We start from the raw sequence: 57671 nt of genomic DNA on the forward strand, positions 1-57671 counted from the left end.
GCGGCCCAGACTTTTACATCTGAACCGCTAAAATTTTAATTATTTAGTTTTTTATTATTTTTAATTTTATTACTGTTATGACGTACTTTATAAATTATTTGTCGCAAACTATTTTTTGCTATTTAATGCTTTATTGATGGTTTCTTGAATAAAAGGACTACAGCATTTACCCAAAGGATTGTTAATTTCGCACTTTGCATTTTTCATTGCCCCTGTAAGTCTAATAATATCTTTAATATTCTTTGCACCATCATCTAAAACAGCATTTATAATTTGTTGCTCTGTAACTTGGTTGCAATAGCATATATATTTGGGATTTGCATTCTTTTTAAACCATATAGGAACTTTTACTTCTTCCTTATAAAAAACTCTTTCATTGTTTAAGTTATAATACACGACATCACAATCTTCATTCATACATAAATAGTAAGTTTCTTCATCTACAACCTTTCCCCTAAGGTTTTCTGATACCATATGCTTTACAGTTATATTCTTAACCTTTTCTCCTATTTCGTAACATTTGGGGCAATTTTCTTTTTCTTTCACTGTACCAGTGGTTTTTTGTATTGAACCTCAGCAAGATTGATTTATCTTATTTTCTTGACTCACTTTATTTCCTCCTGCCTAAATAAATATTATTTCTATAGTTAATCAAGATATCTAATACCTCTTTCAATGTATCTACAATATATTCTCCCTGTCGGTATCTCCTTTTCTCTACTATAACTCGAACTTGGTCCTTAGATTCAACCACATCTATTATTCTTTTAGGATATTGAACCCATTTCCCTATCTCCTGATATTCTTGATTCATAATAATAAATGTTGGTGTAATAACTTTTTCATTAGGCATAAACTTACTGTAACTATCTGTATCTATTACTTTAAGTTTTATATTTTCATTATTTTTTTCTAACCAATGAACTACAGGAATATTAATTATAGAATCAATACACCAGTTTTCTCCAATCGCAAGTATATTAAATTTGCTTGTTATACTACTAACCTTTTCTAAATATCTCTCTAAATTTAAATAATTTCTTATCGCATTATTAGCATAATTCTTATATCTATCCTGAGCAGTATCGTAAAATTGTTGAAAAGTAACTCCAGAGTTAAATATTTGCTTGTATTTCAAATTGTCACTTCCTCCTAAAAAAGTAAGTTACTCCATATAATTTACTTACTATTTATCTAATTAAATTTTACCCTTTTCTCTACTAAGATATTCAGGCATTTCAGCTCTTCTGATTTGAGATAGATTGCCCAATTTTATTCCACGTCGTTTCTATGAATTTCTATAACATCTTCAATTCTGCAATCCAATGCCAAGCAAATCTTTTCTAATGACTCTAAGTTCACATAAGAATTTTTGCTCATTCTTGAAACTATGTTGCTTGTTATGTTTGCAGCTCTTTTTAAGTCTTCTTTGTTCATTTCTCTTTCTACCAATAAGTGCCATAATGGTTTATAACAAATTGCCATATTATTACCCCTTATCCGTTTTATTGTTAAGATATATTATATCCTAAATAGGCTGATAAGTCACTTTAGCCTATTTTATACTTGTGCTTGCGTTAGTATTTATTGAGATAGTCCTAGTTTTTTTCCTTGTCTCACTTCAAACCGTTCCAAATCGCAAGACAAATATTCCTTTACTAGTTTTACTTTAAATTCTTTTGTGTATTCTGGCATACAAAAACCCCTCCATCCGTATTCCGGATTTTGGGGTTTAGGTCATTTCATAATTAGCGTGTTCTTTAATATAATTTTGATCCTGCTGGAATATTATCATCCAACATTATTAAGTTTAGTTTTTCTTCTCCATCGTACTCACAAATCGCAGATATAATCATACCTTCTGAGTCGATTCCCATCATCTTTCTTGGTGGTAGGTTTGTGATTGCAAGAAGTATTTTCCCAACTAGTTCTTCAGCGCTGTAGTTGTCTTTAATTCCTGAAAGAATTACTCTTTCTTTGTCGCTTCCGTCGTCTAGTGTGAACTTTAATAGTTTTTTAGATTTTGGAACTTCTTCGCAGTTTTTTACCTTTACAACTCTAAAATCAGACTTTGAGAATGTATCAAAGTCAACAAATTCTTCAAATAGAGGCTCAACTTTTACTTTTGATAAATCAAGTTTTTCTGAATTTAAAGCTTTAGTTTGCGAAGACTCTATATGACCATGTTCTGCCTTGTCTAAGCCTATTGGCTTCATTGTTGGGAATAGTAAAACGTCTCTTATTGTTGATTGGTTTGTTAAAATCATTATAAGTCTATCTATTCCTATTCCAAGGCCACCTGTTGGTGGAAGTCCTACTTCAAGTGCATTGATAAAGTCGTAGTCCATCATTTGAGCTTCGTCGTCGCCTTTTTCTCTAGCTTCAACTTGCTTTTGGAATCTTTCTTTTTGATCAATTGCGTCATTTAACTCACTAAATGCATTTGCAATTTCCGCAGCGTTAATAAACGCTTCAAATCTTTGAGTAAATCTTGGATTTTTAGGATCTCTCTTAGCAAGTGGACTGATTTCTACTGGATGTTTTGTAACGAATGTAGGTTGTATTAGATGTTCTTCGCAGAACTCTTCAAATACTTCTGATATAACTTCCCCAACGCTAAGTCCTTCATCAAGTTTTAAGCCCTTTGATGCTGCAAGTTCATATGCTTTGTCTACATCTATAACTTCTGAGTAGTCTAGACCTGCATATTCTTTTATTGCATCCACCATTGAAATTCTCTTCCAAGGTGGTGTTAAGTCTATTTTTTGTCCAAGGTACTCAATTTCAGTTGTTCCGTTAACTTCTTTTGATACAAACGCAACCATTTCTTCTGTTATTTCCATCATATCTTTATAGTCGCCATATGCTTGATATAGTTCCATTGCGGTATATTCTGGGTTATGTGTTGCATCCATACCTTCGTTTCTAAACATTCTGCCCATTTCATAAACTCTATCAAATCCACCTACAATAAGTCTCTTTAAATAAAGTTCGTTTGCAATTCTTAAATACATATCAATGTCTAGTGTATTATGGTGTGTAATAAATGGACGAGCGTTTGCTCCGCCGGCAATTGTGTTTAGTATTGGTGTATCAACTTCAAGGAAGTCTCTATTATCTAAGAACTTTCTTATGCTTGATATTATTTTAGATCTCTTTTCAAAAACATGTTTTATTTCTGGATTCATAATTAAATCCACATATCTTTGTCTATATCTTAAGTCGGGATCCTTTAATCCATGGAATTTTTCTGGAAGAATTTGAAGTGATTTTGTAAGTAGTGTAAGTTTTTTTGTTCTTATACTAATCTCTCCAGATTTAGTTGTGAAAACTTCTCCTTCAACTCCTACAATGTCACCAATATCAAGTCCCTTAATGGATTCGTATTCTTCTTCACCTATGTCGTTCATACGATTGAATAGTTGAATTCTTCCTGTTGAATCTTGAAGATCCATAAAGTTTACCTTACCATGACCTCTTTTTGTCATAATACGGCCTGCTACCTTTACAGACTTTTCTTCATACTCATCATAATTGTCAATAATATCTTTGCTATGAATTGCGCCTCTAAAATTTTCTATTTTGTGAGGGTCTCTTCCCTCTTCAACTAGTGTCTTTAATTTTTCTCTTCTTATTAGAAGCATCTCATTAAGATTTTGTTCTTCCATTTTTACCTCTTTATCTCTACTATTTCATATTCGAAACTTCCCGCTGCAGTTTCAACCACAACCTTTTCTCCTTCTTTTCTTCCAATACAAGCCTTGCCTACCGGTGACTCATAGGAAATCTTCCCGTTAAAAGGATCTGATTCTGCAGAACCAACTATTGTAAATTCTTCTATTTCGCCATCTTCTAAGTCCTTTAGCTTAATAGTTGAACCAGCAACAACTGTGTCGGTTTTTATATCATCGTCGCTAATTACCTTAGCATTTATCAACATATGTTCTAAAACTAGAATTCTATCTTCTACTTGAGCTTGTTCGTTCTTAGCTTCGTCATATTCCGCATTTTCTGAAAGGTCTCCAAAACCTCTTGCCACCTTTATTTTATCGGCAACTTCTTTTCTTCTTACGGTCTTTAAGAATTCCATTTCGTCTTCTAATTTCTTATAACCTTCTTTTGTTAAAAGAATTTCTTTATCTACCATATCTTACTCCTAAAAAAATAGTAAGCGAAAGACATCTTTCGCCGCATTACTCAAATTATAGTAAAATTTGGCGTTAAAGTCAAGATATTAGCTTATTACAAGCTATATCTTTTTAATTTCACAAAGTAGTTGTTTAAAAACCGGGAAGCCAGTTATTTCATCATAGTTTGAGTTGTCGGTCAATGTGTTGGTGTTAGCATGCCTCCAAAACTCTCCTTGGATTGGACTACCTCCACCAAAGTTAAGTTCGGTGTCGCCCTTTAGTATTTCTCTATTTGTCCTTGCAAAGACTTCTATTTCTCCTCTTCTTGTGCTTACAAGAACCTTGTCTCCGTCTTCAATTCCCCTGTCTTTTGCGTCATCTTCATTCATATAGATATAAGGTCTATCTTGATGCTTCAAAAGTCCATCTATATTTAAATGTTGCGTTCTAAATGTGGTTTGAATTCTCGCCCCAGTGTTTAATACAAGTGGGTACTCTTTCTTTATTCCACTTTTACCTTCCAAGGTCTCTTCACCTACAATAAATTTTGGAATTGGTTCATATCCATAGGTTTTTAAAACTGTAGAGTAGAATTCAACCTTACCTGTTGCAGTTGGAAATCCTTCCTTTCCATCCTCTCTTAACTTTCCTAGTTTATATTTTTCGTATTCTCTTTCAGTTTTATTTTCATAAAAATAAACTCCGTCTTCCTTTAATGCCTTAAGAGTTTCTGGCTCGTTATAGAACGCAAACTCAAGTAGTTCATCTTCATCCTTTGGATACATGTGACCATATCCAAGGGCATCTGCAATTAAGTGCATGATTTGAATATTTGGCTTAGCCTGTCCAATTGGTTCAAACAATCTCTCTCTAACTTCCACCTTGTTTTTGTATACACAATAGGATTTGTCTTCGTAGTATGTTGTGGCAGGTAAGACTACATCTGCATATAGGCAGTCTTTAGACATAAATCTATCCACAGTTACAAAAAAGTCTAATTTCTTTAACATCTCCTCATAAAGTTCTGACTGTGGAAATACACTGGTAACTGCGCATCCTATGGAAAGTAGTCCCTTTACAGCATAAGGCTTTTCTTCCAAAACAGCTTGAGGAAGCTTTGTAAGTTGAGGCGATTTCATAAACTTATCGAATAGTGGAAACTCATCACTTCCAATCCTCTTGCAATAAGTATCGTTATTAAACCTCTTTACTCTGTCAGGTTTTCCCTTTGGAGAAATTAAAAGACCACCAGGCACATCTACATTTTTAGTCATAAACCAAAGTAAGTATAGCGATCTGATGCTCTGCATACCAGAATTTGTATACTCAAGACCTGTGTACATTCTAAGTGCAGACTTGTGATGTACAATTGTATCTGCAATAAACTTTATGTCCTCTTCCTTAACTCCAGTTCTCTCTTCACATGACTTTAAATCAAAATCCTTAATGTATTCTCTATATGAATCAAAACCATGGGTATATTTTTTCGCAAAATCTTCATCAAAGGCTTTTTGTGAATTTAAATAATTAAAAATAGTATGTACAAGCACACCATCCATACCAGACTTGATTAAAATATATTTATCGGCAACTTCACACATTCTGCTCTTGTAGTGATCGATAACTATTACCTTAGCTCCATTCTTTTGAGCTTTTAAAATAGTTTCATATTCAAAAGTTGGAGATGCTGTTGGTGGATGAGCTCCCCAAATAAAAATATATTCTGCATTTTCGTAGTCTGGAGAAAATCTATTACCTAACATTCCAAAGTTTATCATTGGAGCAAATACACCAAAGGACACATAACAAAGTGATGATACAGAACCATTGTTAGGAGAACCCAGTGGCGCAAAAAAGCCAATCTCTCTACCAGCATCAGCACTTAGGTTCACAAAGTCCGATGTGGAGTTTTCAAATCCACCTCTACCAAAAACAGATGCTAGGGCTTGCGCTCCATAATCTTTCACTATTTTAGAATATCTTTCTCCAATTAAATTTATTGCTTCATCCCAAGTAGCTTCTCTAAAAGAAAACTCTCCCTTTTCACCAGTTCTTATTAATGGAGTCTTTAGTCTGTCCGGCGAGTTCAAAATTTCATCTGAATAAAATCCCCTAAGACATAACGCACTTGGAAAATTCTTTTCAGATTTTTTTATCTTCTTTATTCTACCTTCTTCAATATCCAAAGCCACATGACATTGACCTGGACATATTCCACATATACCTTCTTTCATATTAATCCCCCTTATTGTTTATGTTAATATGATATCAAATATTTAGATATTTGTTAAATAAAAAATCGGAGTTTCCTCCGACTTTTATATTATTTTTTATTCTTATAAACTTCTGGAATCTTTATGTCATTTCCAACTTCATTGTCAATTCCATCAATTTCCTTAGCTTTCTTTAACCAGTCTTCAAAGCTAATACCTACTGGGAATTTTTCATCAATTTTATCTTTCTTTAAGAAGTCACCAAAAGATTCAATGCCTGATTCTTTAACAAAGTTAAGATCTACAAACTCATTAATTTTATCAGTCTTTGGTCTGAATTTTTCATCTATATTGTATTCATCATATGCTTTCATTAAATTGTCAATATTAGATTGTTTGCATTCCCAAGTTAATGTTCTACCTTCTGCTATGGTCTTCATGTATATTGTCATAAGACCTACTTCTGGTGCAGTTCCAAAACCATCAGCAAACATCATTGCAGCGTTGTATGGATGGTCGTATAGATATTTAAGTGACATTGCATGAGCAACTAAAAGTCTTTGTGCAACTTCTGGGTGTTCCTTCTTAAAGTTTTCATTCATTGCATAAATACAACACATTCCCCAGCCATCTTCACCAGTATGATCATGGCCATCTTTTGCGTCATTAATAACACCGCCCCAACCTACTGCAACAACTTTTCCAAGCCCTTGGTACTCACATTGTGATGCAAATGGGTCACAACATGAAAACGCTGAAATTTGTCCAGATTTAAGTGCCATTGGGCAGTCCTTTTGTGCCATCTTTATAATTTCATATTTATCTTTTTCAATTGGTAATCCTAATTGACCAGCCCATTTAAGCCATTCAGGATTGTTTTCAGGGTCTTCGGTTATTGCTAACTTTTTGCCAACTAAATCCTTAGGGTCCTTAATATCATTTGCAACAACTAAGTATCTTGAACCACCAAGGTGATTTGCCGCTGCCATTATTATAGGAGCTCCTTCAGATCTTGCATTTAATGCTCCTTCAATACCCATGTATCCAACATGCATTTCACCTGTTGTCATGGCTTGAGCTATGTTAGTGTTATTTGTCTTTGTAACTGTTACATTTAATCCTAAAGCTTTATAAATTCCAGCTTCTTCTCCAATAATTGCCGCTACCATGTGGTCGCAGTCATTGTATCCCATTTGAACTTTTAAGTCCTTATCGGCTTCAGGGATTTCTGGCAAATCATACTTTGCCGCTTCAGCCTTTGCATCATATGCAACTTCTTCAACATTTCCAGCTGAATTGTCTTTACATGCTGCAAGTGAAAAAAGCATAGATGAAATAAGTAAAATAGATAAAATCTTTCTTTTCATTTTCAACTCTCCTTTTATTTAATATGTCTATATGTTTATTGTAAACCCTAAACTTAACTTAAAGGTCAAGTTTTATTCATCTAAACCCTCAATATAGTGACAAAAATGTCCTTGACAGCAACTTACAGTGTCTCCTTCTAAGAGATGCTCTACTAAAAGCTCCTTTTCTTGTTTTAATCTATTTATCTCTTTATCAATATCTTCAATCTTTCTTCGCATATGGCTTGTTACATAGCTACAAGTTGAATTCCCACTTCTCTTAAGCATAATAATTTCCTTAATTTCTTCCAGACTAAATCCTAAGTTCCTTGCTTTTTTTATAAAATTTAAATTTTCCACATGGGATTCATCATAATCTCTATATCCATTTTCTAATCTTTTTACATCACCAAGTAACCCTTGTTTTTCATAATATCTTATTGCAGAGTCACTAAGTTCTGTTAATTCACATACTTCTTTAACTTTCATAATCTCTCCTTACTTGACCCAAGTAAAAAAATCTATCAGCATACGCCCATGCCTTCTGAAAATAAATTGTGAAGATGGTCATCTTCAACTTTAAAAATACCATATCCATACTGTCCTCTTCTTGAACCACTTACAACAAATTCATTTGGTGGATTGTTATCTATGTCTTTTAATTCTATTTTTTGATTTTCATATGGCGCTCTACTTTCATCGGTAAAATAAATTTCTTTTCCCATGTCTACAGCAACTACAAGGTGATTTGCATCCTTTGTCTTTCTGAAAATAATAATTAGGTCATCTTTTCCATTTCCTGTTACATCTCCAAGCTTACACTTCACAACCTCTTTGCCAGGAAACTTATCATAAAAAGCCTGTAACAAGTAATGATCTTTTTCAACTCCAAAGTCGACCTTTTTATATTTTAAATTGTTCCTATATCCAAAATAACCTAAAAGCAATGCAATAATTATGATTAATAAATTTCTTAAAATTATACTCTTATTCTTTTCTATCTTCATATTAATTGTCCTTTTTCTCATAATAATAAGATCTTAATTTAAAGAATGCTGATTTCAAGAAAAAGTAAAAGACAATTGCAGAACAAACATATTTAACCCATTCTGGAAATGATAAAAGCATTTTATTCGCATAGTTTATAGCATTTGTAACTTCATCGTATTCCATTTGCCTTTGAAATCCTGGCATTAATAATTTATTTGTCATAAAGCCGATAAACATAGCATATGCAGAAATAACAATAGTATAAATTGCTGCAGTTCTCTTTCCAATCATTTTACCAATACTTATAATTTCAGGAATATTTGTTGCTGCTCCCGCCATTAGGAATGTTATTGCTGCTCCAGGAGATGCCCCCGATGCAATTAGTGCCGCAATTAAAGGTATATGACCAACTGCACACACATACATCAACGATGCAAGTACTGCAACATTCCAAAGTGATAATAGACCTGGGTCTCCGAGGTATCTTTGTATAAATGACTCTGGGAAAATTGTTAATACAAAACCTCCAAACAACATTCCATATACAACATACTTACTAAGTGTAATGGCAAAGTCATTTCTCACCCATTCCATTCCTTCTGATATTTTTGTCTTAAGACTTTTTTTCTTTTCCTCTTCTAAATTTATATGGCTTATCTCTTCTGCAACCGTTTCATTTCTAAGCTCTTTACCTGCAACTAAATTGCCTATAATTCCAATTATTATAGGTAATGTAATCCCAGCAAAAATATTAATTAAAGCTATTTGCTTTCCAAGTAGTCCAAAGCTAAGTATTAACGCCGCAGGGTTTAATACCGGTGACGAAGCTAGGAATGCTAAAGTAGGTCCAGCATATGCCCCCGAATAATAAAGACTTATTCCTATTGGAACCGACCCACAGCTACATACTGGAAGTAGCATTGAATAGCCAGTTATTTTAAATATTGAGGATATCTTTGTATTTCCCAGTGACCTTTGCAGTCTAACTGGCGAAATTATATTTCTCATTAGACCTGCTATGAGTAAACTAATTACAAGCCATGTTGAAGCTCCGTTAAGTAACTCCACAGATCTTAAAATTATCTCTTTAATATAATCAAACATCTATCTCTCCAAACTCTAAAACTAAAATATAATCAAACATCTATCTACTCAAACTCTAAAGCTAACTTTAATGTTGTCTAGAATTAAAAACCGTACCACCGGTTTTAATTCTATCAAGCTATTAAATGGTTATAACTTGATCTAAATTTGCATCTTTCAAAAGTCCATATAACATAGGGAAGCAACCTATACGTGCTCCTTTGATGAGCTTGTCTTCAATTTCTCTTTCATAGACACATTGATCACAAGCTAATACTACCATTTCCTTCTCATCAATTAACTTTTGAATTCTTCCTCCCAAGTCGGTGTTGTCTAACAACATGAATGTATTGTCAAAAACAAAGAACATTCCTACGACTTCTGCAACATGTTCTCCAGCTTCCATTTGAGGAATAATCATATCCCTTAAAATCTTTCTGGAATTGCTTGAACTAACAACATAAGCTACTCTCATTTCAATACCTCACTATAAAATATTTTTTTGCCTACTTCAAAAGCCTCATCTAGGCCTAATCCATAGGTTGTTTCATAGTCTAATTCATTGTCTACATAGTAATCCTTCATCTTTTTTTCATCCAGAAAAAAGTTCATTACGTTTCAGCAACATGCTGACCAGTCTTCAAACTCATTTAAATCTACATGGATACAATGAATATCTGAACTACTTTTATAAACAATCTCCCCATTTTTTACCACTACTTTAATTGGTTCTCCACTGGTAGAACATACGGAGTCAATCTCCAAGTCCTGCCAAAATGTAAAGTAGGAGCCAAGGGAGTCTATGGCACACATTGAGTAGTACTCTCTTCCGTCTTTCAATGTAATGTGATGTGATGTTGGAAGTCCTGATACTGGATATGCAAATTGTATCTCTTTGCCTTCCTCATCTAGTATAAGCTTTTTCTTTTTTATCAAACTGTCCAGCGTTTTAAACTTTGAACATTTTGAAATCGGAAGTACTCCACCTTCATCCACCATAAGATTTAGAATACCAATTCTGTCTTTGCGTTCTTCAGGTGTTAAAATCTCTTCATTACATTCAACGTCTTTTATATTAATAGATGTTTTCATTAATTATTTTCAAGATTCACCTCCACTCCTTTCTTTTTTTTGCTACCTGCTTCAATAAATTTATTAGATAAAAGCCCTACGTATTCTTTGAATTTTTCATCCTCTGGATTTCTCGGGCTATCTAACTCAATTTTTTCATTAAGAATAATCTCTCCATAGTTTGTAGACATCAAAATTACTCTGTCCGATAGATAAATCGCTTCACTAACATCATGGGTTACTATTATTACCGTTAGATTTTCTTTTCTAAATATTTCAAGTAACTCATTTTGAAGGCTCTGTCTCATTTCAATATCCAGAGCTCCTAGAGGCTCGTCCATTAAAAGTATTTCCGGTCTAACTGCCAAAGCTCTTACTAAAGCAGTTCTCTGTTTCATACCTCCAGACATTTGATGAGGGTAGAGATTTTTATACTCTCTAAGTCTGGATATTTCAAGTAAATAATCCAGTCTTTTTCTCTGCTCCTCTATACTCATCTTCGCTTGTTTCATTGGGAAGAGTATATTATTTTCAACAGTCTTCCAAGGATATAGGGCGTAGTTTTGAAACATAAATGCCTTATCTGGACCAGCTTTTGTAACTGGTTCTCCATTTAAAAGGATAACCCCGCTATCTTGCTTTTTAAATCCGGCAATTGTGGTTAGCATTGTAGTCTTACCACATCCTGAAGGGCCAAGTAATGTTACTATTTCTCCCTCTTCCACATTAAAACTTATATTATCTAAAACTATTCTTGTTCCTTGATCTTCTTCAAATCCCTTACATATGTTTTTTACTTCTAGTTTCAACTTATATACCTCCATGCGGTAAGTTTTTTATTTAATAAAAGTAAAAACCTATCCAAAACAAATCCAATCAATGCTGATAACATCATAAGCGCCAATAACCTATTGGTCTGCATCATTGACTGTGCTTGCATCATTTCATAGCCGATACCTGCACTTGTCGCGATGAACTCCGCTCAGATAACGGACATCCAGCCGGCGCCTATGGCAAGTCTCGCCCCTACTAGAATATGAGGCATAGACGCTGGAACAACTACATTTACAAATGTACTTCCCTTTGAAGCTCCCATACTCTTTGCTGCGTTATAATAATCTCTATCTATTGAAGCAACTCCTGAAGATGTGTTCATAATAACTTGGAACACCCCATTAAGTGCAATCATAAATAGTGTTGGACCATCTCCAATTCCTAACCAAATAATTGAAAGTGGTACCCATGCCATCATAGGTATTTGTCTTAGGGAGTTTACAACCCCTCCTAAAATACCATCAAAGATTTTTGATAGGCCCATGGCCATTCCTATTGGAACTCCCACAGCTACGGCTATAAGCCATCCTTTAACTACCCTTGACATTGTTATGCCAATATTTGTCATAACTTGTGCACTTGTAATGTTAGCGTAAAATTCTGTAAAAGTAGATTTTGGTGTTGGCAATAATAATGGTATGCCTATTTTTGTTGAGGCAATTTGCCAAGCTATAAGCAATAGAATTACAAAGCCATATTTATATAATTTTTGTTTAAATTCTTCAGACTTCATCATTTTTTCAAATCTATTTCTTTTAATTTTACCTTCCATATTTCATTCCTCCTTTCATCTTTACCAAATTTAAACTCAAAATAATCCGGATTTGGATTTTCAGTATATTCTAAAACCATTTTATTATATGCGTTTAAAAACTTTTTGAATTTTTTATCATTAAGGATTTTTCTATTTGCAATTATTACATTTGAACCATAATCCTTGTCAGACACATTTTCAATTTTACCTTCCAAATAGGAATTAATCAATGCTATATCGATTACATAGCCATCTATTTGGCCAGTTTCATAGGCGTATCCAAAACTGTGGGGACTCATGTATTCAATTTCTGCATCTGCATATTTTTCTTTAATAAAATTGGATAAATAATTTTTATTGCTTGTAAGTCCTATCTTTTTCACGTTGTCATCTTTTTTTATTATCACATCTGTATTTTCAGTTACGGTTCCAAGCAAAACAAAATCATCACTAGCTTCTATGAATTTATCTGCGGCGTCAGTACATATTATCGCCACATCATAAACATTTGATTTCAATGACCATTGAGCAGTTGGCGCTCAGCAGTCCTTTAAGTAATATGGTTCAATTTCAAAATCAAACTCATTTTGACTTATAACTTTTTTCAAAATTGATCCAGCTAAATCATCTCCAGCACCAATTCTTAAGGTGCCCGTCTCTTCACTTTCGGGAAATATAAATATTAGTGCTGCAATTGCGACTATTGCAACGATTAATAAAAAGTTTATTAAAAAACCATTAATTTTTTTATTCATTTAAACTATCAACTGCCTGAGCAATTTCATTTCTTATGTTTTTTAAACTCAATTTAGTTACTTTCTTTTTTTCGTTTATAATCATGGTACCTTGAAATACCATTCCATATTTTCTTAAAACTTCCATATCCTTGCCTTGACTATAAAGTTTTACTTCAACTTTATCTCCAAATTCTTTTGCCACATCCTTGACGTTTCTCCCTATGGAGTCACAACTTGGTCAAGTATTAATAAATTCAACAAGTACCTTCTTCAATCACTCACTCCTTTTAGTTTTACTAACACTCCTCTATTAAACAATTATATTCAAATTAAAAAATAAGTCAAACAGTTAATTAATCACTGCCTGACTTATTTATGTTCTTTAGTTTTAGTAGTTTGTTATATACTACTTAAATAAGTATCTAAAATTTCTTCCACAAATTCTTTTTTGTCCACTGTATTTATTTTATTTTTTAATTCCTTGGAGTTTCTAAAGCCCTTCAAGTACCAAGCAATATGCTTTCTCATCTGTGTCACTGCAACTCTTTCGCCAAGGTATTCACATTTTAAATTTAAATGCATTTTTATTAAATCTATCATTGTAACTATATCGGGCTTTTCCATTCTGCTAAAGAGATATGGATTTTCCAGTGCCCCTCTCGCAAGTAATATTCCATCGCAATTTGTTTGAGCAAACATATCCTCTATATCCTTTGGCGTGTTCACATCTCCATTTCCTATAACGGGAATTGATAAATGTTCCTTTAGTTTTGCTATGGCTTTCCAATCAGCTTCTCCTGAGTAAAATGCATTTTTAGTTCTTGGATGCAGGGTTACAAAGGACACTCCAAGCTCTTCACAAATTTTTCCAAGCTCAAGGTAGTTGATGTTGTCCTCGTCCCATCCCAATCTAAATTTTACGCTAACTGGTTTTTCAGATGCACTTACAACCTTGTCGATAACTCTCTTTGCCAAGTCCAAGTCCCTCATTAATGCAGAGCCGTCTCCATTTTTTACAATCTTCGGTGCGGGACATCCCATGTTTATGTCAATTGCTTGAAATCTGTCGTCATTGTTTAGATATTCTTTTACAACAGAACCCATAATGTCTGGGTCGCTACCAAAAATCTGTATGCTTAATGTGGTTTCCGTCCCCCTATCCATAAGCATCTTTGTTTTTTTATCCTTATAGTATAGTCCCTTTGCAGAAACCATCTCCGTAAAGTTAAGTCCCGAACCAAGTTCTGAAACAATTTCCCTAAAGGCTCTGTCGGTTATTCCAGCCATTGGCGCCATAAATAGGTTATTATCAAGTATTAGTTTTCCAATTTCCGTTTTATTTTTTAAAATTTCTTTCATAAATTAATCTAAGGCCTTCCATTGCAAGCTCTTTGTCTATTTTATTTATATAGCTGCTGTGTTGTGAAATAAGTCCAGCAAATCCTCCCGTTCCTATTACACTAACTTCTTCTACTTTTAAATTCTCTTCTTCTAAAATCTTTTTGATTAAAAAGTCTATCATTCCGATGTATCCGTATACAATCCCGGACTGCATACTCTCTCTTGTGGTCTTTCCTATGACGCTCTCAGGTTTAGTTAGGTCAATCTTAGGGAGCTTTGCCGTTCCAGTGAATAGTGCATTTGATGAAAGCTCAATTCCTGGAGCAATTGCCCCTCCCATGTACTCACCATTTTTATTTATATAGTCAACGGTTATGGCAGTGCCTAAGTCAACCACTATGGTTGGTGCTTTATACTTGTGATATGCACAGCTTGCAGTAACAAGTCTATCCATTCCCACTTCTTTTTTATTACCATATTTATTTACAATTCCTAAATCCTTCGCCATTGTAACTAGATATGGCTTTTTATTTAAATACCTTTTACATGCAGACTCAACACATCTTAACATATTTGGAACCACGGATGACATAACAATATCTTCAATGTCTTCCACTTTAAATCCACTACTTATTAAAAAAGATTTTATTTCCAGGCCCAGTTCATCGGAAGTTTTTTCTACCTTTGTGGACATGACCCATTGATGAACCAATTTATCTTCTTCAAACACACCAAACTTCATATGTGTGTTTCCCACATCTATAACTAATAAAATAATATCACTTCTTTCGATTTCTTTTCACAAATTATTACCCCCTAGCAATTGCTTAGGGGGTAATATAATTTTATCATAGTTTTATTAACATTAGTAATTTTTATTTATTTTTCTTTTTTCTCTTTATTATTGTCATAATTTCATCTTTGTTGTCCGGTGAAATAGGAATTATTTGCCTTGGCCTCTTAATCGCATTTGTAAGAATTTCTAAATTCTTAGTTGCGTCATTATATCCCCATTTTTTTATTTTATCCCAGGTTGTAAACTTGGAGTTATAAAGGATGCCATCTTCATAAATGTAAATCTTTTGATATGAAAGATATGCAAATCCTATACCGGAAAGAAGATAAACTGCACCAAAATAGTCTTTAGCAACTAATGTGTATGCACCTAACATCATCAACATTATGGATAAAAATCCAATTAAAAATCTAGATTGTGGTGTATAATATGCTATTAATTTCCCAGTGGCAGCTTTTTTTGCTTGGTAGCCTAAATAGACCTGTCTAATTACCACAAGTAAAATAATAATATAGAGAATGTTTAAAAAGTCTTTATATTTCATTTTTGCTATCTCCTGAAATTTTATCTTCTATTTTTTTCTCATCTTTCTGTACTTTTTCTAAAAGCTCCGGTGGTTCTTCCTTGATTTGTTGATTGCTATACTTGTAAAAAATCTCTTCAAACTCTTCTGCTTTAATGGTTTCTTTTTCTAGAAGAACTTTTGCAAGCTTATGAAGTATGTCGATATTGTCTTCAAGGAGTTTAAGCGCCTTATTAAAAGCATCGTTTATTACTTTCCTCATCTCTTCATCAATTTCATATGCAACTCTATCGGAATAGTGTTTTGCTTTTCCAAGTTCTTTACCAACAAATACTTCGTCTGATTCAAAGTCGTACATAATCGGTCCAAGCTTTTCGCTCATACCATATTGGGTTATCATGGCCCTTGCAATCTTTGTAGCTCTTTCAATATCGTTAGATGCTCCTGTGGAGATGTCGTTTAAAATCAAATGCTCTGCACATCTACCACCAAGTAGAGTTATGATTTCGTGCTTCATTTCGTTTTTAGTCACATAGGACCTGTCCTCTTCTGGCACGAATGAAGTAAAGCCTCCTGCACGTCCCCTTGGAACTATGGTTATCATATGAACAGGATCTGTGTCTGGAAGAAGTCTTGACACAATTGCATGTCCCGCTTCATGATAAGCAGTAAGTACTCTTTCCTTTTCAATTACAACTGCAGATTTCTTTTCAGGTCCTGCCACAACTTTTATTGTAGCTTCGTCAAATATATCGGGAGTGATAAATTTCTTATCTTCCCTAGCTGCGAGAAGTGCCGCTTCGTTTGTCAGGTTCTCTAAGTCCGCCGGAGTAAATCCTGTTGTTGACTTGGCAATGGAATTAAGGTCCACGTCCGGTGCAAGTTTTTTATTCTTTGTATGCACCTTTAATATGGCTTCCCTTTCCCTTACATCAGGTACGCCAATATAAACTCTTCTATCAAATCTACCTGGTCTAAGTATTGCCGGGTCCAAAATGTCAGGTCTATTTGTGGCAGCCATAACGATTATACCTTCATTTTTACCAAAGCCGTCCATCTCTACAAGCAATTGGTTTAATGTTTGTTCCCTTTCGTCATGACCTCCTCCAAGGCCTGCCCCTCTCTTACGTCCTACGGCGTCAATTTCATCTATGAATATAATACATGGTGCATTCTTCTTGGCGTCTTTAAATAAATCTCTTACACGTGATGCACCAACACCAACGTACATTTCAACAAAGTCAGATCCTGAAATACTGAAGAATGGAACACCAGCTTCTCCGGCAACTGCCTTTGATAAATAAGTTTTTCCCGTCCCTGGAGGGCCTACTAGTAGAACCCCTTTTGGAATTCTCGCTCCAATTTCTATATATTTCTTTGGATTTTTCAAAAAGTCCACTATCTCTTGAAGCTCTTCCTTCTCTTCTTTTAGTCCTGCAACATCATCAAAGTCCACATTTGTGTTTTCTTTGTATAGCTTTGCCCTGCTCTTGCCAAAGTTTGCAGCACTATTTCCTCCACCCTTTTGCATTTGGCCAATAAATAGATACCAAACCACAAATACAGTAAAGGCAAAAAATAAAACATTTATTAATGTATTCCAAATTTTGCTATTGTCTTGAAGCGGCCTTGCTTTTAGTTCTATGTTCCCTGACTCAACTTTTTCTTTAATATAGTCATTATAAAAATTTTCTGAAACATCGTCAGGAAGATAAGTACTAAATGTATCTTCGTCCTTTTTTGTAGTTATGATGACATTATTGCCCTGTCTTGTGACTGTCTTTACATCATTGTCCTCAATGTAATTAATAAGTTTGTTTACCGATATCTCCTTAGAGCTATTAAATCCCCTTGAAAATACAGAAACAAGAACCAAGAAAAATATTAGAGGCCCTATTAAATAAAATATATTACCTAATTTTTTTCTCAAAATTTCCTCCTTAGCTGTAGTACTCTTCCTTTAGTGAAGCTATAAAAGGTAAATTTCTATGTTGTTGACTATAGTCTAGTCCATATCCAACGATAAATTCATCTGGAATTTCAAAACCTACAAAGTCAACATTCACATCTACAGTCCTTCTTTCAGGTTTGTCCAGTAGAGTAGCGACTGCAACCGAAGCAGCACCTCTGTCGTTGAGGTTTTTAGTTAAATAATTTAAAGTGTTTCCAGAGTCAATTATGTCTTCAACTATAAGAATATCTTTGCCTTCAATATCCTCTTCTAAGTCCTTTAATATTCTTACAACTCCAGAAGACTTTGAGCTCTGTCCATAACTTGACACTGCCATGAAATCCATTTTAACTTCTAAGTCAAGTCTTATAATAAGGTTGGACATAAAAATTACAGCTCCCCTTAAAATCCCAACTACAAGTAGCTCTCTCTCACTGTTCTTATATTTTTCAGATATTTCCTTTGCCATTTCATCAAGTCTTTTATTTAATTCTTCTTCTGAAATTAAAATATCTTTGATATAGTCCATATTTTTACTTAACATTTTTCTCCTCCAATCTAATTTTTATAACATAGTCATCATTTGAACAAACTTTGTAATTATGAGTTCTTTTTAAACCTGTAATCAATATTATATCATTTTTATACTGTAGAATAGGTATTTTTCCTCTAAGATGTTTAGGAACTTTTGAGTCTATTAATATATCTTTGACTTTCTTCGTAAAGTTCTTTAATTTAATCTTGTCTCCATCTCTTCGACACCTTACAACAATGCCTTCTTCAAGAAGCTCTACCGGAAAAACAAATTCATTCTTCTTCAACTTTATATTTTTATTTTCCACAACATCAACTTCAATTAAAAAGTTTCCAAAATGATATTTACCCTTTTCAGTGATGATAAAATCTTTTATATTTATATTTTCATCAAGATGAGTTAAATATAGATGTCCATATGCCATATAGAACATAAAATTATTTACATAAAAATCTCCACTGCCACTTAAAATAATCTTTCTTATGGACTCCACATTGTTAAAGGAAATATCTTTTCTGTCGCCCTTTATCGCTTCATAAGCCTTTAATATTAACTTTCTTTGAATGGCAACATGGTGCTTTTTGAAATCTTTACAATTTAATTTATAATAATCTCGCTCTGGGCCTATTAGATTTAGACCATCTGCGTAATCTTCTAAAAATTCTTCATTTGACTCAAGAATTTTGGAAGATCTAACTAGAGAATCAATAAAATTTTCATTTATTTCACTTTCAACATATGGAATAAGCACATTCCTAATTTTATTTCTCAAATAGTCATTTTCAAAATTGGTCTTGTCCTCTACAAAGGGGATATTGTTTTCATTTAAGAAATTTATTATCTCAGCTTTGGTAATGTCAATTAATGGCCTTACAATATTGTTTTTTTTATCACTTATACCTGTAAGACCGGCACCTCCTGCTCCTCTAATCAAGTTTAGAAGTATGGTCTCCGCATCGTCATTTTTGTGATGACCAACGGCAATAACACCACTTTGAAACTCTCTTTTTAAAACTTCATCGAACTTTTCATATCTTACGCGTCTTCCCGCATCTTCCACAGATATTTTATGCTCTTTAGCATATCCATTTACATCCATATGAAAACAGATACATCTAACCCCAAGGGAATTGGAAAAATCTTTAGAAAATTCTTCGTCTTTAACTGCATCTTCCCCTCTTAACTGATGATTTATATGAACAGTGAGAAGATTATATCCAAACTCTTTTCTAAGTTCATTAAGTGCATACAAGAGCATTACCGAGTCCGGTCCACCGGAAAATCCGATTACAATGTTCTCTCCACTCTTTATTAAGTTTTGTTCTTTAATGTATTTTTTTATTTTATCAATCATGGCCTTAAAAAAATAAAACCGGTGTTCCCGGTTTTAATAGTTCTTTGTTTTTCGATTGCCCATTTTTCTTTTATTATCTCGGGTTCTCATTTCAACATATTTTTCGTTTGACTCCTTTAAAAACTTATTAAGCTTGTCCTCAAAGGATAAATCTTTTGTCTCTTCGTCAACATTCCATTCAATTTCCTTTGGAGCGTTAACTTTCTTTTCAGCTTGCTTTATGGATAGGCTAACCTTTCCATCTTTAACTGAAAGCACTTTTACTTTTACTTCATCGTTCACTTTTAAAAAGTCTTCAACTTTTTCTACATAATCATTTGATATCTCAGATATATGTACTAAACCATTTTCACCCTCAGGAAAAGAAACGAATGCACCAAACTTAGTAATTCCAGTAACTTTTCCTTCTAATATCTGTCCAACAGAAATAGACATTTACTAACAAATCCTCCTAAAATATTATACTTAAAATTATACGTAATCTAAAGAAATTGTCAATATATTTTTACTTTTCTTTAACTAGATATTCTTTAGGTTTAATCATGCCAAGTTTTTCTCTTGCAACTTTTTCTGCGAACTCTAAAGTTTCTCTGTTTTTATAATCTTTTTTCAATGATGATATATCTTCAATTAGCTCTTGCTTCTTCTCGGTGTAAGAGTTAAGTTGTTTTTCATATTCAGATATCTTTATCCCCTGCTTTGCCAATGCATATGGAAAATAGGTAAAGGTTAATATAAAAAGAATAAAAATTAAATTGCTCTTTCTTCTTTTTGAATTCCTCTTTCTTTTCATCATTCAATCCTTTCCACCATTTCAGAAGCCTCAGCCTTTTTAGGATTTTCTAGTAGTTTTAAAACTTTCACCCTTATAGTTCCCGTTCCAAAACCAACTTCAATAATGTCTCCAACGGAAACTTCGTCACCGGCTTTGCAGACCTTGTCATTAATTTTGACCCTCTTTCCATCACAGGCTTCCTTTGCAATAGTTCTTCTCTTTATAATTCTTGAATTTTTTAAAAATTTATCTATACGCATAACTACCTCTCATTTAAGTATATCAAACTTTTGTAGTTTTTCTACAATAAATAGAAATCATTTATTATTTTTAAACTTTTTTCAAGTTCACTATATGCATCTGTGTCTTCATAAAGAGGATTTATAATAACTCTACCATTTTCTTCTTTAGATTTTAAATCTCTTTCCAAATATCCCACAAGTCTTGAGTCATCTTTTAATGCAAGTCTAAATAAATCTTTCTCTGAAAGATTTGATTTTTTTATTTCCTTTTCAAGTATGTGGGCCTTTAAAAATAATTTACTTCCGTAGTCTAAAGAAGCATACTCAAAATCCGTTTCGTTATTAGAAAGGATTTCTATAATAGTATTTAGTAGATTCATGTCTTCTAAAATAATATCTGCAGCAGATTGGTTTATAGAAAAATCGAAATCTTTCTTTGCAATGGTATATAGACATGCGTTTTTAGCAGCTTTTATTCCTGCAAATGAATCCTCAACGGCAATGCAGTTCTCCTTATTAAGTCCAATGCCGTCCATCGCCTTTAGATATATTTCATTATCTGGCTTTGGGTTTACAACCAAGTCACCACCGATTATAAAATCAAAATAATCTTTTATGCCAGTCTGTTCTACTGCTTGAGTAATTGTCCTCATGGATGAAGATGATGCAAGAGCAAGTTTTAATCCCTTACTCTTTAACTGTGAAAGTGTATCATGCACATATGGAAAGAGTATGGTCTTATAGTCAATGTTCTCACCCATATATCCACTTCTAAATCGATGCATAAAGTCACCGTGGTCAAAGTCATCTTCGTAATAAAAAGCAATTACATCCCTTGAGTCCTTTCCAGAAAGACCAACAATTTTTTTAAAGTCTTCTCTATCAACCTTTTTTCCATCGGATTCAATAAGGCGGATAAGTGCATTATAATAGTATATTTCACTATTTATAAGCACTCCGTCCATATCGAAAATAATTCCTTTAATCATGCCTCTTAACATCCTTCATAGTCAGAGATAATCTTTAGTCTGTTTTCGTGTCTTCCACCTTCGTACTCAGCGTTAAGGTATTCAGAAACTATCATCTTAGCAACTTCTGAACCCACAACCCTTCCACCGATGGAAATTATATTGGCATTGTTGTGAACCTTCGCCATCTTCGCAGAAAACACTTCGTTTGTCACTGCACATCTTATTCCCTTAACCTTGTTTGCAGCTATTGAAATCCCTATTCCAGTTCCACAAAGTATTATTCCACAGTCAAAGTTGCCCTTAGCCACTTCTTCCGCTACTTTAATTCCAATGTTTGGATAGTCTGCCTTTTCGCCAATTTTAACACCAAAGTCTGTAACTTCATGTCCCATTTCTTTAATATAATCTATTAATTCTATTCTTAATTCTGCACCACCATGGTCACTTCCCATTGCTATTTTCATTTGTCCTCCTATAAAACTCTAGCTGATCCCTTGTATACTGCCCCTGATGAAGAGTCTACAGTTATAATCATCTCGTCATTTAAAATGGACATTGCATCCTTTGCTCCAATTACAGTTGGTTTTTTAAAGTGAAGTGCAAGGATTGCACCATGGGATGTTAGTCCGCCCTCTTCAATAACAACTGCCCCTGCTCTTTCAAAGAAAGGAACTAGCTCCTTGTCTACGGAACTTGTAACAAGAATATCTCCATCTTTAAATTTATTTATTAACTCTTCTTCAGTGTTGCCTTTTTTAACAAGGCCTATTACAGATTGTTTTCCAATTCCCTGTCCATTAATAACAACTTCACCAATGGTGTGAACCTTGATTAGGTTAGTAGTTCCACCAATACCTGCTGGAACTCCTGCAGTTATAACTATTAAGTCCCCTTGTTTCACAAAATTTTCTTCTAAGGCAGCCTTAATTGACTTGTCTATAACTTCGTCGGTACTGTCGCACATTTCTGATATAACAGGATGAACGCCCCATGAAAGCGCAAGCTTCCTCATAACAGACTCGTCATAGGTTGCAGCTATAATTCTCATATTTGGTCTTAGTCTTGAAACAGCTCTTGATGTGGAACCGGTTGTTGTTGCCGTTAATATGGCTGATGCACCAAGTTGTTCTGCCAAGTCCTTTGTGGCATGGCTAATTGAACTTGTAGAGGATCCATCAACCCAAGTTGTTCTTATCTTTGCGCTTTCTTTAAAGTCCTTTGAGTCTTCAGTGGACATGGCAATTTCACTCATAACTTTAACCGCTTCCACTGGATAAGAACCTGCAGCAGTTTCTCCTGATAGCATTATGGCATCAGAACCATCTATAATTGCATTTGCCACGTCTGTAACTTCTGCCCTAGTAGGTCTTGGGTTTCTTATCATGGAGTCAAGCATTTGAGTTGCTGTTATAACTGGTTTTCCTGACAAGTTTGTCTTTCTAATAATCTCTTTTTGAACCAATGGCATAAGTTCTGTTTTTGTTTCAACTCCCAGGTCTCCCCTGGCAACCATGATTCCATCTGATGCATTTATGATTTCATCCAAGTTATCAACGCCTTCTTGAGATTCAATTTTAGAGATGATTTGAATATCTCCTCCACCATTCTCCTCAAGAATTTTTCTAATATTTATTACATCATCTGCTTTTCTAATAAAGGATGCGGCAACAAAGTCAATTCCGTTTTCAATTCCAAAAACTAAATCTTCGTAGTCTTTTTCAGTTATGGATGGAAGGTTTATCTTCGCACCAGGTACATTTACACCCTTTCTACTCTTTAGAATTCCATAGTTTAAAACTTCAGTTACTATATCGGTATCTGTAACGTCAACTATTTTTAAATTTACAAGACCGTCATCTATTAGAATATGGCCACCTATGTGAACATCTTTTGGCAAGTCCTTGTATGATACGGAAATCTGACTTTGATCTCCAAGAACTTCTCTTGTGGTTAATGTAAAAGTATCTCCAATTGACAATTGAATCTGTTCCACTGAAAAGTCTCCCAGTCTTATTTCCGGACCTTTTGTATCAAGCATTATAGCAACTGGAAGCTTAAGTTCTTCCCTAGCTTTCTTTATATTTTCTATTCTCTTTAAATGTTCCTCATGATTACCATGGGAAAAGTTTAATCTACACACATTCATTCCAAGGCTCATCAGCTCTTTTAATGTTTCTAAACTCTCTGATGCAGGGCCTATTGTACATACTATTTTTGTCTTTTTCATAAAGTCCTCCTGATTTTAAATGGATATCTCCTGTGCCATATCATATAGTTCTTCGTTTAGGATATGAGGTGTTTCAATTGCATCATCAAGTGAAACATCTATAATCTTTCCTGCTTTATAAGCCATTGCCAAGCCCGATTGACCGTCTATTAAAAGTTTTACTGCGCGATTTCCCATTTCACTTCCAAGTAGTCTATCGTGGGGGCTTGGAGAACCTCCTCTTTGAACATGACCAAGTATGGTTACCTTTGTATCCACCTGTGTTATCTCTTCTATTTTTTCCTTTAATACATATGGCCTTCCTACTCCTTCAGCCATAACTATAATATGATGTAGCTTACCTCTTTTTCTACCTCTTTTTATCTTATTCATAATTGACTCTATATCAAGAGGCTTTTCAGGTATAACTATACTTTCAGCTCCCGACGCAACTCCTGCATATAGTGCCAGGTCTCCACAATGTCTTCCCATTACTTCCACAATATTTGCTCTACCATGGGATGATGAAGTATCTCTCAGTTTACCTACAGCTTCTGTAACCGTATTTACAGCAGTGTAAAACCCAATGGTTGAATCGGTGTAACCCATGTCGTTGTCAATGGTACAAGGTATTCCTATAACCTTAACTCCCATGTCATGTAGAACCTTAGCTCCTTTAAAGGATCCATCTCCGCCTAACACCACTAGGCCATCAATTCCAAAATCCTTTAATATTTGAAAGGCCTGCTTCTGTCCCTTTTCAGTTTGAAAATCTTCTGATCTGGCAGAACCTAATATTGTTCCGCCCCTTTGTATTATGTCTGCAACAGATGACACATTCATTTCATATATATCACCGTTAATCAGTCCATCATATCCAAATCTAATTCCCATTACTCTAAGTCCATTAAATATGGCAGTTCTCGCCACGGCTCTAATGGCAGCGTTCATTCCCGGAGCGTCTCCTCCGCTGGTTAAAATGGCAATTGTCTTCATATACACCTCTAAATAATTCTTATATTTTCTCTTCCCAGTATTGACTTAAGTTCATTCAATACTTCTTTATCTTCAAGATTTACATTGTATTCTTCGTTAAACATAAATCCTGTATTTGTCTTCTTAAAAAATAATTTCACTCTTGAATTACCCTTTTTGCCTATGAGTACCTGTTTTACAAGTTCAACTTTTTCCTTTTCACTTCCAACTTCAAAGATTAATTCAAGCGTTTTTTTATTGTTCACACGACTAATGGCATTGCTGTAATTTTTAAATCGTGATTCAAGATCTTCAATTTTTTCTACAAATATATTTCCCTCGCCATTTTCATTTATATTTACCCTACCTTTAATAGTAATAACTCTATCTTCCTCAATTAACTCTTTAAACTCCGAATAAGTTTTAGGAAAGATTACAATGGGTATGGTTCCGTATAAATCTTCTAAGGTTGCCGTTGCCATGGCAGAATGGGTATTCTTAGTGAATCTCTTTGTGACTTGATTTAGCACTCCAGAGACCACAACGACTTTCTTATCCCAATTGTCCTCTGCTTCCCTATTTTCAGAATCAAGTTCAAGGCTTGAAAACTCCTGTGTCTTTAAAATATAATCTTCATACTCCTTTAGTGGATGATCAGAAAGATATATTCCAAGAACTTCTTTTTCCATCTTTAAAAGTTCTTTCCTTGGATACTCCTTAACAGTATAGGTCTTCTCTTCCTTTTCTTCAACTATAGAACTGAAGTCGTCAAATAGACTGGACTGTCCGGGTATATTTGTCCTCTTGTCCTTTAGAACAGAGTCGATTATCATGGAGCACTCCACCATAAGGGAATGCCTATTAGGGGATATTTCAGAAAGGGCTCCTCCCATTATTAAACATTCTATGGCTCTTTTGTTTATAGTCTGTGAGTTTTTTGATGCAAGTCTCTCGATGAAGTCTCTAAAGTCCTTAAAGTCCCCTCCATCTTTTCTTGCTTCAACTATCGTGTCTATTAATCCGGTTCCAACATTTTTAATGGCCGAAAGTCCAAATCTTATTTTATCTCCTTCAACGGAAAACTTTTTAAAGCTACTGTTAACATTTGGAGGAAGAATTTCTATCTTTAATCTCTTGCACTCTTGAATGTACTGGGCAACTTTTTTACTGTCTCCCATTATTGATGAGATTAACGCCGCCATAAACTCCACAGTATAATAGTACTTTAACCACGCGGTTCTCATGGCAACCAGTGAATATGCAGCAGAGTGGGACTTGTTGAAGGCGTACTTTGCAAAGTCTATCATTAAGTCATAAATCTTATTTGCTGTGTCTTCATCAACGCCACGTCTTATGGCACCATCTATAAGGATATTGCCTTCATTGTCCTTTTGTCCATAAATAAATTTTACCCTTTCCTCTTCCATTACATCCATTTTCTTTTTACTCATGGCCCTACGAAGATTGTCCGCTCCACCGAGGGAGTAGCCTGCAAGTTGTTGCACTATCTGCATAACCTGCTCTTGATACACTATAGTGCCATAGGTTAAATTTAAAATTGGTTTTAATAGTGGATGTAAGTACCTTATGTTTTCAGGATTATTTTTATTTTTAATATAATTTGGAATCTCGTTCATTGGGCCTGGTCTAAAAAGTGAGTTTGCCGCAATAAGATCGTCAAAAACCGTTGGCTTTAGTTCAGACAAGAAATTTCTCATTCCAGGAGATTCAAATTGAAATATTCCCAACGTCTCAGCACTTGAAAATAGTTTCAATACTTTTTTGTCGTTTACATCAATTTTATTTATATCTATGTCAATGTTTCTGTTTTGCTTTATCAGTTTAATTGTGTCATCAATAACAGTTAATGTTCTTAGTCCCAAAAAATCCATCTTTAAAAGACCCAGTTCTTCAAGCTCCGTCATGTTGAACTGCGTTATAACAGAGTCTTTATTCTTAGCAAGGGGAACATATTCCACTATGGGCTCTTTTGAAATAACCACTCCCGCCGCATGGGTTGACGTATGTCTTGGCATTCCCTCTAGGTCATTTGCCACATCAATAAGCTTTTTAATCTCTTCAGAGCTATTATATATTTCTTTGAACTCCTCGCTTGTATCCAAAGCCTTTTCAATGGTTATATTTAGCTCATTAGGCACGTTCTTTGCCACCTTGTCTACCAGGTTTAGGGGAATTCCCATAACACGGCCTACGTCCCTTATACAGCCTCTAGCGCCCATTGTTCCAAATGTAACTATTTGGGCAACTTTATTTTCACCATACTTTTCTACAACATAGTCTATAACTTCTTCTCTTCTCTCGTAACAGAAGTCTATATCGATGTCGGGCATGGATACCCTCTCTGGATTTAAAAATCTTTCAAAGAGCAAGTTATATTTAATTGGATCAATGTCTGTTATGCCTAGAGCAAAGCTAATAATGGATCCTGCAGCAGAGCCCCTTCCAGGGCCAACCGGAATGTCTTTGCTCTTTGCAAATCTTATAAAGTCAGAGACTATTAGGAAGTAGTCCACATAGCCCATCTCTTCTATGGTCTTTAATTCAAATTGAACCCTCTCTTTAATATCTTCAGTTACATCTTCATATCTATTTTCAATCCCCGTCCATGTAAGGTTTCTTAAGTATTCATTATTAGTAAGACCTTCAGGCACTTTAAAATAAGGTAAGTGTAGATGTTCAAAGTCAAGGTCCACATTACATCTCTCAGATACCTTCATGGTGTTTTCTAAATATTCTGGATTATCAAAAAGTTCACTCATTTCCTGTGGGGAGCGTAGATAAAATTCTCCAGGAGCATAGTGCATGTCTTGGTTATTTGCATCTTGTAAAGTACGTCCAGTCTGAACACATAAAAGTACTTTATGGTTCTTCCAGTCATCTTTTTTTATATAGTGAACGTCATTTGTGGCACAGATCGGAATGTGAAGTTCTTCAGAAATATTTTTCATTCCAGCTATAACTATTTCATCTTCCTTCATTCCATGGTTTTGAACTTCTAAAAAGAAGTTGCCTTTGCCAAAAATGTCTTCAAGTTCGGCTGCCGCTTTTTTTGCCCCAGCATAATTATTGTTTACAAGTTTTTCAGATACCTCACCCTTTAAACACGCAGAAAGGCATATTAGTCCCTCACTATACTTTCTAAGCACATCTTTATCAACTCTAGGTTTATAATAAAATCCATTTAAATAACCAAGGGATACTATCTTCATCAAATTTTTATATCCAATATTGTTTTCTGCAAGCAGTATCAAATGGTTATAATTTTTATTTTGAGGACTCTTATCCATATAATTTTTATTAACGGTATATACCTCACAGCCTATTATAGGTTTTAAATCTCTTTTTTTAGCTTCTTTATAAAATTCAACTACACCGAACATGCATCCATGGTCCGTTATGGCACAGCTTTCCATGCCAAGTTCTTTTACTCGGTCTAGTAGTTTAGGTATTGGACTAAATCCGTCAAGCAAGCTATATCCCGTATGTAAATGTAAATGAGTAAATTTTGTCTCCATGTTTATTCCTCTCCTGTGTAAATTGTATCATAAGCTAAAAGATTTCTTAAATAAAGAGATAATAAAAGCTGTTGAGTATATGTATTCATATCCTATCAACAGCTAAAAAAATATGGTACCAAGTTTCCTCGGTACCATTAGTTTTTTTGGTAATTACTTAAGTTCTACAGTAGCTCCAAGTTCTTCTAATTGAGATTTCATTTCTTCTGCTTCAGCCTTAGCTACGCCTTCCTTAAGTGTCTTAGGAGCTCCGTCAACTAATTCTTTAGCATCTTTTAGTCCAAGACCAAGTAAGTCTTTAACAACTTTGATTATCTTAATCTTTTGGCTTCCTGCTGATTCTAATACTACATCGTATTCAGATTTTTCTTCTGCTCCACCAGCTTCTCCGCCTGCAGCAGCAGCTACTCCACCTACAACTACAGGTGCTGCAGCTGAAACTCCGAATTTTTCTTCTGCTTCTTTAACTAAGTCATTTAATTCAAGAACTGACATGTTCTCAATTGCTTCTAATATTTGTTGAATATCCATTATAATCCTCCGTTTAATTTTTAATTTATTCTGCAGTAACTTCTTCTGCTTCTTGTGCAGGACCTTCCTCAGATCCTTCTTCTTTTTTCTTAGCTATAGCATCTAATAAGTATACGAAGTTAGATACTGGTGCCTTCAAGCTACCAAGTAACTTACCGATAAGAACTTCTTTAGATGGTATAGACGCTAATTCTTTAACACCTTCAATGTCAAGAAATTTTTCATCAATATAACCTGCTTTAATTTCTAAGTTTTCATGCTCTTTTGCAAAGTCATTAGTAATTCTAGCAGCTGCAGTTTCTTCGCCCATACTGAATGCAATTGCATTTGGACCATTTAAATGTTCTAAGATAGAATCATGTCCAAGGTTTTTAAATGCAATGTTCATCATTGTATTCTTGTAAACTTTGTAAACTACATCTTCTTTTCTGAATCTTTCTCTTAGTTCTGTTAACTCTTCAACATTTAGTCCTCTATAGTCAACTAATACCATTGATTTAGATTCTTCAATGTTTTTAGTAATTTCAGATACTACTGATTCTTTTTGCTTTAAAACGTGATCTTTCAAAAAAATTCACCTCCACTACCGTTTAATACCAAAAACTTAAATATAAAAAATCTTTCTACCCAAAAAGGCAGAAAGATCTGAATTCAATCTTGTCTACCTCGGTAGGAAATTAAGTTTTCACACCTACTGTCTTTGGCAGTATTTAATTACCTAGTATATTATGACAGATGTTTTTTAATCTGTCAAGCTTTTTATTCTTCTTCTGCTGCTGCTTCTTCAGTTTCGTCAACAGTTGGAACATCAGCTGCGTCTACTTCTTCTGCATCTTCTTCAATAACTTCTTCTCTTGGTTCAGAAAGAATTGCAACTGGTTCATCAGCATCTTCAAATAATTCAATCTTGTCGTTTCCGTAGATATCTAAGTCAGCAACTGTTAATGTTTCACCAATCTTCATATTTTCTACATTTACAATAGCTTCTGAAGGGATGTCTGATGGAAGACATTCAACTTCAATTTCATTTAGTAAGTGCATTAATACTGATGGTTGTTCGTGGATGTTGTCTCTTCCTTCACAAACAACTGGAACAACAACTCTCATCTTAGTATTCATGTCTACACCAACGAAGTCAACGTGAACGTATTGGTTCTTGAAAGGATGTTTTTGAACGTCTTTAATAAGAGCCTTTCTTTCTTTTCCGTCAATGTTTAAAGTTACAAGGTTAGAAGTACCTGCTGTTAAGTATAACTTTTCTAAGTCTCTTTCTTCTACAACTAGATTGACGTTTTCTTCTCCTCTTTGATAGATAACTCCTGGAACTCTTTTTTCCACTCTTAATTTATCTACTTTATTCTTTCCTGTACCCATTCTAACTTGGGCGTTAATTTTAAAATCTGTCATGCTTACCTCCATATAAAAATATTAAGACTTTAACAATAATAACACAATTATGCCCGGAATGCCAAATATTCCTGCAACTAATGCATTTAAAAATGTTAAGTTTAATGTAATTCCAAAAATTCCACCTATTAAATTGAAAACAAATAATAGTAACAAGCCTGAAATACTATTGATAATTAGCTTGCCCACAGCTTTTATTGAAAAGCTTAGGAGTCTAAAAAATAGCATCATTAGTACAACGGCTATTATGATTACAAAAATCTGCATAATATCACCAGCTAATATTAGTTTTCGTCATTTGAATCGTCATCATTTTTTTGGTCACTATCATTATTATAATTATTATTTTCGCCATTGTCATCATTTGTATCTTGATTTGTGTCGTCTTGTTGATTGTCATTTTCTTCATTTGTATCTTGATTTGTGTCGTCTTGCTGATTGTCATTTTCTTCATTTGTATTTAAGTTATTTTCTTTACTTACTTTAGCAAGACCTAAATACTCTTCTAAGCATAAATTATTTCTATGCATTTCATCTGCAACAGTTGGCTCCACAAATCTTATATGCCATGGTTCAAACTTTCTTCCAGTTATATTTTCCTTGTCCTTAGGATATCTGATAATGAATCCATATTTATGAGCGTTTTCAACTAGCCACTTATACTCCTTGCTGTCTTGGAAATTGTCGTTGTACTTATTTTCATAATCCTCTCCAACAACGTCAAATGCAAGGCCAGTTTGATGTTCGCTCTTACCTGGTTCAACCTGTGATCCATCCGCCATGTACTCTCCAAATGCAGATACGCCATCGGTATATCCATTTGTCTTTTGTTGTTCATAGCTTCTAAAGTCACTTGCAATTTTTATTATTATTCCATCATTCTTAGCTTTTCTTGCCATGATGTCAAAGTTTGTCTTTGCCTGTACATTCATTCCTGGTTGGAAGTCTTCTGGCAAGCTATATTGATTATTTACCACAAGTATTCCCTTTATAACCTTAAGTTGGTCTGGGTTATTTACAGTTGAAAGGTTTGAACTTTCAATATAACCGTCGATGCCGTTGTATCTAACTTTGTTAAATCCATTTGTAACACCATAGTTTTCAAGGTATTCTCCAGCTGCAATTTCTCCAAGCTCTGTAGATGAAGTATTGCTTTCTTGATAATACTTAGCAGATTTTGTAACTAATACAAAACCTTTCAAACTTGTGGTTTCATTGCTATTTACGGTTTCCACAATATTTGCAGGGTCTGTACCTGCTATGTTTTTCTTGTTTTTTGCATCAAGAACTGATTTTAGTAAAAGCGCAAGGATTAAAACTGCTATAATTGAAACTCCAACAGTAATCATTCGCTTTTTCTTTTTCTGTTCTTCTCTTTTCTTCATTGCAATGTGTTGTAATCTTCTTCTCTCTTGCTCAATAGCCTTAGGATCCATCTTTATGGTATGGTCCCTAAAGTTTTGATTTCTTTCGTAAGAAGGGTTATGCTCTGATGAAGAATTTCTTCGTCTATACTCCTCAGACCTTTGAGTTCTCTGTCTGGACTCTTCGTCTCTTGTGACATTTCTGTTTTTCAGTCCATCCACACCTTGATCTAAGAAGCTATATTTTTCGTTGATATCTCTAAAACTCTTTCTTCTCTTAGACATTTTTTACTCCTTTTGAAACTGAGGAATATATTTTTAGTAAATCTTTTACACTTGCCTCTTTTGAAAAGTTCAAGTCCACATACTCCCTAATTTCTAGTTTGTTAAATCCTTTTATACCATTATACATTAATTTTAGTTTATTTGCTAAGTCTAAGACATTGTTTTTCTCTGCAATTACGCCATTAAACTCCCTAATGAAGTGTTCAGAGCCTCCATTGTTCACTGTAATAACTGGAAGACCACAGTTCATCGCCTCAATATACACCTTTCCATAGGTTTCATGATGAGAGGCCAATATAAAAAGATCTGACTTGTTGTACTCTTCATTTATTTCACTTAAACTCTTATGACCCATTAAAAATATTTTATCTTCCATTCCATTTTTTTGAATCAACTTAATAAGATTTTCCCTTTCAGGCCCTTGTCCAAAGATTTTTAAAGTAGCATTTTTATCTTTAAACACATTTGTAAAGGCTTCTATAACTTCAAAATGGCCCTTGTCTTTAATTAAATTTCCCGTTGATACCACATGGAACGTATCTTCATCAAAATTATAATTTTTTAAAGTAAATGAATTTGTGTCAACTACAGTGGGAGATACGACCGGAACTACACCAAAGTTTTTCTCCATAATTTTTTTAAAGTATGGGCTTCCTACAATTAGTTTGTCACAGTTATTATAGACATATTCTCCAATAATCCTCTTCTCTTTTGATATATCGTTAATATCTTCCTTGTTCACATGGGAAGAGTGCTCTGAAATTACAATTGGCAAATCTATTTTATTTTCTTTAATGACTTTTACAAAGGGATATGAATAATTTAGAAAATGTGAGTGTAAAATATTAGTTCCCTTTTCTCTACCCAAAATTTTTGGAAGATATTTTTTTAGTGCAAGGCTTCCATATTTCATTTGAGTTAGTTCATTTAAATTGCCTAGGGGAACACTGATATTATAATATCTTATTCCCTTGTACTCACCTTCACTATAGCCCCACTTTCTCCATCTTCTAATTGATCTTATGTCAAGGGACACCATGTATACATCAATCCCCTCTTCCTTCAAGGCTTTGGCGTATTCAAATTGATGTATTCCATACATTGGGGTCTTTTCATTTGGAATGCCTTGTGTGGCCATCAACACTTTCATTTTATTTCTCCAACCTTTCAGGAGTGAAGTTAGGAACGATATTTTTTAAATCCCTAAGTATTACATTGTAATCCTTCTGATCCAAGTCTCCCTTAAGTTTATTTAATCCCTCTTCTAACATTTCTTTGTCATGTATAACTGGTTTTTCAATAAATATCTTTTTAAATTCTGTTTTTGTAGAATTGTCTAAGTCCAAAATTAACTCTTCATATAGTTTTTCCCCAGGACGTAGCCCTGTGAATTCTATTTTAATATCTTCATTTGGTATAAATCCAGAAAGTTCAATTAATTTTTCTGCCAAGTCTACAATTCTAACTGGCTCACCCATGTCAAGTATAAATATCTCTCCACCTTTTGCAATTGCTCCAGCCTGCATAACCAATTGGCAGGCCTCTGGAATGGTCATGAAATATCTTATAATGTCAGGATGTGTAACTGTTACTGGCCCTCCATTTTTAATTTGTTCTTTAAATAGAGGTATAACTGAACCATTGGACCCTAACACATTTCCAAACCTAACTGCAACGAAGTCGGTATTTGATTCCCTATTTATGGTTTGAATCATTATTTCGCAAATCCTCTTTGTACATCCCATTACGGAAGTTGGATTAACCGCCTTGTCCGTAGATATGTTTACAAACTTTTTCACACCATACTTGTCGGAGCATTTTAAAATATTTAAAGTTCCAAACACATTGTTTTTCACCGCTGATATTGGCGAATCTTCCATTAGTGGAACGTGCTTGTGGGCTGCTGCGTGAAATACTATTTCAGGTCTATACTTATCAAAGACACTGTCCATTCGGTCCATGTCCCTAATACTGTCTATTAGCACTTCGATGGGTGGATTTTTATATTTTCTAATAAGTTCCATTTGAATATTGTAGATGCTATTTTCATAAATATCTAGCATTACCATCTTCTTTGGACCAAATTTAATTATCTGTCTACACAGTTCGGAACCTATGGAGCCACCGGCACCGGTAATTAAAATCACCTTGTCTTTAATAAAATCCTCTAGAGAGTCTTGGTCCAAATGAATTTCATCTCTTCCTAAAAGGTCTTCAATTTGAACTTCTCTCATCTTAGACAAGTCAAAATTCTTTTCGTCTATTACGGTGTAGTACCCTGGTATTAATTTTGTCTTTATCTTTGTCCTATTACATCTTTGAAGTATTTCCCTTGCATCATTTTCCTCTGCAGAAGGAAGTGCAACGATTATCTCTTCAATACCATAGTCATTTACAACCTTTTCAATATCATCTCTAGTTCCAAGAACAGGTACTCCCTTTATGATTTTATTCTTTTTATTTATATCATCGTCGATGAAGCCAATGGGAACATTTAATATCTCAGCGTGTTTGTTAAGCTCCTTTACCACCAACACTCCCGCTTCACCTGCGCCTATTATAAGAGTCTTTTTTGGTTTCTTTCCAGTTTTATTAGGTGACTTAGTATCTATAAGGCTATACTTCGCCCTTGAAAGTAGTCTTACTCCTGGAACTAAACCAGACTGAATAACAAGTCCTATAACATAAATTGACCTTGGCAAGTCCTTGTCAATAGCAATTAACATTCCTACTACAACGATTATGTTTGCAATTAGAACTGCAAATTCAGCTCTTACAAATTCTTCAATACTTGCATATCTCCATAGGGTTTTGTAAAGCCCCATAATGAAGAATACAAGTATACAAAATGCTGTTATAAATGGAGCGTATTTGAAATATACATTTAAGTATATGTCTGGTAATGTACCGTCAAATCTCAAATACAATCCAAAGATATAACTAAAATTTATGATTATTATGTCAAGTAAAACCAAAGTAATTGTTCTTAAGTACCTCATCTAACTCTCCTCTTTAAAACTTTGATAAACACTTTCTATTTTAGCAAAGTTTTCTTTAAGTATAAACTTATCTAATACATATTCCCTAGCATTTTTTCCCATTTCAATTCGTAAATCTCTATCCAAATAAAGTTTTTCTAAAGATTTAAAAAGCTCCGTTACATTTTCTGGCTCCACAAGTAAGGAACTCTTTCCTGGACATGTTGCTTCAGGTAATCCTCCTACATTGGAGCACACAACTGGCACACCACAGCTTTGAGCTTCAACTGCAGACACACCAAAGCTCTCTTGTAATGACGGGAATACTGCCACATCCATTTCATTGTAGGTGTCTACAACTTTATCAATGTCTAAATAGCCTCTAAATTCAACTAATTCATCTATACCCAGTTCTTTAGAAAGATTTTTAAGATTCTCTTTTTCTTCACCGATGCCTGCAATAATTAGTTTAAATTTTTCATCTTTATAATTATCTACAAGCTCTTTAAAAGCTCTTATTAAATAGTCTAGGCCATATACTTTAAAAAGCGACTTCACAGTTCCAATAGTAAATTCATTTTTATTTTTAAACCCAGGAATAGGTTTAAAAGTTTCGGTGTTAACTCCAAAGTATGTTACCATGACATCTCTATTTGTATATTTTTGAATTTCATCCTTCATGTCGCTTGATGTGGACAAGATAACAGAAGGCTTTTTTAAATTGTATTTCAACAGGCTCTTATGAATAAAAGACCTTCTTGGAAAGTCATAGACATCAGAACCCCATACGGAAAGTATGTATGGCTTAAAATTTAAAAGCGCTCCTAATAATCCATAGCTAGTGGCATAGTGGGCATGAACTATATCTGGTTTTTCTTTTTTTATAATTTCTTTGACTTTCTTAATCTTCCCAAAATATGAAAAGAGTTTTTTTCTATCGCTTTCATAAATCGTCTCTCCAACATTGAAGTTATAAACCTTACATCCAGGTATACTTCCTTCCGTAAGAGATATAACGATAATTTCATAGCCTCTATTCAAAAAATATTCGCACCACTTCTTAGTGTGGGCAGAAGTTACGTCTGCAAAAAAACAAATTTTCATTTCCATCTCCATTTCTAATGAAATTATACCATAGAAAAGCTTTACTCTTCTAAATTGGTTGGGCAATAAAAAATCCCCTGAAGAGTGTTTCAGGAGATAGTTTTATTTTATTATTCTGCAGAGTATGGTAATAATGCAACTTGTCTTGCTTTTTTAATCTCTTCAGTAACAGCTCTTTGGTGTTTTGCACAACATCCAGTAGCTCTTCTTGGAAGGATTTTACCTCTGTCAGAAATGTATTTCTTTAAAGTATTGATATCTTTATAGTCGATCTTTTTGTTCTTATCAGCACAAAAAGCACATACTCTTCTTCTAGGTCTAAATCTTCTTTGCATCAAAGTACCTCCTTATCTAAAATGGTATATCGTCATCATTTAAAGGAAAAGCATCGCCACCTAGGCCAAAATCATCCTCTGGAAAATCTTGACTAAAACCAATTTCTTTATTGTAGTTGTTTCCTTGATTAAAGCCTTGGTTTTCCTGATTATAATTCGAATTGCCTTGGTTGTAGTTTGAATTACCTTGATTATTTCTTTGACCTGAACCACCGATGAAGAAAATTCTATCAGCAATGACATCTGTTCTGTAAACTCTCTTACCATCTTGTCCATCATATGAGCTGGTTTGAATTCTTCCTGAAACAGCTAATTCTCTTCCCTTAGTAATATAAGTTGATATAAGTTCAGCTGTCTTACCAAACGCGGTAACTCCTATGAAGTCAGCAGTTGGTTGACCTTTTTGTTCAGCTTCCATCTTCTTGTCCCTAGACATACCTCTGTCTACAGCTAATGTGAATCTACAAATAGCTAAACCTGATCCTGCTGCATATCTAAGTTCAGGGTCTCTAGTAAGTCTTCCTATTAAATTAACGCTATTCAACTTTGCCCTCCTTAGGCTTCCTTTACCACGAACATGTATCTTATGATGTGGTCAGAAATTTTACACTTTCTTTGAAGTTCATAAATTAATTCAGGTTCAGCTTCGAAATCAATTATAACGTAGTATCCCTCTTTTATATAGTTGATTTCATACGCTAGCTTTCTCTTACCCCATTCATCAACTTCAAGAACTTTACCATTAGATTCAACAGTACTCTTGATAACATCAAGGGCTTTGTTTCTTACCTCGTCTTCTAGATCTGGTTTGAATACAATAACTCCTTCGTAATTTCTCATGTCTATACACCTCCTTTTGGTCTCTGGCTCGCTTACGCGGCAAGGATACTTAAGTATATTACCACAAATAAAAAAATAATTCAAATATGTATTTAAAGTTTATAAAATGATATAATCGTTTTAGAATAGAGGAGGTTGAGATGAAGAAAAAAGTTTATGTTCCTGAGGTTGAATCGGAACTTCGTAGAAGATCTGTAACGATGCCCCAGGTAATTAGAAATGCCAGTGGAATAATTATTTTAAACAAGAGAATAAAATCACTAATTTTTTCTACAGATATAGCTGTAATTCACAATAGCAATCCCGATGCAGTTATGGCAGTGTATCCTTTTACACCGACATTAACCATAACACAAGCACTAATGTCCGCATCCTTCGTTCCACTTTTTATAGGTGTTGGTGGTGGACTTACATCTGGAAATAGATCTGTGTACTTGGCACTTCAAGCAGAACTTCTTGGTGCCTATGGAGTAGTTGTCAATGCACCAATTAAAAATGAAGTTATAAAAGATATGTCCTCTTCACTTGACATACCTGTGGTTGCCACAGTGGTTTCAGAAAACGACGACTTCGAAGGGAAAGTAAATGCCGGCGCAAAAATATTTAATGTTTCCGGTGGAAAGAATACAATCGAAATCGTAAAGAAAGTTAGAGATATATTCGGAGAGGAGTTTCCTATAATCGCAACCGGTGGCAGAACCGAGGAGTCCATTATAAAAACTATTGAAGCGGGAGCAAATGCAATTACCTACACTCCTCCTTCCAGTGCAGAAATATTCTCTTCCGTAATGCAAAATTATAGAGAGTTCAAATAAAAAACAGGTAAGAATTATTCCTACCTGTTATTTTTGTATTAACTCTTTTAACCTTCCAGTCAAAGTGTAGTTAACATTTTTTAAATCTTCTATTTTTTTAACGCCTAGAAGCATCATTATAATCTTTGATTTTTCTATTGTTGATTCCACATATTTCTTTGCTTCGTCAAATCCACCATGCATTAAATATCTTAACACCTCGCCGCTAAGCGCAGTAAAGTTTGCTCCAAGTATAAATGACTTTATAACATTGTCCGCAGTATTTATTCCGCCACTGCTGATGTAAAATGCATCGGGGTTTTCCCTTTTGCAATCCATAAGAGCTTTCGCTGTTGGTATTCCCCAACAGTACATGTCTGAAAAATCCTTGTCCATATTTCTCATATCTTCAATCTCTATGAAGTTTGTTCCACCGGCACCTGCAACATCGATGTACTTAACACCAATATTTGTAAGTTTTTTTGAAACTTCTGCAGATATACCAAAACCAACTTCTTTTATAATAATTGGCTTGTCAAAATTTTTTATAAGGTATTCAATGTTTTTTTCGATATCTCTGAAGTCCCTGTCACCTTCATCCATAAACATCTCTTGGGCAACGTTTAAATGAAGCTGCATTGCATCTGCATCTATCATAGAAGAAGCTTCCTTTAGTTCTTCCAAGCTTTTATTAGCAGAAAGATTTCCTATTAATATACCGTCTTCTCCTAAGATATCCCTGGCAATTTCGAAAGACTGCCTACATTCAGGATAATCTAATCCAACGGTTTGAGACCCAACTGCCATAGGTATATTTAAATCCCTGGCAATTCTTGCAAGATCTTCGTTTATTGAAGAAAGTTCGTCTGTACCACCTGTCATTGCATTTATCATTAGTGGAAAGTCTACAGTCTTCCCCAAAAACGAAACTCTTGTGTCAATTTCTTCAAAGTTAATTCCTGGTAATGAGTTGTTTTCGATATAAATATCTTCGAAAAGATTGTCTCCAACGTATTCAGTTTTCAAATAGCTTTCTACATGTTCTCTTTTTCTTTCCTGCCTCATCTAAACCTCAATTCTAATTAACTTTTCAATAGCATTAATTAAAAACTGTGAACTAATGTTTAGTTATAGTCCTCGTCATTATCGTAGCCATTGTCGTTATCATCGTTGTAGTTCTCATTGTAGTCGTCATCATCATTGTAACTATTTTGATCTTTGTATTTATCTATTTCACTTGGATCAATGAAATAATCTCTAAATATATCTGAGAATAATTTATTCATTTTCTTTTCGTCCGCATAAAAATATGCCACCCTTACACCATTAGGGTACTCATCACCAGTTGTACCTTCTAGGGTGTATGTGTGTAGTTTGTCTTCACTAAAGTTTACTGCCTTTAGTGCAACTGCTCCAAGATTTCCCAAGTCAATATTGGTTTCAACATTTTGTTTATATACATCTAAAATTTTACCGATATTCAAAATATTTGACGGTTTAAGTACTGCTTTCATAAGCTGTTTTAAAAAGTATTGTTGGTTTTGAACCCTCTCTAAATCCGTTCCAGTTCTCAAAAGTTCCCTTGCTCTAACAAAGTAAAGCGCTTGAGCTCCGTCCAATGTGGTTGGTCCCTTTGGAATGTGTAAATTTATATCTGGCACATTTAATTCCACCGGCGAGTCCACTTCAACGCCACCTACCGCCTCTACAATTCTTGTAACAGCGTCATAGTCTACGCTCATGTAATAGTCCACGTCAAGTCCAGTAAGTTCTCTTACTGCCTTTAACGCTCCAGTAATACCATCGTAGGCATGGGCTGCGTTTATCTTTACATCGCTTCCGTTGTAGTTCACCTTAGTATCTCTAGGAATTGATACTACGTTTATTTCTCCTGTCTTGAAGTTTACATTACATAGCATCATAGTGTCAGTTCTAACATGTTGATCCATGGCTTCGCCTTTAACATCTATGTTCTTGTCAACTCCTACTAATAAGAAAAGTAAATCTCCGTCTAGTTTTTGTTCTATTTCATTGTCTTTTCCTATGTCTGTTCCATCTATTTCTACAGTGGATCTCTCTTGCAAATCTTTAAGTTCACTAGCTACAAAATAGCCTCCACCAAAAAGTATTAAAGATATTAAAAATATTATTACTGATCTAGCTTTCATTTTCCCTCCAAAGAACAAAATGTTCTAATTAATTATATCACTGAGGTTTTATTTTTCAATAGCAAAAAATAGAAAACTGGGCTAAAATAGCCCAATTTTATAATTTGAATTGTTACAATTTTTCTACATTTCCGCTATAATTTCTTTTCTTTTCAATATTTCCTTAGCTTGAGATAACATTAACTTTATTCTATTTACTTGGTTTACCTCACTAGCTCCAGGGTCGTAGTCAATTGGAACGATGTTTGCATCAGGGTACATCTTTCTTACTTTTTTTATTACGCCCTTGCCTGTAATATGGTTTGGCAAACATCCAAATGGTTGAATACATACAATATTATTTGCACCAACCTCTATTAACTCAACCATTTCTGCAGTTAATAACCAACCTTCACCATATTGATTTCCTAAAGACACTATTTTTTCTGCTCTGTCTTCAAGGTCTGTAATATATAACGGAACATGGTATCTAGTACCTTCCAGTGCACGCCTAATATATTTTCTGTAGTATTCAATATACTTGACGCCCATTTGTGAAACAAATGCAGAGAATTTACCCTTTGATAGTAGCGTTGCCTTGTGGGTAGTGTTTCTCAAGCAGTAGAGCACAAAGTCAGTCAAGTCTGGAAGCACGACTTCGTTACCTTCAGCTTCCAAAATCTCTTGCAAGTTATTATTTGCCTGTGGAAGATACTTAACTAATATCTCACCAACTATTCCAACTTTTGGTATCACTTTTTCTTCTATCTCAATATCAGAAAAATCTTTTACAATTTTATCCACATTCTTTTTGAAATTACTTGTGGCACTTTTCTTAATGTCCACTCGACACTTATCTATCCAAAACTTCTTTAAGTCGTCAGTCTCTCCCTTAATAACTTCATATGGTCTTGTGGCGTTGGATAACCTCATGATTAAGTCACCATATAAAATTGATATAATCATCTTGTGAGCAAGGGGCGCCGAAATTTCAAACCCTGAGTTTGTTTCAATGCCCTGGGCCGATAGAGCTATCACCGGAATGTTTGAATAGCCTGCTTCTGCAAGTGCCTTTCTAATGAAGCCTACATAGTTTGATGCTCTACATGCACCACCGGTTTGAGTCATAAGAAGGGAAATATTATCGGTGTCGTATCTTCCTGATTTTACTGCTTCCATCATTTGACCAACAACTGTGATTGATGGATAGCATGAGTCGTTGTTTACATACTTAAGTCCCTCGTCAATAACCTTTGAGTCAACATCTTTTAGAAACTCTACATTGTATCCTTCCGTTTCAAAGGCAGCCTGCATAATTGCAAAGTGATCCGGTGCCATTTGAGGTGCTAGTATTGTGTGAGTCTTTTTCATTTCCTTTGTGAAGTCAATGGTTTCAATATGGAAATCGTCATCTTTTATTACTGGCTTTTTGTCCTTTAAAGCCTGTGTTAATGACCTTAGTCTTATTTTAATTGCACCAAGATTTGAAACTTCATCTATCTTAATCAAGGTGTAAATTTTTCCCTTTGATTGTAAAATTTCTGAAACTTGGTCTGTAGTTACTGCGTCAATTCCACATCCAAATGAGTTTAGTTGAACCAGTTGTAAGTCCTTTGAATTTGAAACAACTTGCGCCGCCCTGTATAGTCTTGAGTGGTACACCCATTGGTCCAGTACCCTAAGTTTACCTTTAATGTCGTCTTCATAGGTAATAACCGAGTCTTCAGATAGAACCGCCCATCCTAAAGATGTTATTAGTTCTGGGATGCCGTGGTTTATACCAGGGTCCACATGGTATGGCCTACCTGCAAGGACAATTGCATTGATGCCCTTTTCTCTAATGTAGGAAAGTGACTTTTGCCCTTCCATTCTTATGTCTTCCCTAAAGGCGTGGAACTCATCCCAAGCCCTGTCCAGTGCATTTTTTATCTCTGATTTTTTAAGTCCTTCACATTTAAGTTCTTCGTAAAGTCTGTCTGCTAACTTCTTTTTGTTTTGAAGAGATAAAAATGGATTTAAAAATTTAACTTTTTCGTCATCTAAGTTTTCTAAATTATTTTTTATTACTTCTGGATAACCTGTTACAACAGGACAGTTAATATTGTTATCTACATTTTCAAATTCTTGCTTTTCATAGAAGATTGAAGGATAGAAAATAAATTTAACTCCCTTTTCTATTAACTCTTCTATATGGCCATGTACCATCTTCGCAGGGAAACACGCAGTCTCACTGGTTATGGAAGCAATTCCCCTTTCGTACATCTGTCTGTCGGATTTGCCTGAAAGTACAACTTCATATCCAAGTGATGTGAAGAAGGTAAACCATAGCGGATAGTTTTCATACATATTTAAAACCCTCGGCATACCAACGGTGCCCCTAGTGGCCTTTTCCTTTGAAAGTGGCTTATAGTAGTTAAATAGCCTATTGTACTTATATTCATACATGTTTGGAAGCTTTGAGTCATTTGATACTTCTACACCTGCTCCTCTTTCACATCTATTTCCAGTTACATATCTTTTGCCATTGTTAAAAATATTTATTGATAACTTACAGTGGTTTGAACATCTATTACACTGTGCATTTTTTTGCGTATAGGTAAAGACTTCAAGTTCTTCCTTATTTAAAAGAGTTGTTGCCCCAGTACTTTTTTCCTTCGCCATTAAGGCCATTCCCATGGCTCCCATAAGTCCAGCTATTTCAGGTCTTACGGCAGTTCTTCCGGTTACCTTTTCAAAGGCCCTTAAAACTGCATCGCCATAGAAGGTTCCTCCTTGAACAACTATGCTCTTGCCCAGGCGTTTAGGGTCACGAACCTTTATTACCTTTTGAATTGCATTTTTTATTACAGAGTAGCAAAGTCCCGCCGCAATATCCGGAACGCTTGCTCCCTCTTTTTGCGCCTGCTTTACCTTAGAATTCATAAACACAGTACATCTTGAGCCAAGGTCCACAGGGTGTCTTGATTTTATTGCCTCTTTTTGAAACTCCTCCGCAGTATATCCTAGGGATTTGGCAAAGGTTTCAATAAATGAGCCACATCCAGATGAACAAGCTTCATTAAGCTGTATGGAGTCGATTATCCCATCGGATATATGCATGGCCTTCATGTCTTGGCCACCAATGTCCAGTATAAAGTCCACGTCATTTCTAAAATATGAGGCAGCTTTGTAATGAGCTAAGGTTTCAACCTCTCCCACATCAACATTTAACGCAGCCTTTATAAAGTCTTCTCCATAACCTGTTATACCTGAACATGCAATCTTTGCCTTGGGATTTAATTTGTCATAGATTTCCTTTATAACTTCAATAACAAGTTCCAGTGGCTTGCCGTAGTTATTGCCATATTTGCTATATAAAATATTATCGTCTTTGTCAATTAAAACAACCTTTGAAGTGGTTGACCCCGCATCAATTCCTAAATAACATGGTCCTTCATATGTGCTTATGTCGTTTTTCTTGCTGTAAGCTCCACCATGGCTCTTTAAAAACTCTTCATATTCTTCATCGTCTTTGAATAGAGGTTCTAAAACCTGCTCCTTATCCACTTCAACTTCAATTGGTCTATTTATTTTTTCAACTAGCTCTTTAAATGGTATTTCCTCTAGCTCCCTTGATGCAATTGCCGCACCCATGGCAACAAATACTTCGGAGTTTTCAGGAACGATAAAATTATTGTCATCCCTTCCTAATGTCTCTTTAAATCTTTCCGCAAGTTGGTCCAAAAAGTGTAGTGGACCACCTAGTAGGGCAATGTTTCCCTTAATAGGCCTTCCACATGCAAGGTTTGAGATGGTTTGGTTTACCACAGACTGTAGTACTGAAACCGCAATGTCTTCCTTGGAAGCACCTTGATTTATTAATGCTTGAATATCTGTCTTTGCAAACACACCACAACGGGATGCAATTGAAAAAATATTGTTGTAATTCTTTGCATACTCATTTAATCCCGATGCATCGGTTTTAATTAAAGATGCCATCTGGTCGATAAAGGCTCCCGTTCCACCGGCACAGATGGAGTTCATTCTCTGTTCCACATTGCCTGTTACATAAGTTATTTTACTATCTTCGCCACCGAGTTCGATGGCAACGTCAGTTTGTGGAATAAATGTCCTTATGGCAGTTGTTCCAGACACAACTTCTTGAATGAAGTTTATATCCCAATACTTTTCTACAAACATACCTCCAGAACCTGTAACCATAATTGTAATGTACTTATCTGGGAACTCTTTAAAAGCATCCAAAATAACAGACTTAACAGTCTCTTCCACATTTGATTTATGTCTTTTGTATTCTCTATATAATAGTTTGTTGGATTCATCAATCACAACTAATTTTACTGTGGTTGATCCAACATCAAGCCCAACATTATAAGCCATGACTACCTCCTAGGGCACTGCCCTGAAAAATGTTTCTCTTCTTTAATTCTTTATTGATATTCCCAATGACCTTTATCTTGTCCCTTGGCCAAAGGGGCTTAAATAATTTATTTTTATCAGGATCACCTGTAATCCTATGTATAATTATATCTTTCCTAAGTAAATGGATAGCGTCACAAACTGCGTCAATGTATTCATCCATTTCTATTATTTTAAACCTAGTATTTAAATAGTAATCATAAAGCGGACTATCCCCATAAATATAAAGGCTGTGAAACTTAACGCCCCATATGGGAAGGCCGTTAATGTACTTTACAGTATTCATATAGTCTCTATGTTTTTCAAAGGGTAGGCCAAAAATTATATGGGCAATTGTTTTAATGCCTCTGTTATGTAATAACAAAACCTGTTCTTTAAAAACGCTATTCTCATAGCCTCTGTTTATTATTTTTGCAGATTCTTCGTTTGAAGTTTGAAAACCAAGTTCAACCCAAGTTTCATACTGATTTGAAATTTCTGCTAAAAGATTTCTTATGTCTTCGTCTATACAGTCGGGCCTAGTTGCTATGGAAATGCCAACTATATTTGGATGACTCAAAGCTTCATAATATTTTTCCCTTAAAACCTCCACCGGTGCAAATGTATTTGTAAAGGACTGAAAGTATGCTATGTACTTGTCAGACTCACTTTTGTGTTTCAAAAAATTTATTTGTGAATCAATCTGTTCAGTTATGGATAGTCTCCTACTTCCTGCAAACTCTCCTGCACCTTCGTCGCCACAAAAAATGCAACCGCCTTTTCCATTTAATCTATTTGGGCAGGTAAATCCTGCGTCAATGGAAACTTTAAGAATCTTTTCTCCAAATGTATTTTTTATATAAGTTGATAAATCGTTATATCTTTGCATGCCATTATACCTATTCTAATTAATATAACACAATATCATTAATTCTTTCTTAAATCTTTAAAAAAGTTTTGTAAAAGACAGAGAGACTCTTCCAGTAATATTCCACCTTCAAAGTCCACTGTGTGATTAAGTTCTTTCCTCTGTAAAATATTATCCACCGAGCCTACAAAACCCCTTTTTATATCATAGGCGCCAAAATAAACTTTTTTTATTCTTGAATACACCATCGCAGAAGCACACATGGCACAAGGTTCTAAAGTTACATAGAGTTCACAGTCAATAAGTCTCCAACTTTTTATTTTTTTACTAGCCTCTTCAATGGCAATAAGCTCTGCGTGCTTAAGAGGATTTTGTAAAGATTCCACCAGGTTATGTGCCCTCGCAATTACTTCGTCATCTTTAACTACTACACATCCCACTGGCACTTCTTTTAATTCATATGCCTTTTTTGCTTCATTTAAAGCCTCTTTCATAAAGAAAAAATTTTTATCTTCCATTTAACCCTCCGACTTTTATTATAGTACATTTGGAAATATTTATCTCTTTTATGTTTGAGAATTAGTACCAACTGTGATATTCTTAAGTTAAAGTAAATTTGAAGGGAGCTACAAATGTCTGAAGAATTTTTTTCTGATGCCCCTTATGGAGAGTTGGGGTTAATAGTATTAAAAAGTTGTTGTCAATTAGGTAAAGAAGTTGATGGATTTTTAAAAGAACAGTACGGTATAAAGGATCCAGATTTTACATTTATTACCGACATTTCTGAAGTGAGATTTTCGAATGGAGAAGGAAAAGTCACTATCAACGAAACCGTTAGAGGAAAAGATATCTACATCCTAGCAGATATCGGTAACTACGGACTTACTTATAAAATGTATGGCATGGAAACAAGAATTGGTCCAGATGAACACTTTGCCGACATTAAAAGAGTTATCTCTGCAATTAACGGAAAGGCTAGAAGAATAAATGTAATCATGCCACTGATGTACTCAAGTCGTCAACACAGAAGAAAGGCTAGAGAGTCATTGGACAATGCAATGGCATTACATGAACTTCAACATATGGGAGTACATGGAATTTATACATTTGACGTACATGATCCAAATGTTCAAAATGCAATCCCACTACTAACTTTCGAAAATATTTATCCAACTGCAGAAATTGTAAAAAAATTTGTGGAAAAGGAAAATATAACACAAGAAGAATTAGAAAAAAATGATATGATTATCATAAGCCCCGACACTGGAGCTATGGCAAGGGCGGTTTACTATTCAAACGTTTTAAAGCAAGACATTGGTATCTTCTACAAGAGAAGAGACTACAGTAGAATAGTTGACGGAAAGAACCCTATAGTTGAACACAAGTACATCGGTCAAGATGTTAAAGGTAAGGATATCTTAATCGTAGATGATATGATTGCATCTGGAGAATCTGTACTTGACATCTGTATACAACTTAAAGAGCAAGGTGCAAAGAGAATATATGCAGCAGTATCATTCTCACTATTCACAGAAGGCCCAGCAAAGTTTGACGACTTCTATGAGAGAGGACTACTAAATGCAGTTTACTCAACTAACTTAACCTATGTTCCAGATGAAGTAAAGAATAGACCTTGGTTCAAACAAGTTAATATGTCAAAACTTTTAGCTAAATTTATCTACAATATAAATCTAGATATTTCACTAAGTGGACTACTAGATAAGACAAGAGGAATTAAGAGAATAGTTAAAGATTAAGTTTTAGCCCTTGCATTGCAGGGGCTTTTTGTTTTTCAATAAAAGAGGAGGGTCTCCCCTCCTTTTATAGTCTCATAAGATAGTTGTATGCACCAAGGGATGCAGTCGCTCCACTTCCCTGTGCAATTACAATTTGTTTAAAGGCACTGTCGGTGCAGTCTCCCGCAGCATAAACTCCTTCAATACTTGTAGCACCAAATTTATCTACCAATATTTCACCAAATTTATTTTTTTCGACATTTTGAGTCCATTCGGTGTTTGGCACAAGACCAATTTGAATAAAGCATCCATCAATATCTTCTTCTATGATTTCGCCATTCAATCTGTTTTCATATTCAATGGACTTTAATGTCTTGTCACCTTTTAGGGCCTTAGTATTTGCATTTGTAACAACTCTTACATTTGAAATTTCTTTAAGTTTTTCTTGTAAGACATTGTCTGCCTTAAGCTTGTCAGAACGTTGTAGCAACAATATTTCACTTGCTATGGAAGAAAGTTCAATGGCGGCTTCAACTCCCGAGTTACCACCGCCTATAACAACCACCTTCTTGTCTTTAAAAAGCGGTCCATCACAGTGTGTGCAATAAGCAACGCCTTTATTTTTAAATTCTTTTTCTCCAGGAATTCCCATGGACCTCCATCTTGCTCCCGTTGCAATTATAATTGACTTTGCAGGAATTTCTCCTCTGTTTGTTTTTAATTTTAGAGGAGAGCCCTCCACTATTTCAATCGCATCTACATCATCATAAATGGAAACTTTATATTTATTTAAATGTGAGCGAACACTTTCCATATACTTAGGACCTTCTATATATTCCATTCCCGTAATATTTTCGATTCCCGAAGTATCTTCAACCTGTCCACCATATTCCTTTGCCACCATTGCCACATCTAGACCTTTTCTCGCTCCATAAATTGCAGAAGTTGCCCCTGCTACACCTGCACCTACAATAAGCATGTCTAGAGTCTTATCTATGTTTAATTCCTTCTTTGAAGAGTCTCCAATAACTTTTTCTAATATTTTATCAAGGCTGGTCTTGCCAATATTAAAAGTCTCGCCATTTAAAAAAGTTGTTGGAACAGACATAACGTCTCGCTCTTCAACATAGTCCTTAAAGAAACTTCCCTCCACCATGGTGTGGGTTATTTTAGGATTTAGTACAGCCATTATGTTTAAGGCCTGTACTACTTCAGGACAATTGTGACAACTCAAACTAACTATTGTTTCAAAATCAAGTTCTTCTTCAATGGATTTTATCATTTGGATTTGCTCTTGTTCAATCTTTGGAGTTCTTCCTCCAACTTGAAGTAACGCCAATATAAATGACTCAAACTCATGACCAAGTGGAACGCCAGCAAAGGTTACTCCACTTATCCCTTCAGAAGTTAATTTGAAACTAGGTTTGAATTTCAAATCCTCTTCCACTACAGATAACTTGTCTGAAAGAGATGCAATCTCTTCAACAAAATCCGTAAGTTTTTTAGAATTTTCGTCATCTCCCTTAGATAATAAAATTACAACTTCCCTTTCGAGAAGTTGTAAATATTCACGTACTTGATTCTTTAAGTTCGTATCAAGCATTAAATCTTACCTACAAGGTCAAGACCTGGAGTTAATGTTTCTCCTGATTCTTTCCATTTTGCAGGGCATACTTGATTTGGATGTTCACGTACGAATTGAGCAGCTCTTAGCTTGTCATATACTTGACTTGCATCTCTACCAATTCCATCCGCATTTATTTCTACAGTTTGAACAATTCCGTCTGGATCGATTATGAAAGTTGCTCTTTGAGCAAGTCCAGCTTCTTCGTCTAACACATTGAAGTCTCTTGAAATTTCTTTGTGTGGATCAGCTAGCATTGTGAACTCAAGCTTGTTAATAGCTTCTGAATAGTCATGCCATGCCTTGTGCACAAAGTGAGTGTCTGTTGACATTGAGTACACTTCTGCGCCTAATTCTTGTAACTTTGCATATTGATCTTGCATATCTTCAAGCTCTGTTGGACATACAAAAGTAAAGTCTGCTGGGTAGAACATTAATACATTCCACTTGCCTTCAAAATCCTTGTTACTGATTTCAACAAATTCTTCTTTCTTTGGGCAATATCCCATAGTCTTAAACTCAGGGATGTGCTTTCCTATTTGTGACATAATACCTCCTAAAAATTAATTTTCAAAAAATTATTTGATATTTATTATCAATTTGAATTATAGCATATACCTTATAGTTTTGCAAGGTATTGTTGATAAAAATTAAATTCATTTGATATTGTTACAATGTTTTATAATCATTACAATCATTTGTGTTTAAATTATATTTCCTCAATTAAAAAAGGACGCCTTAGACGCCCCTTTAATTATCTATTCCATTTGTGATGGAAAGTTCCTTCCCTATCTAACCTCTCAAAAGTATGAGCTCCAAAATAGTCCCTAAGTCCTTGAATCATATTTGCTGATCCTGGATAGGTCTTAAGGCTGTCAAAATATGAAAGGCCACTGCTAAGTGCAGGTATAGGTATTTCAAGTTCCATTGCTTTTGCTACAACTTTTCTAAGTGATTTAGAGCAATCTTTTACTACCCCTTCAAAAACAGGACTTAGTAGTAGATTTGAAAGTTTTGGATTTTCTTTATATGCATCCATTATTTCTTTTAATAATCTACCTTGAAGTATACATCCCGCAGTAAATCCTTCTGCAATTGATTTATAGTCAAAGTCCCAGTTGTACTGGGCTGCAGCTTCTTTTAAAAGCGCAAAGCCTTGAGCATAAGCTATGATTTTCGAAAGTAGTAGAGCCTTTTTAATGTCGTCTCTCCAAGTTTCAATATCAAGTTTTTCATGGTTTTCCCTTGGATAAAGCTCATTAAATTCTTTTCTTTCTTCGAACATTGACGAAATAACCCTTGCATTTAATCCAGCAACTAGTACAGAGGTTTCAACTCCCAAGTCGATGGCTTCAAGAGCCGCCCACTTGCCTGTGCCCTTATGCTTAGCTTTGTCCTTAATGTTTTCTAACAAGTAAGAACCATCTTCGTCCTTTTCTTTTAAAACATTAACAGCAATGTCAAGTAGGTACCCCGATTGTATACCATCTTTAAAATATTCAAACTCCTTCGCCATTTGATCGTTGTCAATTTTAAAAGCTTCACGAAGAATCAAATACATCTCTGCAATAATTTGCATGTCACCATACTCAATGCTGTTGTGAACCATCTTCACATAGTGTCCTGCACCGTCAGTTCCAGCATACTTACAGCAAATACCGCCTTCTTCGTTTTTTGCAGATACCGCTTCAAGAAGTTCTTTCACATGTGCATAGGCCTCTTTGTCTCCACCGGGCATAATTGCAGGGCCAAGTCTTGCTCCCTCTTCTCCCCCAGAGACTCCAACGCCTAAAAAGTTAATGCCATGTTCCAACAAATCATTTGTCCTTCTTATGGTGTCTTTATAATATGAATTGCCCGCGTCCATTATGATGTCATCTTTTTCTAAATATTTTAAAAGTTCATGACACATTTGGTCCACTGGATCTCCAGACTTAATCATAAGAAGAACTCTTCTAGGTTTTTCTAAACTTTCCACAAAGTCTTTCAGGGAGGAAAAACCCTCTAAGTTACCTGTGGCATCTTCTTCTAAAGCCTTCTTTAACGGCTCTTCTGACCTGTTGTATACAGCAAGCTTATATCCTTTGTCTGCAAAGTTAAGTGCAAGGTTCTTGCCCATTACAGCCATTCCAATGATTCCTAATTTATTTTTAGACATTTTTCCTCCTCTAATATTCTATACAAATAAACTTAATATTAATGCTACTATAAGACCAGTTAGTCCTATCAAAGTCTCCATAACTGTCCATGAACGCAATGTGTCCTTTGTGCTTAGTCCAAAGTATCTGTTAACTAGCCAGAATCCTGAGTCGTTAACATGACTGAAAGCAGTTGATCCAGCTGCAATTGCAATTACAACTAGCGCTGGTTCTACTGAAGTTCCTTGGATAATAGGAGCTACGATTGCCGCTGCTGTAGCCATTGATACGGTAGCAGAACCTGCTGAAACTCTTACTACAACCGCAATTATAAAAGCTAATATTATTGGACTTAGGCTTAGTGTTGCAAATGACTTTCCAACTGCATCACCAATTCCAGAGTCTACAAGAACTTGTTTGAACACACCACCTGCTCCAGTTACAAGGATAATAAGTCCTGTTGAGTTAAGAGCAGCATTTGAAACTGATTGTATGTCTTCCATTGAAAGTCCTTTAAATCTTCCAAGGATTACAAATGAAAGTAGACATGCAATTATAAGAGCTACAATTGGATGACCTATAAATGAAAATACGGTTCTCATGGTGTTACCTTCAGGTAGCATAGCAGCTGTTGCAGTGTTTAGAAGAATTAACACGATTGGGAATATGATTAAGAACATTATTGAACCAAATCCTGGTAGCTCATGTTCCTTTGCTTCAATAACATTGTTATTAACTTCCATATACTCAGGAACTTCCGCCATAATCTTTCCACCAATGTAATGTCCCCAAAGAGGTCCAGCTATAATTGCTGCAGGAATACCACAGATTATACCGTAAAGAATAACCTTACCTAGGTCCGCTCCAACAAGTTCAGCAACCATGATAGGTCCTGGTGTAGGTGGTACGAATGCGTGAGTTACTGCAAGACCTGCAAGTAGTGGAATACCATAAACTAGTACAGATTTTTTAGAACTCTTTGCCAGTGCATACACAAGTGGCACTAAAATTATAAATCCAACGTCAAAGAAAACCGGAATTGAAACTAAGAACCCTGCTATTAGCATTGCCCATTGAGCTTTTTCTTCTCCAAAGATCTTCAAGAAAGTTCTAGCAAGTTTTTCAGCTCCTCCACTAATCTCAAGCATTGCTCCAAACATTGCTCCAAGACCGATTACAGTGGCTAAGAAACCTAAAGTTCCACCCATACCTGATACCATAGAGTTTACAATCTCTCCCAGTGGCATCTTAGTTGCTACCCCCATAAATAAACTAACTATTAATAGGGAAATAAATGCATGAAGTTTTACCTTCATAACTAAAAATAATAAAATTCCTACCGTTACAACTAATAACAGTATAAGCGATGTTGCTGACATAACGCCCTCCTAAATATTTATTTATCATCTACAGAACTTGAAAGATTTGCAAGCTCATGTAGTAATGACCTATTTTGTGCAATGGCCCTCTTATATATATCGAACTCCTTGTCCCTTCTGTAGTTTTCAATAGGCAAGAATTCCTTTCCAGATATGAAGTAGTCCTTTGCGTCATCAAGATTCTTTATCTTTCCAATTGCAAGAATACCAAGCAAGAACGCTCCAAATAGCGGTCCATCTCCCTGCTCAGTAACAAACACAGGCCTGTCAACTATGTTGCAAAAAGATTGAACCCATACATCCGATTTGGTGAATCCACCATTTACATAAAATTCATTTACCTTTGTGTCGGTGGCCTTAAGTAGAACTTCAAACACATCCCTTAAACAGAATGACACACCTCTAATGGCAGCTATTAAGATGTCCTTTGAATCATGACCATGGGATAGTCCCAGTGCACAGCCTTTTAAATCTGCATCCCAATAAGGTGCCCTTTCACCGGAGATAAATGGAAGAAATACAATTCCATTTCCATAGTCCTCTGGGTTAAGACCTTCGAAAACTTCATCAAGGTGCTTATCAATACTTAAATTATTTCTAATCCATTCATAGAAAATTCCACCATTATTAATTGCGCCACCAGAAACATATAGCTCATCACTTAAGATATACGAAAAAATTGCACCGTTTTCGTCAATAAGTGGATGATCCGTAACAACCCTAAGGGCTCCAGAAGTTCCCACTGTGGACACTGCAGTTCCCTTGTTTAGACCATGGGATCCAAGATTTGCAAGACAGCCGTCACTGGCACCAAGAACTATTGGAATATCTTTTTCAAGACCTATATCACTTTTAAACTCATCAGTTAATTCATCCATAACATGGGTTGTACTAAATACCTTAGGCAAGTTCTCTTCAGTTATGCCTGCATATTCTAATGCTTTTTCATCCCACTTTCTAGAATGAATATTATACATTCCCGTTGCAGATGCTATGGACTGGTCAACAACCCATTCCCCTGTCATCCAATGTAAAATAATTTCCTTTATACCAACAAATCGTTTTGCATTTTTAAAGATCTCTCTTTCTTTCTCTCTTAAGTAAATTATTTTATAAAGAGGACTCATTGGATGAACCGGTGTTCCCGTTTCTCTATAGATTTCAATGCCCTTGCCGTCTTTCTTTGCCCTTTCAACAAAATCTTGACTTCTTCTGTCATTCCACAGCATAACATTTGTAAGTGCATTGTTATCTTCATCTACTGCAACAAGAGAGTGCATATATGCAGATAAGGAAATAAAACCAACTTCTTCCCTCTCAACATGAATTTTTGAAACAAGTTCCTTTAACACAGAACTTAAATTCCACTTAATGGCATCGGGCTCTTGCTCCATAAAACCGCTTTCCGGCTTTACAATATTTGAGTTTCTATAGCTTTCATTAACTACAAAACCCCTTTCATCATATACAATTCCCTTGATAGTAGTAGTGCCTATGTCTATACAGATATATCTCATAAAATCACCTTTCATTCACTTCAATATTTTAACCATCTCTTACTTTTAATGATATAGTATTTTAATTAAAATATCAATGTAGTTTATTGCTCATGATTATAATAAAATCCCAAAATTTCAAGTTTTTTATCGAATTCCTTTGTTATTTTATTTCTTTTGAAATTAAATTCTCCTAATGCGTCAAACTCCACATAGCCCATTAGCGAATTGGTAATAAAACCTGAATCAAAATCATTTAAGTCATCTTTTTTAATAAGCGCTTCCTCCACATCAAATTGCCTAATGAAAAAATTTCTCATAACGCCATTTAAAATACCTGTAGAAACCTTTGGTGTAAACATTTTCTCGTCCTTAATAAAAAAGATATTTGATACTGCACCCTCGGCAATATAGCCATTTTCATTTATAAAAATCGGTTCAAAAAAACCTTCTTCTTTTGCCCTTCTCTTCTCCAAAATATTATCCATATAATTAGTAGCGAGAACCTCTCTCCGGCCATCATGATGAAGCGACAGCTAACCGAAGGTGACAACAAATCTACAAAAAAAGAACCCAGGATTTCTCCCAAGTTCTTTTGACTTTACTTTGTTAACTCTTTAAAACACACTTTCATTAATCATTTTATTTCCACCTACAGCTGTAAGTTTTTGTACTTTTTCTCTAGAAATATAACCCTTTAGTGATTGTGGTGCTCTGTTTTCTCCTGTTAATAGAATTGGCATATTTAATAGTCCTCCTACTGGTCCTATTACTAATGCATCCATCCACTGTTCGCCATTTGCAACAAAGATTTCGTCTGACTTTTTAATTCCATTAACCGCTATATCCATAGCCGTATCATATCTTGTGTCTCCTTTTAATCTTTCTGACACTGTTGGTAGTGAAGATTCCAGTCTCTTTGATACTGTTTTATAACCACCAACAATTGATACTTTCTTAATACTAAGTTCTTTTATGGCATCTTTAACTGAATTTGGTAAACTATATTCTCTTACCAATAGTATTGGATAGCCTTCCCTTGCTGCGTAAGGTCCAACTGTTAATGCATCTGCAAACACTTCTCCAGATGCTATTACTGCATGTTCTAGATTCCCAGTTTTAGCAACTACTTTCTTTGCTACTTCTGCTGATGTTTCATATCTATCCCAACCATAAATTCTTTCTACACGATCTTTGTCGATTTCAGCTAGCTCTCTTCTAACAGTTTCTGAAACAGATGATCTTCCACCAACAATTATTACATCACTAGCGCCAAGTCTTTTAATTTCCGCTTCTACTCTAGGGTCTAGCTTGTATGGTTTTGTTAATAGGATAGGCGCTTTTAATTGCTTTGCAAGTACTGATGCTGTCATTGCATCTGGGAAGTTAGAAGCATCAACAACTATAACAGTGTCCGCTGAACCAAAGTAGTCCTTAGAAATCTTAATAGCTGTCTCAATTCTATCTTTTCCATAAACTCTATCTCCTTCAGGTCTTGTTAGTATTTTTGACTTAACCTTTACAGCTTCTGACTTTTTGCCATTATAATAATTTTCAGTCCATGCAACTACTTCTGTTTCATCAGCTACCTTATTTCCTGGAATTATTATTTTTCCAGTTTTTTCATCTACCTATACATCTTTATTAGTTGTCTTCCATTTAAGGTCCATGTCGTCTCTTGTTACTACAACAGTTACAGCTTGTTTTGAACCTTCTGGTATATATGTTACATGAATTGTTCTAACACTACCATTTTTTCTTGGTAATGTTATTTCAACACTTCCATTATCTTTAGCTTCTATATTTGGTTTTAATGGATCAATACCTTTTTCTATTATGTCTGCTGTATATACTGTATCCTTATTAAGAATTCCTTTAACTTCAGGTTCCCATCCATTAAATGCATATGTGCCTGTTCCATCCATGTTAATATCTTCTGGAACTGTTATGTTCTCTACACTAGTTCCCTTTGAATATAAAAATGTCATTGAGAATATATTTCCACTGTCATTTTCAATAAAATATTCCGCATTGTTTTTAAATGACTTATTTAATACAAAATTGTTAAATTGGTTTTTTGGCATCTTCCAAGTTACTCTTATCTTTCCATTAGCTGCTGGTTCTTTAAAAGTATAGGATGCTACTTCAACACCATTTTTATCTTCCGTTGTTATATTTACCTTTTGATAGCCTTTTAGAATTTTATTAGCATAACTTTCTGCTAATTCCATTGCTTTTTGTTTTGCATTTGATTTTGTTGCTATAAATTCTTCCGTCTCTCTTATAGTGTCTAATTTCCCATCTTTTTGCTCTATTAATACAGCCTTGTATTTTTTCATATTAGATTCATTATGAAATATAACTTTGAATTTAGCTGTACCTATTTCATTTGTCCCTCTATAATCTTTTCTTTGAAAAGTAAAATTTAACTCTTCTCCTATAAGATCATTAACTTTTATCTTATCTGCATCTACATTTAACTGTGAACTTATTTTTGAAATAATTTCTTCTTTTAATTTTTTCTCCGCTAAATCTTCTTTATCTTCTCCTGGATACTGTTTAGCTATACTTACGACATCAATGGCATTTTGGTTTTCTACTTGGAAAGTCACAAATAAATCATCAAGTGTATAATTTCCGCTAGAGCTAACAGCGCAGTTTGATAGCAAAGAATTTGCCAGTCCTATTCTATCAATATCTTTAAGTAATGTTTCTTTATAATTATCTCTTATAAATATATCTGCTTCTCTTTTTTCTTTGTCTAGAACAGCATAATACATAACTTTATTACTTTTCATATGACTTTTTACTGTGTTATTAAATGATGAACTTATCGAACTATATAGATCTTTTACAAATTTAGTTTCACTATTTCCTTCCGCAAACACCGTCCCTATACTTCCAAAAATCATAGTGAAAGCAAGAAACATTGCCATTATTTTCCTTTTCATTTTATCCTCCTGTTAATTATAGTTACAAATGTTTTATCAGACTTCAGCACTAAAGACAAACTAACATTCATCCTACATACCACCATCAATTTCTATCTCATCATCCCTGTCCATTCCAAAGTACTCTTTTACCGATTACAGGTCGTCCCGGTCCCGGAGAAATAATTACATTATCAAAGTCAAGTTTCAAAAGTTCTTCGAAACTTATTTCATCATTTTTTATTACAATTGGTTTCTTTCCAGTAACCTCAGCCACCAGTTGAAATAGGTTGTAAGTATATGAATCATAGTTATCTATAATTAAAGTTTTCATTTTCGCTTCTTAGTTGTTTGAATAATAAAATTATATAATACTATGGGGTTTAAGCAAATGAAAAACCCTCCTACTGTGCAGTAGCAAGGGTTTCTTTTAATATTCTAATGTATCTATAATTTCTCCTGTTTCAATGTCAATTAGTTTTACATCTTCTTCTGTTATAACTGCAATTGATGCGCTGCCATCTTTTGGTATTGTGGTTGACCCTGGGTTAATAACTATTATTCCATCTTCTTCTTTTAACACCTTCACATGGGTGTGTCCGGACACTGAAAATTTTGCGCCCTTTTCCTTGGCCCTTTTTATCCTATCTTCTTCACTCTCTTCGTATCCATGGATACCATAGATTTTTACGTAATCAAATTTAAAGAGCTGTTCTTTTTTGCTAAGATCTTTTCCTATAACCATTTCGTCCACGTCTGCGTCACAGTTGCCTCTAATGTAGTAGATGTTGTCCTTTTCTGCAAGTAGTTTTGCAAGTTCTTTTGGATTGTAATTTTTTGGCAGGTCATTTCTTGGACCATGATATAGCACGTCTCCACAGTGAACAATGTATTTGCAATCTTCTAATAGTTTTAGTGCTTTTTCCACTTCGACTATGTCTCCATGTGTGTCTGATA

General features: G+C 34.7%; 59 protein-coding genes, 1 pseudogene and 1 other annotated feature (1 of these 61 running past the window's edge). Of the genes and pseudogenes, 2 read left to right on the forward strand and 58 right to left on the reverse strand.

All coding sequences use genetic code 11. The features are described from left to right. Positions 1–108: 108 nt before the first annotated feature. The 43 genes and pseudogenes from WKS98_RS05840 to rpsF all read right to left on the reverse strand — a co-directional run bounded on the left by WKS98_RS05840 (position 109) and on the right by rpsF (position 37207). Positions 109–567, reverse strand: coding sequence for a Csac_0668 family 2Fe-2S cluster-binding (seleno)protein (locus WKS98_RS05840; RefSeq protein WP_498917812.1), 459 nt, complete (start codon positions 565–567; stop codon positions 109–111). A gap of 43 nt (positions 568–610) precedes the next feature. Beyond that, positions 611–1138 carry a thioredoxin family protein gene (locus tag WKS98_RS05845; RefSeq protein WP_002841437.1) on the reverse strand — a complete coding sequence of 176 codons (528 nt, stop codon included), beginning with the start codon at positions 1136–1138 and terminating at the stop codon, positions 611–613. Between the two features lie 134 nt (positions 1139–1272). Further along, a complete protein-coding gene (locus WKS98_RS05850; RefSeq protein WP_036099577.1) occupies positions 1273–1485 on the reverse strand; it encodes a helix-turn-helix domain-containing protein in 213 nt (70 codons plus the stop codon). A 275-nt stretch (positions 1486–1760) separates the two neighbouring features. After that, a complete protein-coding gene (lysS, locus tag WKS98_RS05855; RefSeq protein WP_498917707.1) occupies positions 1761–3668 on the reverse strand; it encodes a lysine--tRNA ligase in 1908 nt (635 codons plus the stop codon). A 2-nt stretch (positions 3669–3670) separates the two neighbouring features. After that, the gene (gene greA / locus WKS98_RS05860; protein WP_237036620.1) at positions 3671–4147 is read right to left on the reverse strand and encodes a transcription elongation factor GreA; all 477 of its coding nucleotides are present in this window, start codon (positions 4145–4147) and stop codon (positions 3671–3673) included. A 102-nt stretch (positions 4148–4249) separates the two neighbouring features. Then, positions 4250–6364: a molybdopterin-containing oxidoreductase family protein gene (locus WKS98_RS05865; protein ID WP_498917709.1), complete on the reverse strand. Its 2115-nt coding sequence runs from the start codon at positions 6362–6364 to the stop codon at positions 4250–4252. 89 nt (positions 6365–6453) lie between these two features. After that, positions 6454–7710 carry an ABC transporter substrate-binding subunit SaoX gene (saoX, locus tag WKS98_RS05870; protein WP_498917711.1) on the reverse strand — a complete coding sequence of 419 codons (1257 nt, stop codon included), beginning with the start codon at positions 7708–7710 and terminating at the stop codon, positions 6454–6456. A 72-nt stretch (positions 7711–7782) separates the two neighbouring features. Further along, on the reverse strand, positions 7783–8178 hold the full coding sequence (locus WKS98_RS05875; protein WP_498917712.1) for a MerR family transcriptional regulator: 396 nt from the start codon (positions 8176–8178) through the stop codon (positions 7783–7785). A 35-nt stretch (positions 8179–8213) separates the two neighbouring features. Next, positions 8214–8696, reverse strand: coding sequence for a Cys-Cys-COOH (seleno)protein SaoC (saoC, locus tag WKS98_RS05880; RefSeq protein ID WP_498917714.1), 483 nt, complete (start codon positions 8694–8696; stop codon positions 8214–8216). Between the two features lies 1 nt (position 8697). Further along, positions 8698–9783 (reverse strand): efflux transporter SaoE, encoded by a 1086-nt coding sequence (gene saoE, locus WKS98_RS05885; RefSeq protein ID WP_498917716.1) that lies wholly within the window; start codon positions 9781–9783, stop codon positions 8698–8700. A gap of 121 nt (positions 9784–9904) precedes the next feature. Next, positions 9905–10237: a DsrE-related protein SaoD gene (gene saoD / locus WKS98_RS05890; protein ID WP_498917717.1), complete on the reverse strand. Its 333-nt coding sequence runs from the start codon at positions 10235–10237 to the stop codon at positions 9905–9907. Continuing rightward, positions 10234–10854 carry a MerB-like organometallic lyase SaoL gene (saoL, locus tag WKS98_RS05895; protein WP_498917719.1) on the reverse strand — a complete coding sequence of 207 codons (621 nt, stop codon included), beginning with the start codon at positions 10852–10854 and terminating at the stop codon, positions 10234–10236. The genes saoD and saoL overlap by 4 nt, the downstream gene beginning before the upstream one ends. Then, positions 10854–11642 (reverse strand): ABC transporter ATP-binding protein SaoA, encoded by a 789-nt coding sequence (gene saoA / locus WKS98_RS05900; RefSeq protein WP_498917720.1) that lies wholly within the window; start codon positions 11640–11642, stop codon positions 10854–10856. Before saoA ends, saoL begins: the two co-directional genes overlap by 1 nt. Further along, a complete protein-coding gene (locus tag WKS98_RS05905) occupies positions 11639–11776 on the reverse strand; it encodes a nitrate ABC transporter substrate-binding protein (protein WP_498917721.1) in 138 nt (45 codons plus the stop codon). The genes saoA and WKS98_RS05905 overlap by 4 nt, the downstream gene beginning before the upstream one ends. A gap of 39 nt (positions 11777–11815) precedes the next feature. After that, the gene (locus tag WKS98_RS05910; RefSeq protein WP_498917723.1) at positions 11816–12439 is read right to left on the reverse strand and encodes an ABC transporter permease subunit; all 624 of its coding nucleotides are present in this window, start codon (positions 12437–12439) and stop codon (positions 11816–11818) included. Further along, complete coding sequence (locus WKS98_RS05915) at positions 12400–12939, reverse strand: hypothetical protein (RefSeq protein WP_498917725.1); 540 nt, start codon at positions 12937–12939, stop codon at positions 12400–12402. Before WKS98_RS05915 ends, WKS98_RS05910 begins: the two co-directional genes overlap by 40 nt. A gap of 21 nt (positions 12940–12960) precedes the next feature. Next, the gene (locus tag WKS98_RS05920) at positions 12961–13176 is read right to left on the reverse strand and encodes a hypothetical protein (protein ID WP_498917727.1); all 216 of its coding nucleotides are present in this window, start codon (positions 13174–13176) and stop codon (positions 12961–12963) included. Next, positions 13169–13384, reverse strand: a pseudogene (gene saoT, locus WKS98_RS05925) (thioredoxin-like (seleno)protein SaoT); the annotation flags it as partial. The pseudogene saoT and the gene WKS98_RS05920, both read right to left, overlap by 8 nt. Before the next feature lie 173 nt (positions 13385–13557). Next, positions 13558–14517, reverse strand: a complete 960-nt coding sequence (gene dusB, locus WKS98_RS05930; RefSeq protein WP_498917729.1) for a tRNA dihydrouridine synthase DusB — start codon at positions 14515–14517, stop codon at positions 13558–13560. Beyond that, entirely contained in the window at positions 14495–15292 is a 798-nt protein-coding gene (locus WKS98_RS05935) for a type III pantothenate kinase (RefSeq protein ID WP_498917814.1), read from the reverse strand. Before WKS98_RS05935 ends, dusB begins: the two co-directional genes overlap by 23 nt. 82 nt (positions 15293–15374) lie before the next feature. After that, positions 15375–15839 (reverse strand): DUF5673 domain-containing protein, encoded by a 465-nt coding sequence (locus WKS98_RS05940; RefSeq protein WP_498917731.1) that lies wholly within the window; start codon positions 15837–15839, stop codon positions 15375–15377. Further along, positions 15829–17748, reverse strand: a complete 1920-nt coding sequence (gene ftsH, locus WKS98_RS05945; RefSeq protein WP_498917733.1) for an ATP-dependent zinc metalloprotease FtsH — start codon at positions 17746–17748, stop codon at positions 15829–15831. The genes WKS98_RS05940 and ftsH overlap by 11 nt, the downstream gene beginning before the upstream one ends. Before the next feature lie 10 nt (positions 17749–17758). Then, positions 17759–18313: a hypoxanthine phosphoribosyltransferase gene (gene hpt / locus WKS98_RS05950; RefSeq protein WP_498917735.1), complete on the reverse strand. Its 555-nt coding sequence runs from the start codon at positions 18311–18313 to the stop codon at positions 17759–17761. After that, positions 18303–19658 (reverse strand): tRNA lysidine(34) synthetase TilS, encoded by a 1356-nt coding sequence (gene tilS, locus WKS98_RS05955; protein ID WP_498917737.1) that lies wholly within the window; start codon positions 19656–19658, stop codon positions 18303–18305. The genes hpt and tilS overlap by 11 nt, the downstream gene beginning before the upstream one ends. 33 nt (positions 19659–19691) lie before the next feature. After that, a complete protein-coding gene (locus WKS98_RS05960; RefSeq protein WP_498917738.1) occupies positions 19692–20093 on the reverse strand; it encodes a S1 RNA-binding domain-containing protein in 402 nt (133 codons plus the stop codon). 70 nt (positions 20094–20163) lie between these two features. Continuing rightward, on the reverse strand, positions 20164–20454 hold the full coding sequence (locus tag WKS98_RS05965) for an FtsB family cell division protein (protein WP_498917740.1): 291 nt from the start codon (positions 20452–20454) through the stop codon (positions 20164–20166). Beyond that, complete coding sequence (locus WKS98_RS05970) at positions 20451–20693, reverse strand: RNA-binding S4 domain-containing protein (protein ID WP_498917742.1); 243 nt, start codon at positions 20691–20693, stop codon at positions 20451–20453. The genes WKS98_RS05965 and WKS98_RS05970 overlap by 4 nt, the downstream gene beginning before the upstream one ends. 41 nt (positions 20694–20734) lie before the next feature. Beyond that, complete coding sequence (locus tag WKS98_RS05975) at positions 20735–21664, reverse strand: HAD family hydrolase (RefSeq protein WP_498917744.1); 930 nt, start codon at positions 21662–21664, stop codon at positions 20735–20737. A gap of 5 nt (positions 21665–21669) precedes the next feature. Continuing rightward, positions 21670–22110 (reverse strand): ribose 5-phosphate isomerase B, encoded by a 441-nt coding sequence (gene rpiB, locus WKS98_RS05980; RefSeq protein WP_498917746.1) that lies wholly within the window; start codon positions 22108–22110, stop codon positions 21670–21672. Between the two features lie 8 nt (positions 22111–22118). Beyond that, positions 22119–23873, reverse strand: a complete 1755-nt coding sequence (gene pyk, locus WKS98_RS05985) for a pyruvate kinase (RefSeq protein WP_498917748.1) — start codon at positions 23871–23873, stop codon at positions 22119–22121. A 15-nt stretch (positions 23874–23888) separates the two neighbouring features. Beyond that, positions 23889–24848: a 6-phosphofructokinase gene (pfkA, locus tag WKS98_RS05990; RefSeq protein ID WP_498917750.1), complete on the reverse strand. Its 960-nt coding sequence runs from the start codon at positions 24846–24848 to the stop codon at positions 23889–23891. Between the two features lie 8 nt (positions 24849–24856). Continuing rightward, positions 24857–28363 carry a DNA polymerase III subunit alpha gene (locus WKS98_RS05995; RefSeq protein ID WP_498917752.1) on the reverse strand — a complete coding sequence of 1169 codons (3507 nt, stop codon included), beginning with the start codon at positions 28361–28363 and terminating at the stop codon, positions 24857–24859. Between the two features lie 153 nt (positions 28364–28516). Further along, positions 28517–28894, reverse strand: coding sequence for a 50S ribosomal protein L7/L12 (gene rplL / locus WKS98_RS06000; RefSeq protein ID WP_498917754.1), 378 nt, complete (start codon positions 28892–28894; stop codon positions 28517–28519). Positions 28895–28919: 25 nt separating this feature from the next. Further along, positions 28920–29462 carry a 50S ribosomal protein L10 gene (gene rplJ, locus WKS98_RS06005; protein ID WP_498917756.1) on the reverse strand — a complete coding sequence of 181 codons (543 nt, stop codon included), beginning with the start codon at positions 29460–29462 and terminating at the stop codon, positions 28920–28922. A gap of 36 nt (positions 29463–29498) precedes the next feature. Further along, positions 29499–29616: a sequence feature (ribosomal protein L10 leader region), on the reverse strand. Positions 29617–29653: 37 nt separating this feature from the next. Then, complete coding sequence (locus tag WKS98_RS06010) at positions 29654–30301, reverse strand: 50S ribosomal protein L25 (RefSeq protein WP_498917757.1); 648 nt, start codon at positions 30299–30301, stop codon at positions 29654–29656. A 21-nt stretch (positions 30302–30322) separates the two neighbouring features. Then, positions 30323–30568: a pro-sigmaK processing inhibitor BofA family protein gene (locus WKS98_RS06015; RefSeq protein ID WP_498917759.1), complete on the reverse strand. Its 246-nt coding sequence runs from the start codon at positions 30566–30568 to the stop codon at positions 30323–30325. 17 nt (positions 30569–30585) lie between these two features. Continuing rightward, positions 30586–31950: a M15 family metallopeptidase gene (locus tag WKS98_RS06020; RefSeq protein ID WP_498917761.1), complete on the reverse strand. Its 1365-nt coding sequence runs from the start codon at positions 31948–31950 to the stop codon at positions 30586–30588. Further along, the gene (locus tag WKS98_RS06025) at positions 31943–33100 is read right to left on the reverse strand and encodes a glycosyltransferase (protein ID WP_498917763.1); all 1158 of its coding nucleotides are present in this window, start codon (positions 33098–33100) and stop codon (positions 31943–31945) included. Before WKS98_RS06025 ends, WKS98_RS06020 begins: the two co-directional genes overlap by 8 nt. 1 nt (position 33101) lies before the next feature. Continuing rightward, complete coding sequence (locus WKS98_RS06030; protein WP_498917765.1) at positions 33102–34949, reverse strand: polysaccharide biosynthesis protein; 1848 nt, start codon at positions 34947–34949, stop codon at positions 33102–33104. Continuing rightward, on the reverse strand, positions 34950–36032 hold the full coding sequence (locus tag WKS98_RS06035; RefSeq protein ID WP_498917767.1) for a glycosyltransferase: 1083 nt from the start codon (positions 36030–36032) through the stop codon (positions 34950–34952). 110 nt (positions 36033–36142) lie between these two features. Continuing rightward, a complete protein-coding gene (gene rpsR / locus WKS98_RS06040; RefSeq protein ID WP_237036653.1) occupies positions 36143–36367 on the reverse strand; it encodes a 30S ribosomal protein S18 in 225 nt (74 codons plus the stop codon). Positions 36368–36383: 16 nt separating this feature from the next. Beyond that, positions 36384–36911 (reverse strand): single-stranded DNA-binding protein, encoded by a 528-nt coding sequence (locus WKS98_RS06045; protein WP_498917769.1) that lies wholly within the window; start codon positions 36909–36911, stop codon positions 36384–36386. Positions 36912–36922: 11 nt separating this feature from the next. Next, entirely contained in the window at positions 36923–37207 is a 285-nt protein-coding gene (rpsF, locus tag WKS98_RS06050) for a 30S ribosomal protein S6 (RefSeq protein ID WP_237036655.1), read from the reverse strand. Positions 37208–37347: 140 nt separating this feature from the next. Here rpsF and WKS98_RS06055 point away from each other — a divergent pair, with 140 nt between their 5' ends. Beyond that, positions 37348–38022: a hydrolase gene (locus WKS98_RS06055; RefSeq protein ID WP_498917771.1), complete on the forward strand. Its 675-nt coding sequence runs from the start codon at positions 37348–37350 to the stop codon at positions 38020–38022. Between the two features lie 27 nt (positions 38023–38049). On the opposite strand, the gene fni is transcribed toward WKS98_RS06055, so the two are convergent. From fni to tadA, 5 genes are all read right to left on the reverse strand, one after another. Continuing rightward, positions 38050–39066 carry a type 2 isopentenyl-diphosphate Delta-isomerase gene (fni, locus tag WKS98_RS06060; RefSeq protein WP_498917773.1) on the reverse strand — a complete coding sequence of 339 codons (1017 nt, stop codon included), beginning with the start codon at positions 39064–39066 and terminating at the stop codon, positions 38050–38052. A 59-nt stretch (positions 39067–39125) separates the two neighbouring features. Beyond that, positions 39126–40169 carry an LCP family protein gene (locus WKS98_RS06065; protein WP_498917775.1) on the reverse strand — a complete coding sequence of 348 codons (1044 nt, stop codon included), beginning with the start codon at positions 40167–40169 and terminating at the stop codon, positions 39126–39128. A gap of 123 nt (positions 40170–40292) precedes the next feature. Further along, the gene (locus WKS98_RS06070) at positions 40293–44525 is read right to left on the reverse strand and encodes an acyl-CoA dehydratase activase-related protein (protein ID WP_498917777.1); all 4233 of its coding nucleotides are present in this window, start codon (positions 44523–44525) and stop codon (positions 40293–40295) included. Next, the gene (gene mnmL / locus WKS98_RS06075; protein WP_498917779.1) at positions 44515–45432 is read right to left on the reverse strand and encodes a tRNA modification radical SAM protein MnmL/YtqA; all 918 of its coding nucleotides are present in this window, start codon (positions 45430–45432) and stop codon (positions 44515–44517) included. Before mnmL ends, WKS98_RS06070 begins: the two co-directional genes overlap by 11 nt. Before the next feature lie 38 nt (positions 45433–45470). Then, on the reverse strand, positions 45471–45929 hold the full coding sequence (gene tadA, locus WKS98_RS06080; RefSeq protein WP_498917780.1) for a tRNA adenosine(34) deaminase TadA: 459 nt from the start codon (positions 45927–45929) through the stop codon (positions 45471–45473). A 114-nt stretch (positions 45930–46043) separates the two neighbouring features. Here tadA and WKS98_RS06085 point away from each other — a divergent pair, with 114 nt between their 5' ends. Then, positions 46044–47168 carry a ribose-phosphate pyrophosphokinase gene (locus WKS98_RS06085; RefSeq protein WP_498917782.1) on the forward strand — a complete coding sequence of 375 codons (1125 nt, stop codon included), beginning with the start codon at positions 46044–46046 and terminating at the stop codon, positions 47166–47168. 64 nt (positions 47169–47232) lie between these two features. On the opposite strand, the gene ahpF is transcribed toward WKS98_RS06085, so the two are convergent. From ahpF to yfcE, 10 genes are all read right to left on the reverse strand, one after another. After that, positions 47233–48750 (reverse strand): alkyl hydroperoxide reductase subunit F, encoded by a 1518-nt coding sequence (ahpF, locus tag WKS98_RS06090; RefSeq protein WP_498917783.1) that lies wholly within the window; start codon positions 48748–48750, stop codon positions 47233–47235. Beyond that, positions 48750–49319 carry an alkyl hydroperoxide reductase subunit C gene (gene ahpC / locus WKS98_RS06095; protein ID WP_498917785.1) on the reverse strand — a complete coding sequence of 190 codons (570 nt, stop codon included), beginning with the start codon at positions 49317–49319 and terminating at the stop codon, positions 48750–48752. The genes ahpF and ahpC overlap by 1 nt, the downstream gene beginning before the upstream one ends. 206 nt (positions 49320–49525) lie before the next feature. Next, positions 49526–50929 (reverse strand): decarboxylating NADP(+)-dependent phosphogluconate dehydrogenase, encoded by a 1404-nt coding sequence (gene gnd, locus WKS98_RS06100; RefSeq protein WP_498917787.1) that lies wholly within the window; start codon positions 50927–50929, stop codon positions 49526–49528. 18 nt (positions 50930–50947) lie between these two features. Then, positions 50948–52288 (reverse strand): GntP family permease, encoded by a 1341-nt coding sequence (locus WKS98_RS06105; protein WP_498917789.1) that lies wholly within the window; start codon positions 52286–52288, stop codon positions 50948–50950. A 17-nt stretch (positions 52289–52305) separates the two neighbouring features. Then, on the reverse strand, positions 52306–53820 hold the full coding sequence (locus WKS98_RS06110; protein WP_498917791.1) for a gluconokinase: 1515 nt from the start codon (positions 53818–53820) through the stop codon (positions 52306–52308). A gap of 68 nt (positions 53821–53888) precedes the next feature. Beyond that, positions 53889–54320: an aminotransferase class IV gene (locus WKS98_RS06115; RefSeq protein ID WP_498917816.1), complete on the reverse strand. Its 432-nt coding sequence runs from the start codon at positions 54318–54320 to the stop codon at positions 53889–53891. An 81-nt stretch (positions 54321–54401) separates the two neighbouring features. Further along, positions 54402–55394 carry a cell wall-binding repeat-containing protein gene (locus WKS98_RS06120; protein ID WP_498917818.1) on the reverse strand — a complete coding sequence of 331 codons (993 nt, stop codon included), beginning with the start codon at positions 55392–55394 and terminating at the stop codon, positions 54402–54404. Between the two features lie 21 nt (positions 55395–55415). Then, the gene (locus tag WKS98_RS06125) at positions 55416–56735 is read right to left on the reverse strand and encodes a hypothetical protein (protein WP_498917793.1); all 1320 of its coding nucleotides are present in this window, start codon (positions 56733–56735) and stop codon (positions 55416–55418) included. A 100-nt stretch (positions 56736–56835) separates the two neighbouring features. After that, the gene (locus tag WKS98_RS06130; protein ID WP_498917794.1) at positions 56836–57048 is read right to left on the reverse strand and encodes a glutamine amidotransferase-related protein; all 213 of its coding nucleotides are present in this window, start codon (positions 57046–57048) and stop codon (positions 56836–56838) included. 96 nt (positions 57049–57144) lie between these two features. Further along, positions 57145–57671 carry the 3' portion of a phosphodiesterase gene (yfcE, locus tag WKS98_RS06135; RefSeq protein WP_498917796.1) on the reverse strand. It continues 16 nt past the right edge of the window, so 527 of the gene's 543 nt are visible here — the last part of the coding sequence; its start codon lies beyond the right edge, outside the window; it ends in the stop codon at positions 57145–57147.

Source organism: Lagierella sp. ICN-221743 (assembly GCF_037890055.1).
Classification (GTDB): domain Bacteria; phylum Bacillota; class Clostridia; order Tissierellales; family Peptoniphilaceae; genus Mediannikoviicoccus.

Coding starts and splice junctions, on each gene's coding strand:
- mnmL (WP_498917779.1), bottom strand. CDS start 45,432: ATGCAAAGATATAACGATTTATCAACTTATATAAAAAATACATTTGGA.
- WKS98_RS05960 (WP_498917738.1), bottom strand. CDS start 20,093: ATGTCTATTTCTGTTGGACAGATATTAGAAGGAAAAGTTACTGGAATT.
- WKS98_RS06105 (WP_498917789.1), bottom strand. CDS start 52,288: ATGTCAGCAACATCGCTTATACTGTTATTAGTTGTAACGGTAGGAATT.
- tadA (WP_498917780.1), bottom strand. CDS start 45,929: ATGGAAGATAAAAATTTTTTCTTTATGAAAGAGGCTTTAAATGAAGCA.
- rpsF (WP_237036655.1), bottom strand. CDS start 37,207: ATGAGAAATTACGAAGGAGTTATTGTATTCAAACCAGATCTAGAAGAC.
- saoC (WP_498917714.1), bottom strand. CDS start 8,696: ATGAAGATAGAAAAGAATAAGAGTATAATTTTAAGAAATTTATTAATC.
- dusB (WP_498917729.1), bottom strand. CDS start 14,517: ATGAAAGAAATTTTAAAAAATAAAACGGAAATTGGAAAACTAATACTT.
- WKS98_RS05965 (WP_498917740.1), bottom strand. CDS start 20,454: ATGATGAAAAGAAAGAGGAATTCAAAAAGAAGAAAGAGCAATTTAATT.
- WKS98_RS06125 (WP_498917793.1), bottom strand. CDS start 56,735: ATGAAAAGGAAAATAATGGCAATGTTTCTTGCTTTCACTATGATTTTT.
- WKS98_RS06110 (WP_498917791.1), bottom strand. CDS start 53,820: ATGAAAGGTGATTTTATGAGATATATCTGTATAGACATAGGCACTACT.
- WKS98_RS06065 (WP_498917775.1), bottom strand. CDS start 40,169: ATGAAAGCTAGATCAGTAATAATATTTTTAATATCTTTAATACTTTTT.
- pfkA (WP_498917750.1), bottom strand. CDS start 24,848: ATGAAGACAATTGCCATTTTAACCAGCGGAGGAGACGCTCCGGGAATG.
- WKS98_RS05940 (WP_498917731.1), bottom strand. CDS start 15,839: ATGAAATATAAAGACTTTTTAAACATTCTCTATATTATTATTTTACTT.
- pyk (WP_498917748.1), bottom strand. CDS start 23,873: ATGAAAAAGACAAAAATAGTATGTACAATAGGCCCTGCATCAGAGAGT.
- WKS98_RS05995 (WP_498917752.1), bottom strand. CDS start 28,363: ATGGAGACAAAATTTACTCATTTACATTTACATACGGGATATAGCTTG.
- rpsR (WP_237036653.1), bottom strand. CDS start 36,367: ATGCAAAGAAGATTTAGACCTAGAAGAAGAGTATGTGCTTTTTGTGCT.
- WKS98_RS05910 (WP_498917723.1), bottom strand. CDS start 12,439: ATGGAAGGTAAAATTAAAAGAAATAGATTTGAAAAAATGATGAAGTCT.
- hpt (WP_498917735.1), bottom strand. CDS start 18,313: ATGTTAAGTAAAAATATGGACTATATCAAAGATATTTTAATTTCAGAA.
- WKS98_RS06070 (WP_498917777.1), bottom strand. CDS start 44,525: ATGGCTTATAATGTTGGGCTTGATGTTGGATCAACCACAGTAAAATTA.
- lysS (WP_498917707.1), bottom strand. CDS start 3,668: ATGGAAGAACAAAATCTTAATGAGATGCTTCTAATAAGAAGAGAAAAA.
- rplL (WP_498917754.1), bottom strand. CDS start 28,894: ATGGATATTCAACAAATATTAGAAGCAATTGAGAACATGTCAGTTCTT.
- ahpC (WP_498917785.1), bottom strand. CDS start 49,319: ATGTCACAAATAGGAAAGCACATCCCTGAGTTTAAGACTATGGGATAT.
- WKS98_RS05865 (WP_498917709.1), bottom strand. CDS start 6,364: ATGAAAGAAGGTATATGTGGAATATGTCCAGGTCAATGTCATGTGGCT.
- WKS98_RS06035 (WP_498917767.1), bottom strand. CDS start 36,032: ATGAAAATTTGTTTTTTTGCAGACGTAACTTCTGCCCACACTAAGAAG.
- WKS98_RS06085 (WP_498917782.1), top strand. CDS start 46,044: ATGTCTGAAGAATTTTTTTCTGATGCCCCTTATGGAGAGTTGGGGTTA.
- WKS98_RS06015 (WP_498917759.1), bottom strand. CDS start 30,568: ATGCAGATTTTTGTAATCATAATAGCCGTTGTACTAATGATGCTATTT.
- WKS98_RS05920 (WP_498917727.1), bottom strand. CDS start 13,176: ATGAATAAAAAAATTAATGGTTTTTTAATAAACTTTTTATTAATCGTT.
- WKS98_RS05970 (WP_498917742.1), bottom strand. CDS start 20,693: ATGCGTATAGATAAATTTTTAAAAAATTCAAGAATTATAAAGAGAAGA.
- greA (WP_237036620.1), bottom strand. CDS start 4,147: ATGGTAGATAAAGAAATTCTTTTAACAAAAGAAGGTTATAAGAAATTA.
- WKS98_RS05875 (WP_498917712.1), bottom strand. CDS start 8,178: ATGAAAGTTAAAGAAGTATGTGAATTAACAGAACTTAGTGACTCTGCA.
- WKS98_RS06055 (WP_498917771.1), top strand. CDS start 37,348: ATGAAGAAAAAAGTTTATGTTCCTGAGGTTGAATCGGAACTTCGTAGA.
- fni (WP_498917773.1), bottom strand. CDS start 39,066: ATGAGGCAGGAAAGAAAAAGAGAACATGTAGAAAGCTATTTGAAAACT.
- WKS98_RS06130 (WP_498917794.1), bottom strand. CDS start 57,048: ATGAAAACTTTAATTATAGATAACTATGATTCATATACTTACAACCTA.
- saoX (WP_498917711.1), bottom strand. CDS start 7,710: ATGAAAAGAAAGATTTTATCTATTTTACTTATTTCATCTATGCTTTTT.
- WKS98_RS06025 (WP_498917763.1), bottom strand. CDS start 33,100: ATGAAAGTGTTGATGGCCACACAAGGCATTCCAAATGAAAAGACCCCA.
- WKS98_RS06010 (WP_498917757.1), bottom strand. CDS start 30,301: ATGACAGATTTTAAAATTAACGCCCAAGTTAGAATGGGTACAGGAAAG.
- saoE (WP_498917716.1), bottom strand. CDS start 9,783: ATGTTTGATTATATTAAAGAGATAATTTTAAGATCTGTGGAGTTACTT.
- tilS (WP_498917737.1), bottom strand. CDS start 19,658: ATGATTGATAAAATAAAAAAATACATTAAAGAACAAAACTTAATAAAG.
- saoD (WP_498917717.1), bottom strand. CDS start 10,237: ATGAGAGTAGCTTATGTTGTTAGTTCAAGCAATTCCAGAAAGATTTTA.
- WKS98_RS05905 (WP_498917721.1), bottom strand. CDS start 11,776: ATGATGCAAGCACAGTCAATGATGCAGACCAATAGGTTATTGGCGCTT.
- rpiB (WP_498917746.1), bottom strand. CDS start 22,110: ATGAAAATAGCAATGGGAAGTGACCATGGTGGTGCAGAATTAAGAATA.
- WKS98_RS06020 (WP_498917761.1), bottom strand. CDS start 31,950: ATGTCTAAGAGAAGAAAGAGTTTTAGAGATATCAACGAAAAATATAGC.
- ahpF (WP_498917783.1), bottom strand. CDS start 48,750: ATGCTTGATACGAACTTAAAGAATCAAGTACGTGAATATTTACAACTT.
- WKS98_RS05975 (WP_498917744.1), bottom strand. CDS start 21,664: ATGATTAAAGGAATTATTTTCGATATGGACGGAGTGCTTATAAATAGT.
- gnd (WP_498917787.1), bottom strand. CDS start 50,929: ATGTCTAAAAATAAATTAGGAATCATTGGAATGGCTGTAATGGGCAAG.
- WKS98_RS06030 (WP_498917765.1), bottom strand. CDS start 34,949: ATGAGGTACTTAAGAACAATTACTTTGGTTTTACTTGACATAATAATC.
- WKS98_RS05850 (WP_036099577.1), bottom strand. CDS start 1,485: ATGGCAATTTGTTATAAACCATTATGGCACTTATTGGTAGAAAGAGAA.